Origin of the sequence: Polaribacter sp. Z022 (assembly GCF_023555495.1) — a bacterium.
GTDB lineage: Bacteria > Bacteroidota > Bacteroidia > Flavobacteriales > Flavobacteriaceae > Polaribacter.
In genome coordinates, this window is the sequence record NZ_JALCZO010000006.1 from 115,208 (window position 1) to 172,878 (window position 57,671).

At 29.0% G+C, this 57,671-nt stretch carries 42 protein-coding genes and 2 tRNA genes (2 of these 44 running past the window's edge); 29 read left to right on the top strand and 15 right to left on the bottom strand.

The window, feature by feature from the left end; genetic code table 11:
• A protein-coding gene (locus MPF13_RS13400) for an ABC transporter ATP-binding protein (protein WP_249983269.1) crosses the window boundary here: on the bottom strand, positions 1–519 show its 5' portion. Its footprint begins 411 nt before the window's first position; 519 of the gene's 930 nt are visible here — the first part of the coding sequence; its start codon is at positions 517–519; its stop codon lies beyond the left edge, outside the window.
• 177 nt (positions 520–696) lie between these two features.
• Between MPF13_RS13400 and MPF13_RS13405 the strand changes: the two genes are divergently transcribed.
• The 5 genes from MPF13_RS13405 to MPF13_RS13425 all read left to right on the top strand — a co-directional run bounded on the left by MPF13_RS13405 (position 697) and on the right by MPF13_RS13425 (position 7,267).
• A complete protein-coding gene (locus MPF13_RS13405) occupies positions 697–1,146 on the top strand; it encodes a MarR family winged helix-turn-helix transcriptional regulator (protein ID WP_249983270.1) in 450 nt (149 codons plus the stop codon).
• A gap of 22 nt (positions 1,147–1,168) precedes the next feature.
• Positions 1,169–3,574 (top strand): 3-hydroxyacyl-CoA dehydrogenase/enoyl-CoA hydratase family protein, encoded by a 2,406-nt coding sequence (locus MPF13_RS13410; RefSeq protein WP_249983271.1) that lies wholly within the window; start codon positions 1,169–1,171, stop codon positions 3,572–3,574.
• Positions 3,575–3,578: 4 nt separating this feature from the next.
• Positions 3,579–4,769, top strand: coding sequence for an acetyl-CoA C-acyltransferase (locus tag MPF13_RS13415; RefSeq protein ID WP_249983272.1), 1,191 nt, complete (start codon positions 3,579–3,581; stop codon positions 4,767–4,769).
• 25 nt (positions 4,770–4,794) lie between these two features.
• Positions 4,795–6,591, top strand: coding sequence for an acyl-CoA dehydrogenase FadE (locus tag MPF13_RS13420; RefSeq protein WP_249983273.1), 1,797 nt, complete (start codon positions 4,795–4,797; stop codon positions 6,589–6,591).
• 229 nt (positions 6,592–6,820) lie between these two features.
• Positions 6,821–7,267, top strand: coding sequence for a KTSC domain-containing protein (locus MPF13_RS13425; protein ID WP_249983274.1), 447 nt, complete (start codon positions 6,821–6,823; stop codon positions 7,265–7,267).
• A 69-nt stretch (positions 7,268–7,336) separates the two neighbouring features.
• Here the strand turns inward: MPF13_RS13425 and trxB are convergent, their stop codons facing one another.
• Together trxB and MPF13_RS13435 are read right to left on the bottom strand one after the other, a co-directional pair.
• Entirely contained in the window at positions 7,337–8,284 is a 948-nt protein-coding gene (gene trxB / locus MPF13_RS13430; protein WP_249983275.1) for a thioredoxin-disulfide reductase, read from the bottom strand.
• A gap of 135 nt (positions 8,285–8,419) precedes the next feature.
• Positions 8,420–9,505, bottom strand: a complete 1,086-nt coding sequence (locus tag MPF13_RS13435; protein WP_249983276.1) for a PQQ-dependent sugar dehydrogenase — start codon at positions 9,503–9,505, stop codon at positions 8,420–8,422.
• 83 nt (positions 9,506–9,588) lie between these two features.
• On the opposite strand from MPF13_RS13435, the gene MPF13_RS13440 reads away from it, so the two are divergent.
• The 21 genes from MPF13_RS13440 (at position 9,589) to MPF13_RS13540 (ending at position 36,308) form a co-directional block, all read left to right on the top strand.
• Positions 9,589–9,663: transfer RNA gene (locus MPF13_RS13440), tRNA-Pro, on the top strand.
• A 184-nt stretch (positions 9,664–9,847) separates the two neighbouring features.
• Positions 9,848–11,497, top strand: coding sequence for a SusR family glycan utilization regulator (gene susR / locus MPF13_RS13445; RefSeq protein ID WP_249983277.1), 1,650 nt, complete (start codon positions 9,848–9,850; stop codon positions 11,495–11,497).
• Between the two features lie 292 nt (positions 11,498–11,789).
• The gene (locus MPF13_RS13450; RefSeq protein WP_249983278.1) at positions 11,790–14,900 is read left to right on the top strand and encodes a SusC/RagA family TonB-linked outer membrane protein; all 3,111 of its coding nucleotides are present in this window, start codon (positions 11,790–11,792) and stop codon (positions 14,898–14,900) included.
• A 17-nt stretch (positions 14,901–14,917) separates the two neighbouring features.
• The gene (locus MPF13_RS13455) at positions 14,918–16,426 is read left to right on the top strand and encodes a RagB/SusD family nutrient uptake outer membrane protein (protein WP_249983279.1); all 1,509 of its coding nucleotides are present in this window, start codon (positions 14,918–14,920) and stop codon (positions 16,424–16,426) included.
• Between the two features lie 19 nt (positions 16,427–16,445).
• A complete protein-coding gene (locus MPF13_RS13460) occupies positions 16,446–17,321 on the top strand; it encodes a PKD domain-containing protein (RefSeq protein WP_249983280.1) in 876 nt (291 codons plus the stop codon).
• 100 nt (positions 17,322–17,421) lie between these two features.
• Complete coding sequence (locus MPF13_RS13465; protein ID WP_249983281.1) at positions 17,422–18,852, top strand: glycoside hydrolase family 30 protein; 1,431 nt, start codon at positions 17,422–17,424, stop codon at positions 18,850–18,852.
• A gap of 11 nt (positions 18,853–18,863) precedes the next feature.
• Positions 18,864–20,342, top strand: coding sequence for a glycoside hydrolase family 30 protein (locus MPF13_RS13470; protein WP_249983282.1), 1,479 nt, complete (start codon positions 18,864–18,866; stop codon positions 20,340–20,342).
• A 70-nt stretch (positions 20,343–20,412) separates the two neighbouring features.
• Positions 20,413–21,399 (top strand): T9SS type A sorting domain-containing protein, encoded by a 987-nt coding sequence (locus MPF13_RS13475; protein WP_249983283.1) that lies wholly within the window; start codon positions 20,413–20,415, stop codon positions 21,397–21,399.
• Positions 21,400–21,426: 27 nt separating this feature from the next.
• A complete protein-coding gene (bglX, locus tag MPF13_RS13480) occupies positions 21,427–23,718 on the top strand; it encodes a beta-glucosidase BglX (RefSeq protein WP_249983284.1) in 2,292 nt (763 codons plus the stop codon).
• A 34-nt stretch (positions 23,719–23,752) separates the two neighbouring features.
• Positions 23,753–24,823 carry a glycoside hydrolase family 16 protein gene (locus tag MPF13_RS13485; protein ID WP_249983285.1) on the top strand — a complete coding sequence of 357 codons (1,071 nt, stop codon included), beginning with the start codon at positions 23,753–23,755 and terminating at the stop codon, positions 24,821–24,823.
• Between the two features lie 31 nt (positions 24,824–24,854).
• Positions 24,855–26,231, top strand: coding sequence for a sugar porter family MFS transporter (locus tag MPF13_RS13490; protein ID WP_249983286.1), 1,377 nt, complete (start codon positions 24,855–24,857; stop codon positions 26,229–26,231).
• 302 nt (positions 26,232–26,533) lie between these two features.
• The gene (locus tag MPF13_RS13495; RefSeq protein ID WP_249983287.1) at positions 26,534–26,749 is read left to right on the top strand and encodes a hypothetical protein; all 216 of its coding nucleotides are present in this window, start codon (positions 26,534–26,536) and stop codon (positions 26,747–26,749) included.
• Between the two features lie 291 nt (positions 26,750–27,040).
• Positions 27,041–27,403, top strand: coding sequence for a nuclear transport factor 2 family protein (locus MPF13_RS13500; protein ID WP_249983288.1), 363 nt, complete (start codon positions 27,041–27,043; stop codon positions 27,401–27,403).
• Positions 27,404–27,520: 117 nt separating this feature from the next.
• Positions 27,521–27,594: transfer RNA gene (locus MPF13_RS13505), tRNA-Thr, on the top strand.
• Between the two features lie 176 nt (positions 27,595–27,770).
• A complete protein-coding gene (udk, locus tag MPF13_RS13510) occupies positions 27,771–28,376 on the top strand; it encodes a uridine kinase (RefSeq protein ID WP_249983289.1) in 606 nt (201 codons plus the stop codon).
• Between the two features lie 2 nt (positions 28,377–28,378).
• Positions 28,379–28,696, top strand: a complete 318-nt coding sequence (locus tag MPF13_RS13515) for an FtsB family cell division protein (protein ID WP_249983290.1) — start codon at positions 28,379–28,381, stop codon at positions 28,694–28,696.
• Positions 28,697–30,073 carry a methylmalonyl-CoA mutase subunit beta gene (locus MPF13_RS13520; RefSeq protein ID WP_249983291.1) on the top strand — a complete coding sequence of 459 codons (1,377 nt, stop codon included), beginning with the start codon at positions 28,697–28,699 and terminating at the stop codon, positions 30,071–30,073.
• Positions 30,066–30,398: a hypothetical protein gene (locus tag MPF13_RS13525; protein WP_249983292.1), complete on the top strand. Its 333-nt coding sequence runs from the start codon at positions 30,066–30,068 to the stop codon at positions 30,396–30,398. The genes MPF13_RS13520 and MPF13_RS13525 overlap by 8 nt, the downstream gene beginning before the upstream one ends.
• Positions 30,391–32,457, top strand: coding sequence for a methylmalonyl-CoA mutase (gene scpA / locus MPF13_RS13530; protein ID WP_249983293.1), 2,067 nt, complete (start codon positions 30,391–30,393; stop codon positions 32,455–32,457). Before MPF13_RS13525 ends, scpA begins: the two co-directional genes overlap by 8 nt.
• Positions 32,458–32,588: 131 nt before the next feature.
• Positions 32,589–35,732 (top strand): cytochrome c biogenesis protein CcsA, encoded by a 3,144-nt coding sequence (locus tag MPF13_RS13535; protein ID WP_249983294.1) that lies wholly within the window; start codon positions 32,589–32,591, stop codon positions 35,730–35,732.
• Positions 35,733–35,792: 60 nt separating this feature from the next.
• Positions 35,793–36,308: a DUF2892 domain-containing protein gene (locus MPF13_RS13540; protein WP_249983295.1), complete on the top strand. Its 516-nt coding sequence runs from the start codon at positions 35,793–35,795 to the stop codon at positions 36,306–36,308.
• Between the two features lie 274 nt (positions 36,309–36,582).
• On the opposite strand, the gene MPF13_RS13545 is transcribed toward MPF13_RS13540, so the two are convergent.
• The 7 genes from MPF13_RS13545 to porU form a co-directional block, all read right to left on the bottom strand.
• Complete coding sequence (locus tag MPF13_RS13545) at positions 36,583–38,061, bottom strand: muramidase family protein (RefSeq protein WP_249983296.1); 1,479 nt, start codon at positions 38,059–38,061, stop codon at positions 36,583–36,585.
• A gap of 137 nt (positions 38,062–38,198) precedes the next feature.
• On the bottom strand, positions 38,199–39,734 hold the full coding sequence (gene guaA, locus MPF13_RS13550) for a glutamine-hydrolyzing GMP synthase (RefSeq protein WP_249983297.1): 1,536 nt from the start codon (positions 39,732–39,734) through the stop codon (positions 38,199–38,201).
• A 100-nt stretch (positions 39,735–39,834) separates the two neighbouring features.
• Complete coding sequence (locus MPF13_RS13555) at positions 39,835–40,899, bottom strand: 3-oxoacyl-ACP synthase III family protein (protein WP_249983298.1); 1,065 nt, start codon at positions 40,897–40,899, stop codon at positions 39,835–39,837.
• 144 nt (positions 40,900–41,043) lie between these two features.
• Positions 41,044–41,424 (bottom strand): group III truncated hemoglobin, encoded by a 381-nt coding sequence (locus MPF13_RS13560; RefSeq protein WP_249983299.1) that lies wholly within the window; start codon positions 41,422–41,424, stop codon positions 41,044–41,046.
• 153 nt (positions 41,425–41,577) lie between these two features.
• A complete protein-coding gene (gene cdd, locus MPF13_RS13565) occupies positions 41,578–42,060 on the bottom strand; it encodes a cytidine deaminase (RefSeq protein ID WP_249983300.1) in 483 nt (160 codons plus the stop codon).
• Between the two features lie 79 nt (positions 42,061–42,139).
• Positions 42,140–43,267, bottom strand: coding sequence for a type IX secretion system outer membrane channel protein PorV (gene porV, locus MPF13_RS13570; protein WP_249983301.1), 1,128 nt, complete (start codon positions 43,265–43,267; stop codon positions 42,140–42,142).
• Between the two features lie 40 nt (positions 43,268–43,307).
• Positions 43,308–46,703, bottom strand: a complete 3,396-nt coding sequence (gene porU / locus MPF13_RS13575) for a type IX secretion system sortase PorU (protein ID WP_249983302.1) — start codon at positions 46,701–46,703, stop codon at positions 43,308–43,310.
• Positions 46,704–46,905: 202 nt separating this feature from the next.
• Here porU and gldJ point away from each other — a divergent pair, with 202 nt between their 5' ends.
• Both gldJ and MPF13_RS13585 read left to right on the top strand, forming a co-directional pair.
• Entirely contained in the window at positions 46,906–48,564 is a 1,659-nt protein-coding gene (gene gldJ, locus MPF13_RS13580; protein WP_249983303.1) for a gliding motility lipoprotein GldJ, read from the top strand.
• 71 nt (positions 48,565–48,635) lie between these two features.
• A complete protein-coding gene (locus tag MPF13_RS13585; RefSeq protein ID WP_249983304.1) occupies positions 48,636–49,892 on the top strand; it encodes a UDP-N-acetylmuramoyl-tripeptide--D-alanyl-D-alanine ligase in 1,257 nt (418 codons plus the stop codon).
• Here MPF13_RS13585 and MPF13_RS13590 read toward each other — a convergent pair.
• Positions 49,885–50,736 carry an N-acetylglucosamine kinase gene (locus MPF13_RS13590; protein ID WP_249983305.1) on the bottom strand — a complete coding sequence of 284 codons (852 nt, stop codon included), beginning with the start codon at positions 50,734–50,736 and terminating at the stop codon, positions 49,885–49,887. The two genes, MPF13_RS13585 and MPF13_RS13590, sit on opposite strands and share 8 nt — an antisense overlap.
• 159 nt (positions 50,737–50,895) lie before the next feature.
• On the opposite strand from MPF13_RS13590, the gene MPF13_RS13595 reads away from it, so the two are divergent.
• Positions 50,896–51,636: a tyrosine-protein phosphatase gene (locus MPF13_RS13595; RefSeq protein WP_249983306.1), complete on the top strand. Its 741-nt coding sequence runs from the start codon at positions 50,896–50,898 to the stop codon at positions 51,634–51,636.
• Between the two features lie 36 nt (positions 51,637–51,672).
• Here MPF13_RS13595 and MPF13_RS13600 read toward each other — a convergent pair whose 3' ends face one another.
• The 4 genes in view from MPF13_RS13600 to MPF13_RS13615 are tightly spaced (at most 40 nt apart) and all read right to left on the bottom strand, a layout consistent with a single transcriptional unit that may run on beyond the window.
• Complete coding sequence (locus MPF13_RS13600; RefSeq protein ID WP_249983307.1) at positions 51,673–54,075, bottom strand: GumC family protein; 2,403 nt, start codon at positions 54,073–54,075, stop codon at positions 51,673–51,675.
• Between the two features lie 3 nt (positions 54,076–54,078).
• Positions 54,079–54,849 (bottom strand): polysaccharide biosynthesis/export family protein, encoded by a 771-nt coding sequence (locus MPF13_RS13605; RefSeq protein WP_249983308.1) that lies wholly within the window; start codon positions 54,847–54,849, stop codon positions 54,079–54,081.
• 40 nt (positions 54,850–54,889) lie between these two features.
• Positions 54,890–56,788 (bottom strand): nucleoside-diphosphate sugar epimerase/dehydratase, encoded by a 1,899-nt coding sequence (locus MPF13_RS13610; protein ID WP_249983309.1) that lies wholly within the window; start codon positions 56,786–56,788, stop codon positions 54,890–54,892.
• A 24-nt stretch (positions 56,789–56,812) separates the two neighbouring features.
• Positions 56,813–57,671, bottom strand: the 3' portion of a protein-coding gene (locus tag MPF13_RS13615) for a DegT/DnrJ/EryC1/StrS family aminotransferase (protein ID WP_249983310.1). It continues 248 nt past the right edge of the window; only the last 859 of its 1,107 coding nucleotides appear in the window; the start codon falls outside the window, past its right edge — the gene reads right to left on this strand; it ends in the stop codon at positions 56,813–56,815.

Genomic DNA, 57,671 nt, shown 5'->3' on the forward strand with positions numbered 1-57,671 from the left:
TTTGGCTATTAATTGAGCATTAATTGGATCAAATCCAGAAAACGGCTCATCAAAAATTAACAATTTAGGATTGTGCATTACAGTAACAATAAATTGTACTTTTTGCGCCATTCCTTTAGAAAGTTCTTCTATTTTTTTATTCCACCATGCAGAAATATCAAATTTTTCGAACCAATATTTTAAACGCTTTTTTGCTTCGGCTTTACTCAATCCTTTTAATTGTGCTAAATAAAGCGCTTGCTCTCCAACTTTCATAGATTTATACAACCCTCTTTCTTCTGGCAAATAACCAATTTGTGCAGTATGATGAGGAGCCAAAGCTTCTCCATCTAAAATAATAGAGCCACTATCTGGCATTGTAATTTGGTTTATAATTCTTATTAACGATGTTTTTCCAGCTCCATTTGGTCCTAATAACCCAAATACACTTCCTTTAGGAATATGAAGAGAAACATCATTTAATGCAGTAAAATTTCCGTAATTTTTAACAACATTATTTACTTCTAGTAAATTATTCATAAATAATTAAACATTTAATTCTTGGTAGTCAATTAAGACAAACTTACATATTTTCTAAGTATTAGTATTTAAATTAGGTAAAACGTTACAACTAATTTTATGTTAAAATTACTATGCACGCATAACTTTTTAGTAATTTACTATGCGTGCATAATATATTTTTATATATTTGGCAAAATGGAAAAGCACAAATCTATAGATCACGAACTAAGAGCAACATGGCAAGCCGTTGCAAAAATGTATAATGAACAAGCTGTTCATCATAACAGCACAATGGCAACTGCATTTGTTCTTTTAAACATAGATAAGGTAAAAGGAACTCCTTCAACTGCTCTTGGCCCGTTAATGGGAATGGAACCTACAAGTCTTTCTAGAATATTGAAAACAATGGAAAAGAAAGGTGCTATTTGTAGAAAAAAAAACCCTGAAGATGGTAGAAGTGTAATTATAAGACTAACTGATTATGGTAAAGAAATGCGAAAAGTGTCTAGAGGCCATGTAATTCAGTTTAATGAAAAAGTAAGAGAACATATCACAGAAAAAGAACTAGAAGGTTTTTTTAAAGTTACCTCAACAATTAATAAACTTATTGCTGATAGAGATATTTATGGAAATATCGATAAATAGTAATAAAAAATAAATAAGACTAATGACTAGAAGAATTAAAAAAGTAGCAATAGTTGGCTCTGGAATTATGGGAAGCGGAATTGCATGTCATTTCGCAAATATTGGCGTTGAAGTTCTTTTATTGGACATTGTTCCAAGAGAATTAAACGACAAAGAAAAAGCTAAAGGATTTACGTTAGAAGACAAAGTTGTAAGAAATCGTTTAGTTAATGATGCATTAAATGCTTCCCTTAAATCCAAACCTTCTCCTATTTACAATCAAAAATTTGCAAACAGAATTACCACTGGTAATTTAGAAGATGATATTGCAAAAGTTGCAGATGTAGATTGGATTATGGAGGTTGTAGTTGAGAGACTAGACATTAAAAAAATAGTTTTCGAAAAATTAGAGAAATATAGGACTCCTGGTACTATTATATCTTCTAACACTTCTGGTATTCCTATTAAGTTTATGAATGAAGGCAGAAGTGAAGATTTTCAAAAACATTTTGCTGTAACACACTTTTTTAATCCACCAAGATATTTAAAACTTTTTGAAGTTGTTCCTGGACCAGATTGTAAACAAGAAGTAACAGACTTCTTAATGATGTATGGTGAAAAATTTTTAGGGAAAACATCAGTATTAGCAAAAGATACCCCAGCCTTTATAGGAAATAGAATTGGAATCTTCGGAATCCAATCTCTTTTTCATCAAGTAAAAGAATTAGGATTAACTGTAGAAGAAGTTGATAAGTTAACGGGTCCTGTAATTGGACGTCCAAAATCTGCTACATTTAGAACTGTTGATGTAGTTGGTTTAGATACTTTAGTTCATGTTGCTAACGGAATTTATGAAAACTGTCCAGATGATGAAGCTCATGATTTATTTAAACTTCCAAGTTTCATCAACACAATGATGGAAAACAAATGGTTAGGTAGCAAATCTAAACAAGGTTTTTATAAGAAAACAGTAAATGCAGAAGGCAAGAAAGAGATTTTAACGTTAGATTTAGATACGATGGAATATCGTTCTAAAAAACGCGCAAAATTTGCAACTTTAGAACTTACGAAAACGATTGATAAACCAATTGATAGATTCAAAGTTTTAGTTGGAGGAAAAGACAAAGCTGGTGAATTTTACAGAAAAAACTTTGCTGCAATGTTTGCTTATGTTCAAAATAGAATACCAGAAATTTCTGATGAATTGTACAAAATTGATGATGCAATGAAAGCTGGTTTTGGTTGGGAAAATGGACCTTTTGAAATTTGGGATGCAGTTGGCGTAGAAAAAGGTATAGAATTAATGAAAGCTGAGGGTAATGAACCTGCTACTTGGGTAACAGATATGTTAGCCTCTGGTTCAACATCATTCTACTCTATTAAAGAAGGAGCAACATATTTTTATGACATTCCTTCAAAATCTCAAACAAAAAAACCGGGTCAAGAATCATTTATCATTTTAGATAATATTAGAAAATCTAACCAAGTTTGGAAAAACTCTGGTGTAGTAATTGAAGATATTGGTGATGGTATTTTAAACCTAGAATTCCAATCTAAAATGAACACTATTGGAGGAGATGTTTTAGCAGGAATTAATAAAGGATTAGATTTAGCTGAAAAAGATTTCCAAGGATTTGTTGTTGGTAATCAGGCTGCTAATTTTTCTGTTGGAGCAAATATTGGTATGATTTTTATGATGGCTGTAGAGCAAGAATATGATGAATTAAATTATGCTATAAAATACTTCCAAGACACAATGATGCGTATGCGTTATTCATCTATTCCAACAATTTCTGCTCCTCATGGAATGGCTTTAGGTGGTGGATGTGAAATTTCTTTACATGCAGATAAAGTTGTTGCTGCTGCAGAAACGTATATGGGATTAGTTGAGTTTGGAGTTGGTGTAATTCCTGGTGGTGGTGGTTCTAAAGAAATGGCTTTAAGAGCTTCAGATTCTTTTAGTAAAGGAGATGTTGAGTTAAATATTTTGCAAGAAAACTTCTTAACTATTGGTATGGCAAAAGTATCAACTTCTGCTTATGAAGCTTTCGATTTAGGATTGATGCAAAAAGGTAAAGATGTTGTAGTTGTAAATAAAGACAGACAAATTGCAACTGCAAAAGCCCATGCAAAATTAATGGCCGAAAGTGGTTATACACAACCAGTAAAACGTAAAGATGTTAGAGTATTAGGTAAACAAGCCTTAGGAATGTTTTTAGTAGGAACAGATTCTATGGAACACTCTAAATACATATCAGAACACGATCAAAAAATAGCCAATAAATTAGCTTATGTAATGGCTGGAGGAGATTTATCTGAACCAACTTTGGTTACAGAACAGTATTTATTAGATATTGAAAGAGAAGCGTTTTTATCTCTATGTACAGAGCGTAAAACGTTAGAGAGAATTCAACACATGTTAAAAACTGGAAAACCTTTAAGAAACTAAAATTATGAAAACAGCATATATAGTAAAAGCATATAGAACTGCAGTTGCAAAAGCTCCTAAAGGTGTTTTTCGTTTTAAACGTGCAGACGAGTTGGGTGCAGAAACAATCCAACACATGATGAAAGAATTACCAAATTTAGACGTAAAACGTATAGATGATGTAATTGTTGGTAACGCAATGCCAGAAGGATCTCAAGGATTAAATATGGCACGTTTTATTTCTTTAATAGGATTAAATTCTGTAGATGTTCCAGGTGTTACAGTTAACAGATTTTGTTCTTCTGGATTAGAAACAATTGCAATGGCTGCAGCAAAAATTAGTTCTGGAATGGCAGATTGTATCATAGCAGGTGGATCAGAAAGTATGAGTTCAGTTCCTATGACAGGTTTTAAACCAGAATTAAATTACGATACCATTAAATCTGGTCATGCAGATTATTATTGGGGAATGGGAAATACTGCAGAAGCAGTTGCAAATCAATTTAAAGTGTCTAGAGAAGATCAAGATGAATTTGCTTTCAATTCTCATATGAAGGCTTTAAAAGCTCAAGCTGAAAATCGTTTTCAAGATCAAATTGTTCCTATTGAAGTTGAACAAACTTATTTAGATGAAAATGGTAAAAAAGCAACTAAAAAATATACAGTAACTAAAGATGAAGGACCTAGAAAAGGAACTTCTACTGCAATATTAAATAAACTAAGACCAGTATTTGCAGCTGGAGGAAGTGTAACTGCGGGTAATTCATCGCAAATGAGTGATGGTGCAGCTTTTGTTATGGTTATGAGTGAAGATATGGTAAAAGAATTAAATCTTGAACCAATTGCAAGAGTTGTAAACTATGCAGCAGCTGGTGTAGAACCAAGAATAATGGGAATTGGTCCTGTTGCTGCAATTCCTAAAGTTTTAAAACAAGCAGGTTTACAACAAAATGATATAGATCTAATAGAGTTAAACGAAGCTTTTGCTTCTCAATCTTTAGCAGTTATGCGTGAGTTAGATTTAAATCAAGATATAGTAAATGTAAATGGTGGAGCCATTGCATTAGGTCATCCTTTAGGTTGTACAGGAGCAAAACTATCTGTACAATTATTTGATGAAATGCGTAAACGCAATCTAAAAAATAAATACGGAATGGTAACAATGTGTGTAGGTACAGGACAAGGTGCTGCAGGTGTTTTCGAATTCTTAAGTTAATAACAAAATTAAAAAATCAAAAAAAATGGCAGATTTATTAAGAGGAGGTCAATTCCTTGTAAAAGAAACGAACTGTGAAGATGTATTTACTCCAGAAGATTTTTCTGAAGAACAACAGATGATGAAAGAAGCTGTGATGGAATTTAATGATAGAGAAATCATTCCTCATAAAGCTCGTTTTGAAGCTAAAGATTATGCACTTACAGAAGAAGTAATGCGTAAAGCTGGTGAATTAGGTTTTTTAGGTGTTGCTGTACCTGATGCTTATGCAGGTTTAGGAATGGGATTTGTTTCTACAGTTTTAACTTGCGATTATATTTCTTCTGGTACAGGATCTTTTAGTACTGCTTTTGGTGCTCATACAGGAATTGGTACAATGCCAATTACATTATATGGTACAGAAGAACAAAAACAAAAATATGTACCAAAATTAGCTACTGGTGAGTGGTTTGGCGCTTACTGTTTAACAGAACCAGGTGCTGGATCTGATGCTAACTCAGGAAAAACAACAGCTGTTTTATCTGAAGATGGAAAATCATATAAAATTAACGGACAAAAAATGTGGATTTCTAACGCAGGTTTTTGTCGATTAATGATTGTTTTTGCTCGAATAGAAAATGATAAAAACATTACTGGTTTTATCGTAGAATATGATGGAGAAAATCCAAATGGTATTACTTTAGGGGAAGAAGAACACAAATTAGGAATTAGAGCATCTTCTACAAGACAAGTGTTTTTTAATGACACTGTTGTTCCTGTAGAAAACATGTTAGCTGGACGTGGAGAAGGGTTTAAAATTGCAATGAACGCTTTAAATGTGGGACGTATTAAATTAGCTGCAGCTTGTTTAGATTCACAAAGAAGAATTGTTACTCATGCTGTAAATTACGCTAATGAACGTAAACAATTTAAAACTCCAATTGCAGACTTTGGTGCTATTAAAGTAAAATTAGCAGAAATGGCTACCAATACTTATGTTGGTGAATCTGCAACATATAGAGCTTCTAAAAATATTGAAGATAGAATTGCTTTAAGACAAGAAGCAGGAAACTCTCATCAAGAAGCAGAATTAAAAGGTGTAGAAGAATATGCTATAGAATGTTCTATTTTAAAAGTTGCTGTTTCTGAAGATGTGCAAAATTGTGCAGATGAAGGAATACAAATTTTTGGTGGAATGGGATTCTCTGAAGAAACTCCAATGGAATCTGCTTGGAGAGATGCAAGAATTGCTCGTATTTACGAAGGTACAAACGAAATTAACAGAATGCTTTCAGTAGGAATGTTAATTAAAAAAGCCATGAAAGGTCATGTTGACTTATTAGGACCTGCAACAGAAGTTGCTGAAAGTTTAATGGGTATTCCTTCTTTTGAAACTCCAGATTTTTCTGAATTATTTTCAGAAGAAAAAGTAATGATTGCTAAATTAAAAAAGACATTTTTAATGGTTGCTGGTGCTGCATTGCAAAAATACGGTCCAGAGATTGAAAAACATCAACAATTATTAATTGCTGCTTCAGATATTTTAATTGAAATATACATGGCAGAATCTGCAATTTTAAGAACTGAGAAAAATGCAAAACGTTTTGGTGAAGAATCTCAATCTGTTCAAATTGCAATGTCTAAATTATACTTATATCATGCAGTTGACATCATAGAAGAAAAAGGTAAAGAAAGTATTATTTCTTTTGCTGAAGGTGATGAACAACGTATGATGTTAATGGGCTTAAAACGTTTTACTAAATACACAAACTACCCAGATATTGTAGATTTACGTAACGAAATTGCAGAAAAAGTAAAAGCAGAAAATAAATACTGTTTCTAAAATACTCTTGATGTCAAATTGAGCTTGCTGAAGTATTGTTCTTCATCTTGCTCAACTGACTATCAAAAATAAATTTAATTTAAGACATATAGTTTTAAGTTATAGTTAGTTGTTTGTTTAAAACCATCATTATTATGATGGTTTTTTATTTGCTAAAACTTAATTTCTTTTTTATAGATAATCTATTTATTATCAATACTTTTGCACGCACTAAAAAAAACCACCATTAATGAAACGTATTAAAGAATATAAAAAACTTTTTGAAGTAGAAGGACCAATTGAATTAAAAGACCTTAAGAAAAAATATAGAGGTTTAGTAAAAGAGTGGCATCCAGATAAGTTTCAAGATCAAGAAGAAAAAGATTTAGCAGAAGAAAAAAGTACTCAAATAATTGACGGTTACCATTTTTTAGTAAGTATTGCTCCAGAAACCAAAGAAGCAAACTTAGAAGCTTATAAGAAAACTATTACTGAGTTTCAAGTTGCAGATTGGCATCATAAAAGCATGCTTTTAGAAGTTACTTTTACAGATGGAAACAAATATGAATATTTTGGAGTAAACAAAATACTTTTTGGAAAATTTATCAATGCAAAGTCAATGAACAACTTTGGAAAACGAAATATTTTTAATAAGTTTATTTATAGAAAATCTATGAAAGCTTCTGTTACTGTTTAAAAGCAGAACTCTAAATAAAAAAAGAGATTACTTACGTAATCTCTTTTTTTATTTAATTTTTAATGCCTTTTATTCTAAAGCTCCTAAATACCTTTCAGCATCTAAAGCAGCCATACAACCTGTTCCTGCTGCAGTTACTGCTTGTCTATATTCTTTATCTTGTATATCACCTGCAGCAAACACTCCTGGTAAATTAGTTTTAGTAGATTTTCCTTTTGTAATTAAATAACCTGTTTCATCCATATCTAAAACTCCTTTAAATAAGTCTGAATTTGGTTTATGTCCAATAGCAATAAATACTCCTGTTACAGAAATATCTGTAGTTTCTTTTGTTTGATTATTAATAGCTCTAACACCTTCAACAACATTATCTCCTATAACCTCGTCAATTTCAGTGTTATATAACACCTCTATATTTTCAGTTTTATTTACACGATGTTGCATTGCTTTAGAAGCCCTCATAAAATCTTTACGAACTAACATTGTAACTTTATTACAAATATTAGCCAAATAAGTTGCTTCTTCAGCAGCAGTATCTCCAGCTCCTACAACCACAACATCTTGCCCTTTATAGAAAAAACCATCACAAGTTGCACATGCAGATACACCTCCACCAATTAATCGTTGTTCGCTTTCTAAACCTAAATATTTTGCAGTTGCTCCAGTAGAAATAATTACTGTTTCTGCTTCTATCTCTTTAGATTCATCTACAATAATTTTATGAACTCCCCCAACTTCTTCACTTAAATCAACTTTTGTTACCAAACCAAAACGTACTTCTGTACCAAAACGTTCTGCTTGCTTTTTTAAGTCTTCCATCATTGCTGTTCCATCTGTTCCTTCTGCATAACCTGGAAAATTATCAACTTCTGTTGTTGTTGTTAATTGACCTCCCATTTGCATACCTGTATACATAACTGGTTTCATATCTGCTCTTGCTGCATAAATTGCTGCTGTATAGCCTGCAGGACCTGAACCAATAATTAAGCATTTAATTTTTTCTATTGTATCTGACATTTTTTTATCTCTAAAGTTGTTAAAGCAAAAATATTATTTTTTACTTCTTAAAAATACGATTGTTTATAAGTTTTAATAATGAAAAAATAGAGATACAAAATTGAAAAACTGAAAGGTATTTATTAATTGAGTTATTTATTTCTTAGGAAGTAGTTTTACGATACCTAAATGCTCTACTCCAACATAAATAAAACCGTCTAAACCTTGCTCTACAGAACGAACTCTTCCAATATTTTTAAGTAATTTAACTTCTTTAAAAACTTTATTTCCTTTTAAAATACACCTACTTAAATATTGAAATTTTAAAGAACCTACTAAAAGATTTCCTTTCCATTTTCCGTATTTATCACTATTGATAAATGCCATTCCACTAGGAGCTATTGATGGTGTCCAATAATGAATTGGATTTTCCATACCAGGAATTGATGTTTTATCTGTAAATTTTGTTCCACTATAGTTAACACCAAAACTTGCTTTTGGCCAACCATAATTTTTGCCTTTTTTAATAATGTTTATCTCATCTCCACCTTTTGGACCATGCTCATGAGACCAAATTTCATTTGTAAAAGGGTTAATTTCCATTCCCTGTGGGTTTCTATGCCCATAACTATAAATTGCTTTTTTTGCATTCTTAGATTTTACAAAAGGATTATCTTTTGGTATGGAACCATCGTCATTCAACCTATAGATTTTACCTCCATCTTTAGTAATATCTTGAGGGTTTTCATCTCTATTACCTCTATCACCTACACTAAAATATACATGGTTTTCAGTATCAAAAGCAATTCTAGAACCAAAATGATAACTTTTTGATGTATTAGGGATTGCTTTGTATAAAACTTCTTGATTAATTAATTGAGATCCCTTTAAACGAGCTCTCATTAAAGTAGTGTTTCCTCCTCTACCTTTTCCTTTTGATGAAGAATAAGTCATATAAATCCATCCATTTTTCTTATAATTTGGATGCAATTCAATATCTAAAAACCCACCTTGACCTCTTAAATATATTTCTGGTACTTCAGAAATTTCTATTTTTTTCCCATTTTTAAAGTGTATTAATTTTCCTTCTTTCTCAGTAATTAAAATTGAATTATCAGGTAAAAAAGTAAAACCCCAAGGATTATTAAGATTTGGTACAATTAATTCGTATTCACTTTTTTGAGAAAATGCAGAAAAAGACATTAAAACAACTAGAAATATTGAAGGAAAATAGTGTTTCATTTTTAAAATAATTTAATTAAAAAAACTAATACAATATATAAATATTATTCTATATTTGCAGTCCTAAAATTGATGACTAATTTCGGGGTGTAGCGTAGCCCGGTCATCGCGCCTCGTTTGGGACGAGGAGGTCGCAGGTTCGAATCCTGCCACCCCGACTAAATAAAAAAACCTTGTAAATTTAAAATTTACAAGGTTTTGTCTTTTTTAGACATTCTTTAACGTTGAATTTTTAATAAGAACTTAAAAATGAAATAATTTATTTTACAAAATTTTAAAAATTATAAATTCTATTTAGTTATTCATAAAATTTTATTTAGTTTTAAAAAATAAATAATAATGATGTCAAAAATACTTCTAACATTTCTACTTATTTTTATTATTTCTCCTTTAAGTTCTCAGAATAATCTTGATGATTTAATTTTACAACTTGAAGAAGAGATGTCTAAAAAAACAGCTTATCAAGAAGCTAAAGAACTACGCATAAAAAGTTTAAAAAGCCTTTTATCTGAGAAAGTTATATCTCCTGAAAACAAATATTTTATCACTAATAAACTTATAGCTGAATATGAATATTTTAGTTTTAACTCTTCACTATTTTATATTGAAGAGAATTTAGCTTTGGCAAAAAAAATTGGTAATGATTTTTTTATTAAAGAATCTACTTTAAGACTCGCTAAACTTTTAGCTACTTCTGGTAGATATGACGAATCTATAAATTTATTAGAAGAAATAAATTCATCAAATTTATCTAAAGAATTGCTTAATGAGTATTTTAATATTTTTAAAAGATGTTACTCTGAACTAAGAACAATTTCAAGAGTAAAAAATATTACTGAAAAGTATAACAAACTCTATTTAACTTACAAAGATTCTCTTAACATTCAAATAGCTAATCTTAATAAAAACTCAAAATTATATTTATCAACTAGTGAACAAAATTTTAGAGATGAAGGCAATACAATTGAAGCTTTAAAAGTAAACGCTAAAAGATTATCATTAGCTAAAATGGGTACTAGAGAATATGCTTTAGTAACTTTTAATAGATCTTACATGAGTGCTGAAGTTGATGGAAATAATTTAAATCAAAAGAAATTTCTAATTTTATCAGCTATTTCTGATATACAAGCATCTATAAAAGATAATGCTTCTTTGGCAAATTTAGCTGTAATCTTTTTTGGAGAAGGTAATGTAGATAGAGCTCATAAGTATATTAATTTTTCTTTTGAAGATGCAAAATTCTACAATTCAAAATTAAGGTTTTTAGACATATCTAATGTTTTACCAGTTATCTCAAAATCTTATGAGACAAAAAACCGTAAGCAAACTAACAAACTTAAAAAACAATTAATTTTTATTAGTTTATTATCACTAATATTAATGGTTGCTATATTTTTTATCATTAAACAAAATAAAAAAATTAACCAAGGGAAAGAATACTTAAAAACTGCCAATCTAAAGTTAAAAGATTTAAATGAAAAATTGAGTTTTACAAATAATGATTTAAAGCGATTGTATGAAGAACTTTCATCTGTAGATGCAATTAAAGAACAATATATAGGTACGTTCTTAAACTTGTATTCTGAATATATAGATAAACTAGATGTATACAGAAAAACCGTTAGCAAGTATATAATTACAAATAAAACAAAAGATCTACTTGAACTTAGTAAATCTAAAAAAATAATTGAAAGTGAATTAAAGATATTCTATGAAAATTTTGACAAATCATTTTTACATATCTATCCAAACTTTATTGAAAATTTTAATGACCTTTTAAAAGAAGAAGAAAGAATTTTAGTAAAAGACGATGATTCTTTAACAGTAGAACTAAGAATTTTTGCTTTAATTAGGTTAGGAATTTCAAACAGTTCGAAAATTTCTAAAATTTTAAGGTACTCTGTAAATACAATATATAACTATAGAGTTAAAGTTAGAAACATCGCTATTAATAGGGATGAGTTCGAAGAAATGGTTAAAAAAATTAAGTAGTTAATTCTTCTTTTTCACATAATTATATGTTATAAATTAACCTAAACATAACTTATATTAACTTTTTAACCTACCTAAACATTACAAATACACTACTTTTTTAAATAAACAAAAAACACACAAACAACTAATAATGTGACTTTTACAACATTATAAATAATTCAAAATCTACTTTAAAGATACTTTCTATTGTACTATAGACAGCTCTTCGTTTAATTTGTCAAATAATTCAAAAAATCATTTAGAAATTATCTAAATATAAATTTGAAAAAAAACTAAATTAAACTTAAACATGAGAAAAGATTATTTAAACCTTAAACTATTTTTTATTTTATCTCTTATTACAACTTGGGTATCATTAGCACAAGAAATTACTATAAGAGGTAATGTTTTAGACGAAACAGGTGGACCTGTTCCTGGTGTTAATATCATTATAAAAAACACCACTAAAGGAACATCTACAGATTTTGATGGAAAATTTACAATTACAGCTAATAAAGGAGATATTTTATCTTTTAGCTATCTTGGTTATGCTTCTCAAAACGTATTAGTAGGTACAGAAACCAAATTAACAGTAACTTTAGTACCAGACAATCAATTAGATGAAATAGTAGTTGTTGGGTATGGTACACAGAAAAAAAGTGTAATTACTGGTGCAATCTCTGGTGTAAAACAAAGTGACCTTGAAGACTTACCAATAACAAGAGTTGAACAAACTTTACAAGGTAGAATCTCTGGTATTACAATTGCAGCAAATTCAGGACAACCAGGATCTTCATCTACAGTAAGAGTAAGAGGTATTACTACATTAGGTAACAATGAACCTCTTTGGGTTGTTGATGGAATTGTAGTTGATTCTGGAGGAATTGGTTTTTTAAATCAATCTGATATTGCTTCTGTAGAAGTATTAAAAGATGCTGCTTCTCAAGCAATTTATGGTGCTAGATCTGCTGCTGGTGTAATTTTAATTACCACTAAAAAAGGGAAATCTGGTAAAATTAGCGTAAATTATAATGGTTACACTGGTATTTCTTCAGCTGCTAGAAAATTAGACCTTTTAAACGCTAGCGAATATGCTACATTATTAAATGAAAAATCTGTAGCAGGTGGTGGTAACATTCTATTTTCTAATCCTCAATCTTTAGGAGAAGGTACAGATTGGCAATCTGCTATTTTTAATAATAGCGCCAAAAGAATTAGCCATGAAATTAGCTTTAATGGAGGTAATGATATCTCAAAGTTTTTTGTTTCATTTGGTTATCTTGATCAAGAAGGTATAGTAATGAGTGATATATCTAATTACACTAGAAAAAATATTCGTTTAAATTCTACCCATAAAATTTCTGAAAAATTAACTTTTGGACAATCATTAGGTTATTCAAATGAAAAAAATGTTGGTATTGGTAACACAAATAGTGAATTTGGAGGACCTTTATCATCTGCTATTAATTTAGACCCTATTACACCTTTAGTAGAAACAGACCCTATATTTGCAAATCAAGCCCCATATACAAATAATGGAATTTGGAAAGATGCAAATGGAAATCCTTATGGAGTTTCAACGTTAGTTGCACAAGAAATGTCTAACCCTTTAGCTTATCAACAAACTCTTCTTGGTAATTATGGTTGGTCAGATAATATTGTTGGAAATGCTTATCTAGAATTTGAACCTATTGAAGGTTTAAAAGTTAAAAGTTCTGTTGGTACTAAATTAGCTTACTGGGGTTATGACAGTTACACACCAGTTTCTTATTTAAATGCAGCATCAATTACACCACAAAACAACATTTCTAGAGGTAGAAATAAAGGATTTGGTTGGAATTTAGAAAATACTATTTCTTATTCTAAAGAAATTAAAAATCATAATTTTAATGTATTATTAGGTCAAGGTGTTTATGTAGATAATATTACTACTGGAGAAAATGTTACTTATTTTGGTATTCCTGTAGACAACTATAAAGATGCCTCATTTAATTTTAGTGTTCCTACAGACCAAATAACTGCTTCTGCATTTACAGGAAATGAGCATAGAGTTACTTCATTATTCTCTAGATTAACGTATGATTTTGATGAAAAATATTTATTTACTGCCATTATAAGAAGAGATGGTTCTTCTAGATTTGGTTCTAATAATAAATACGGATTTTTCCCTTCATTTTCTGCTGGTTGGGTGCCATCAAAAGAAAGTTTTTGGGTAGATAATGATATTGTAACTCAACTTAAGTTTAGAGGTGGTTTTGGTATTACCGGTAATGATAATATTGGAGATTTTCAATATTTATCTACAATTGGTGGTGGAAGAAATTACACAATTGGAACTTCTGGATCTGTAACAATAGGTAACAGTCCAAATGCACCTTCTAACCCAGATTTAAAATGGGAAGAAACAAGTCAATTAAACATTGGGTTTGACGCAAGATTATTTGACAACATCTCTGTTGCTTTTGATTGGTACAAAAAAGAAACCACTGGTATCTTACAAAGTGTTGCAATACCTGGTTATGTTGGTGCTATTGGAAGTCCTACAGGAAATGTTGCAGATATGGAAAACAAAGGAATTGATTTAGAAATTGGATATAACAAAAAAATAAATGACTTTAATTTTTCTATAAATGGTAATGTATCTTATTTAGAAAATGAAGTTACTTTTTTAGGAAATGGTGTAGACTTTTTATCTGGTGGAGCATCTATCCAATCTAGTACTTACCCAATTACAAGAACTCAAGTTGGTCAAACTGTTAATTCTTTCTATGGATTTAAAACTAATGGAATATTCCAAAACCAAACAGAGATAGATAATTATGTTAATTCTGCAGGAACTATAATTCAACCAAATGCACAACCTGGTGATTTTAAATGGGTAGACTTAAATGATGATGGTACTATAGATTCTGATGACAGAGATTTTCTTGGAAGTTCAATTCCTAAATTTACCTATGGTTTTACATTTAATGCAGATTACAAGAATTTTGACCTTTTAATATTTGGTCAAGGAGCTGCAGGTAATAAGATTTTTCAAGGATTAAGAAGGTTAGATGTAGTTAATGCAAACTATCAAACATCTGCTCTAGGAAGATGGGTTGGTGAAGGTACATCAAACACTTTTCCAAGATTAACTACAAATGATAGTAACAACAACTTTTCTAATCCTTCAGATTTTTACTTAGAAGATGGAGATTATTTCAGAATAAAAACACTTCAAGTTGGTTATACACTTCCTAATAACGTATTACAAAAATACGGTGTCAGTAAATTAAGAATTTATTTAACTGCCGAAAATTTATTCACTTTCACAAAATATAGTGGATATGACCCAGAAATTGGTGGTGGTATTTTTGGAATTGATCGTGGATATTATCCTCAAGCAAAAACAAATCAAATAGGTATTAATTTACAATTTTAACTAAAAAACTTATAAAGATGAAATTAAAAAATATAAAGAATATAAATATTGGACTTCTTGTATTTATCTTCATGATATCTTGTAGTAAAGAATATTTAGAGGTAGATCCTAAAGGAACTGCTCTAGAAGAAAACTATTACACAAATGAAGCAGAAGCATATTCTGCACTAGTTTCTGTTTACGATGTAATTGGTAAACAATCTAGAGGTTTTGAAAATATGATTGCAATGTTAAACTCAGGTTCAGATGATCATTACACAGGTGGTGGTAGCTCTTCAGATGGATCTCAATTACAAGCTTTTTCTAATTATACTATTAGTGAATCTAACATAGGTACTAGCTATTGGAATGATTTTTATCAAGGTATTTTTAGAGCAAACATCTTATTAACAAAATTACCAGACATTGATATGTCTACAACATCTAAAGCTAGATTTGAAGCAGAAGCTAAAGCATTAAGAGCTATTTATTATTTTGAATTAGTACGTTTATTTAAAAATATTCCTCTTATAACTGCTCCTTTAGCAACATCAGAAATTTATAATATAGAACAAGCAGATCCTAATGATGTTTACGCACAAATAGAAACAGATTTATTAGATGCAATACCAAACATACCAATTTCTCTAGATATTGCTAATGAAGGTGGTAGATTAACTAAAGGGGCTGCAAAAGCAATTTTAGGTAAAGTATATTTATACCAAGGTAAAAACTCTGAAGCAGCTACTCAGTTTTCAGAAATTAATGGAACTCCAGGATCTACAAGTTCTTATGGATATAAATTGTTAGATAATTATTCTGATTTATGGGTAATTAGTAACAAATACCATAGTGAATCAATTTTAGAAATTGCACATACAGATCAAAGTAATGCAGACTGGTGGTTCTGGGGAGGAAGTGCAGATGAAGGAAACAGCTTAAATGTTATGGTTGGCCCTAGAGGTTATATAAGAAACAATAATTCTGCACCAGATTATGCTGCAGGTTGGGGTTTTAATATTATTACTCAAGATTTACATGATGCTTTATTAGGAGACCCAAGGTTTGATGATACAATCGAAGACCTACAAGCTCTAAAAGATGCTGGTGATGTTTCTTTTGATGAAAGTTACCAACACACTGGTTACTATCTTAAAAAGTTTATGCCATTAACATCTGATGTTTCTAATGGTGGAGGTGCAAGTGTACTAAACTACAAGCAACACACGTACATGATTCGTTTAGCAGATACATATTTAATGGAAGCAGAAGCATTAGGTGGTACTGGTGCACGTGCACAAGCATTATTAGATGCTGTAAGAGCTAGAGTTGGTTTAGCTTCTATACCTGTTTCTTTAGATGCAATTTTAAATGAAAGAAGATTAGAATTAGCAGGTGAAGGACACAGATGGTATGATTTAGTAAGAACTGGTAAAGCTGCTACAGCATTAGCTAGTAAAGGATTTGTTGCAGGAAAAAATGAAATTCTTCCAATTCCTTTAGCTGAATTAGAAAACACTTTACTTGTTCAAAACCCAAATTATTAATCTTTTAAATTAAATTATTATGAACTTACATATAAAATTAAAATATATTATTAAGTATCTACCTTTAGTTTTAATAGGTTTGGTTTTTACATCTTGTCAACCAGATGAATTAGGTGAAGGTAATGGATTAATTGCAGACAACTTAGATGCAGATTTTACCATAAATGAAGTTTCTGACGCTAACAACACCTACTCTTTAAATGCCAATAATAGTTACATTTCATCTAGCTGGGACTTAGGAAAAGGTGCCGGATTTATATCTGGTGGTGATGCAGAAGAAGTATTTTTTCCTGATGCAGGAACTTATACAGTTCAACACAAAGTAACAGGAATTGGAGGTGCTTCTGCAGTTTCTTCACAAACCATTAATGTAGCTACTTCAGATCCTATTGCAGGAAACATTGTTAAAGGAGGAAAATTTGAAAATGCTAACGATCATAACGAATGGACAATTTTAAATATTAGTGCTTCTGGTGCAAATTGGACTTTTAATGATGGTAGCGCTACAATAGTTGCTGGTGGTTGGAACCAACAAGCTATTTACCAACCAATTGAAGTTATCGCTAATAAAAAATACACAATCGACATGGTAGTTTCTGGTGATGGAAATAATGAAACTTGGTTTGAAGTTTTTGCAAGTACTACTGCTCCTACTCAAGGAAATGATTATACAAGCAATGTTGTTATGGGATTAAACACTTGGGGTGGCTGTGGTACAGGATCTTTTAACGGAATACTTTCTTCTGTTGGATGTGTAGACAACTCTTACTCAAACTCAAGAAGTAATGAAGTTACTTTTGATACTTCAGGAACAATATATTTAGTAATAAAATGTGGTGGAAACCAAACTTCTGGAATTACCATTTCTAATGTTGAAATGCGAGGAAGTAACTAGTAAAAACTTAAGTGATTTTTTAATTATTTTGAATTGAGGTTATTTAGCCCATATTCTACTAGGATGTGGGCTTTATGAGTTATACACCAAAAAAATAAAAATGAAATATTTAACAACTCTATTTTTATCATTACTTATATCAAGTTGTTCTAAAAACACTACTATTGATAATGCAAATCAAAACACTAAAGAAGAAAACATTTCTTACAGTAATGTCGATCTTTATTTAACAAATGCTGACAAATCTCAATTGTTTCAATTTCATGAAAACAGTATCCCTAATTACGTATCAAATATTAATTCTTCTATAAATGTAGATCCAGATGTTACATATCAAGAAATTGATGGGTTTGGATTTTCATTAACAGGTGGTAGCGCTTTACACCTTAACAATATGTCATCTACTGAAAGATCAAAAATATTAAAAGATATTTTTAGTTTAGATGGTATTGGAGTAAGTTATTTAAGAATAAGTATTGGAGCTTCAGATTTAGATGCTGAAGTATTTTCTTACAATGATTTGCAACCTGGGCAAACAGATGTTAACCTAACTCAATTTTCTATAAATAAAGATAAAGAAAACTTAATTCCTGTCTTAAAAGAAATATTAGCTATAAATCCTGAAATTAAAATAATGGGATCTCCATGGTCTGCTCCTATTTGGATGAAAGATAACAACAATTCTATTGGAGGAAGTTTAAAACCAGAATACTATGAAACTTATGCAAATTACTTTGTTAAATATATAAAAGCCTATCAATTAGAAGGTATTTCTATTGATGCAATTACAATACAAAATGAACCTCTACATGATGGTAACAACCCAAGTATGTATATGGAGGCTAAAGATCAGGCAGAATTTACAAAAAAACATTTAGGTCCAAATTTTGAAGCTAATGGTATTAAAACTAAAATTATAGTTTGGGATCATAATGCAGATAGACCTTCTTACCCAATAAGCATCTTTAATGATTCTGAAGCAAATAAATATATTGATGGATCTGCTTTTCATCTTTATAATGGAGATATAAATAACCTTAGTAGTGTTCACAATACATTCCCTGACAAGAATTTATATTTTACAGAACAATGGGTTGGTGCTAATAGTAATTTTAAAGATAATTTAATTTGGCATACTCGAGAGTTAATTGTTGGTGCTACCAGAAACTGGTGTAAAACAGTTTTAGAATGGAATTTAGCTTCAAACTCTAAATTAGAACCTCACACTCCTGGAGGATGTACAGAATGTCTTGGTGCCTTAACTATAAATGGTAATGAAGTAATAAAAAATGACGCTTATTATATTATTGCACATGCTTCAAAACTAGTAAGACCAGGTTCTGTAAGAATTAAATCTAACTATATAAATGATTTACCTAATGTAGCTTTCAAAACTCCTAATAATGAAATTGTAGTAATCGTTGCTAACAACACATCAGTAGATAAATCTTTTAATATAAAAACATTAGACCAACCTATTACCACATCTCTTAAAGCTGGTGCAGTAGGTACTTATGTTTGGAAATTATAAAATATATAAAAATGATAAAAAAAAGTATTACAATAATTACCCTTTTACTATTAATAACTTCATGTAATAATACTAAAAAGAATAATACAGAGGTTGTAAATAAGAATCAAAAAACAACAAAATCTTTTGCAAACAAAAAAGTAGCAATTTATACTACTGCTAAAGATACAGAGCTAAGGTTATCGCTTACAGATGAAATTGTTTTTACAAAGTCTAACCAACCAAAAGAAACAGAAGTTTCTGTTTTTGTAAATCCAGAAAAAAGTTTTCAAGAATTTTTAGGTATTGGAGGTGCTATAACAGACGCTTCTTCAGAAGTGTTTTCAAAATTAAGTAAAGACAAACAAGATGAATTCTTAAAAGCTTATTATTCTGAAGAGGGTATTAACTACAACATTATTAGAACGAGTATTCATAGTAGCGATTTTGGTTTAGGGAGTCATACTTACATAGAGGAAGGAGATGTAGATTTAAAAACATTTTCTATAGAAAAAGACAAGCAAAAACGTATTCCTTTAATTAAAAAAGCACAAGCATTAATCAAAGAAGATTTGGTGTTTTATGCAAGTCCATGGAGCCCTCCTGCATTTATGAAAAGCAACAATCATATGTTACAAGGTGGTAAATTATTACCAAAATATTACCAAGCTTGGGCAAATTACTTTGTAAAATTTATAAAAGCTTATGAAGAAGAAGGCATTCCTGTTTGGGGTGTAACCATACAAAATGAACCAATGGCGGTTCAACGTTGGGAATCTTGTATTTATACAGCAGAAGAAGAACGTGATTTTTTAAAAAACAATTTAGGTCCAACTTTTGAAAAAAATGGATTTGCTGATAAAAACATTGTAGTTTGGGATCATAACAGAGATTTAATATCACACAGAGCAAATACTATTTTTGAGGATAAAGAAGCTATGAAATATGCTTGGGGAATTGGATTTCACTGGTATGAAACTTGGACAGGTGGTGATCCTAAATATGATAATTTAAAGAATATTAAAGAATCTTTTCCAACAAAAAACTTATTATTTACAGAAGGCTGTCAAGAAAAATTTGACGCTAACGAATATCAAAGATGGTCTAATGCAGAACGCTATGGAAACTCTATGATTAATGATTTTAATAGTGGTACTGTTGGTTGGACAGATTGGAATATTTTATTAAATGAAAACGGAGGTCCAAACCATGTTCAAAACTTTTGTTTTGCTCCAATTCATGCAAATACCCAAACAAATGAATTGATATATACACCATCTTATTACTACATAGGTCATTTTTCAAAATTCATAGAAAAAGGAGCTGTAAGAATAAGCACAACTACAAGTAGAAGTACTATAGAAAGTACATCTTTTAAAAACACAGATGGTTCTATGGTAACAGTATTAATGAATAAAACAAATGAAAAAATAAAGTGTAATATTTTGGTAAATGAAAGTTCAATTACTTTAAAAATCTTACCTCATTCAATGCAAACTTTAGTTTACTAATTATTGTATTTAAAACGAAGCTTATAACCCCTAAATTATCTAATCATTATTAATTTAAACCAATTTTATTATGAAAAACAAAATACTTTTTAACATAGTTTGCTTTTTAATGCTTGTTTCTTTTCAAGTAAATTCACAAGTAAATGTAAAAATTCAAGTAGATATGTCATCAGAAGTCGTTAGCTCTGATGGTATTCATATTGCAGGTTCTTTAAATGGGTGGTCTCCAGATAGCACTATGCTTACTCAAGAAGGAACTTCAAATATCTATTCAGTTGTTATTGCTTTAAACCCTGGATGGTATGAATATAAATTTTTAAATGGAAAAACTTGGGGAACAGAAGAATCTCCAGACAGTCCATGTGCTCTTTGGGACAACAATAGATTATTATATATAAATGATTCTGGAGTTGACGTAAATTTAGTAGCAGTTCCTTTTAACGGTTGTAATGCAGATGGTACAGGATTTTCTTTAACTTATAATGTTGATATGGCTTCTGAAACAGTAAGCGATAATGGTGTTCATTTAGCTGGTTCTATTACAGGTTGGCAACCAAACAAATTTCAATTAACGGATGTATCTGGTACTATTTATAGCAGAACATTAAGATTACCTACCCCAGCAGATTATGCTTTAAATCTTCAATATAAATACCTTAATGGTAATGCTTGGGGAACTGATGAAACACCTGGACCAGAAGCAAGTTGTAGTGCAGTAACAGGAACAGATAGAGTCCTTACAGTATCTACATCTGGAGAACAATTATTCGATGTTTTTAACGGTTGTACTTATACCTTAAGTTTAAACGACAATCCATTTAATGAAATAAACGTTATCTATAATAAATCTACAAATCAAATAGTTATTTCACAAAATAACAATGCATCAAATTTAAATGTCAAAATATTTGACATAACTGGTAAATTAATTAGAAAAAAGGATATAAATAAAGACGTTACATCTTCTCAAATTGATGTAAATGGATTACGCGGATTGTTTTTTATTCAAATCAAAAGCAATAATTCACAATCTGTTAAAAAAGTAATAATTTATTAAAATCAAATATTATCAGATTATTAGGTGATGAAAAAAATAATAAAAATACATTTATATATATTAATACTTGTTTGCTTAAGTTGTCAAACAGAAACAAAAAAAGATACTAATAATTCTACTAACCAAAAATCTTTTAAAACTGAAATAGACTCTATTATTAATCTAATGACTTTAGAAGAGAAAGTTGGTCAGATGAACCAATATACTGGTTTTTGGGATGCAACTGGACCTACTCCTGAATCAGGAAATCAAGCTGTAAAGTATGAACACTTAAAAAAAGGATTAGTTGGTTCAATGCTTAATGTAAGAGGAGCAAAACAGGTAAAAGCCCTACAAAAAATAGCTGTAGAAGAAACTAGATTAGGAATTCCATTAATTTTTGGTTTTGATGTTATTCATGGTTTCAAAACAATTAGCCCTATTCCTTTAGCAGAATCTGCTAGTTGGGACTTAGAAGCTATAAAAAAATCTGCTCAAAACGCCGCAGAAGAATCTGCTGCTTCTGGTATAAATTGGACTTTTGCACCTATGGTAGACATATCTAGAGATGCACGTTGGGGAAGAGTTATGGAAGGTGCAGGTGAAGATCCTTATTTAGGTTCTAAAATTGCAATTGCAAGAGTTAGAGGTTTTCAAGGTGATGATTTATCTTCTCCAAAAACAATTGCAGCTTGTGCTAAACATTTTGCTGCTTATGGTTTTCCAAATGCAGGACGTGAATATAATACCGCAGATATTGGTACTTCTACCTTATACAATTTAGTTTTCCCTCCATTTAAAGCAGCTACTGACGCAGATGTAAAAACATTTATGAATGCTTTTAATTTGTTAAATGATATTCCTGCTACTGGTAACGTATTTTTACAAAGAGAAGTGTTAAAAGGAGAATGGAATTTTAACGGTTTTATGGTTTCAGATTGGGGGTCTATTGGAGAAATGATACCTCATGGTTATGCAAAAAACAATAAACATGCTGCAGAATTAGCCATAAAAGCAGGATCAGATATGGATATGGAATCTAATGCTTATGTAACAGAATTGGCTAATCTTGTTAAAGAAGGTACAGTAAAAGAAAGTCTTGTAGATGATGCTGTAAGAAGAATTTTAAGAGTTAAATTTGAACTTGGTCTTTTTGATGATCCTTACAAATATTGTAATGAAGAAACAGAAAAAAATGTTATTGGTAAAAAGGTATTTCATGAAGATGCTTTAGATATTGCTAAAAAATCTATAGTACTTCTTAAAAACAAAAACAATCTTTTACCTTTAAAAAAGCAAGGACAAAAAATTGCAGTTATAGGTGCTTTAGCTAATGATAAAACCAGTCCATTAGGCAATTGGGTTTTAGCAGGAGAAAACGGTTCTGCTGTATCTGTTTTAGAAGGATTAAAACAATACAAAGGCAATTTAATAACCTATGCAGAAGGAGCAAAAGTAGCCTTACCAAATTCAAAACTTCATTTTACACAAGAACTAGACATTAACAAAACAGATAAATCTGGTTTTTCAGCAGCAATAAAATTAGCAAGAAGGTCAGATGTTGTAGTTATGGTTTTAGGAGAACATGGCTTGCAAAGTGGTGAAGCAAGAAGTAGAACAAATATTGATTTACCAGGTGTTCAACAGGAACTATTAGAAGAAGTATTTAAAGTAAATAAAAACATTGTACTTGTTTTAACCAATGGAAGACCTTTAGCTATTACTTGGGCTGCAGAAAACTTACCTGCCATAGTTGAAACATGGCAATTAGGTACACAAAATGGTAATGCAATAGCTCAAGTTTTGTATGGTGATTACAATCCTAGTGGAAAATTACCTATGACATTTCCAAGAAGTGTTGGTCAAGTTCCTATTTTTTATAATTATAAAAATACAGGTAGACCAAATATAAAAGTAAGAAAAGAAGTATTTAAATCACGTTATATAGATGAAGAAAATACGCCTTTATACCCATTTGGTCATGGTTTAAGTTATACTACTTTTTCTTATAAAAATTTAAATATAAACAAAGCACCTGAAAAAGAAATTAATGTTACTGTAGATGTAACAAATACCGGAAAAGTAAAGGGTAAAGAAGTAGTACAACTTTATATTCAAGATAAAGTTGCTTCAGTTGCTAGACCAGTTAAAGAATTAAAAGGCTTTGAAATGATAGAACTAGCTCCTAAAGAAACCAAAACAATTGAATTTACACTTACTGAAAAAGAACTCGGGTTTTATACAAACAAAGGAGCGTTTATAGTAGAGCCTGGAGAATTTAATGTTTATGTTGGAGGTAGCTCAGACACTAAACTTTCAAGTAAATTTAATCTAGACTAATTAATTTAAATATTATCCAAAATAATTAAAAACAATGAAAAATTTAATCTTTACATTAATAACTTTCTTGACATTATCTCTACATTCTTGTAGTAGCGAGAACCAAGTTGAAGAAGCAGTTCTTCCAACAAACTTATCAATATCAGCAGCTAAAGTTGGTGCTGATGGTAATAATCCTAATGGAGATGGAAGTGGTGTAGTTAATTTCACTATTTCAGCTACAAACGCAACTTCTTACAAAGTTTTAATAAACAATGAAACTTTAGAACTTTCTCAAAACACTTTTAGTTACACTTTTACACAAGGAGGTACTAATGATTATGATATTCTAGTAGCTGCCTATAATTCTGCTGGAAATATTAGTGTAAATTATTCTTTAACTGTGTATGTAAAAACCGAATTAAAGTTAATTTGGCAAGATGAGTTTGATGCAAATGGAGCCCCAAATTCATCTAAATGGGGTTACAATACAGGAACTGGTAATAATGGTTGGGGAAATAATGAATCTCAATATTATACAGATAGGTTAGATAATGCTATAGTAGAAAATGGTGTATTAAAAATTATGGCAAAAAAAGAGAATTATCAAGGTTCAGAGTATACTTCTGCAAGACTTCTAACTGCTGGTAAATTTGAATTTACATATGGTAGAGTTGATGTACGTGCAAAATTACCTGCTGGTGGTGGTGTATGGCCTGCTATTTGGATGCTAGGAGCAAATTTTGGTTCTGTTGGTTGGCCTGCTTGTGGTGAAATTGATATCATGGAGTATGTTGGTAATAATCCAGGAAATATATCTAGTGCTTTACACACGACATCTAGTTCTGGAAACACTGTTAATCATAAAGTTACATCTATCACTAATGAAACTACAGAATTTCATATTTACTCTGCTATTTGGACTGAAAATAGTATTACATTTTTATTAGATGATGTTGAATATTACACTTATAACCCATCAGTTAAAAATGATGCAACATGGCCTTTTTACAATAATCAATTTTTAATATTAAATATTGCTATGGGGGGTAATTTAGGAGGAACAATTGATCCTAATTTTAGCACATCAACCATGGAAATAGATTATGTAAGAGTTTATCAATAAATCCTTAATAGTAAATAATTAAAATAAAAAAATGAAAAAAGGTACTTATTTACTGCTAATTGCAGCTGTTTCAGCCTTAGGAGGATTACTCTTTGGCTATGATACTGGTGTTATAAATGGAGCTCAATTTTATTTAACTGAACATTTTAACTTAAGTGATGCTTTAAAAGGATGGGTTGTAGGAAGTGCTCTTTTAGGTTGTTTTGTAGGTGCTATTGTTGCTGGTCCTTTAAGCATTAAAATAGGCAGAAAATGGTCTTTAATTATTTCTGCTATCTTCTTTTCACTATCAGCATATGGTTCAGGATTACCAGAAATATTTCCACAATCAGTTAGTATGTTGGTGTTTTTTAGAATCTTAGGTGGCTTAGGTATTGGAATTGCATCCATGAATGCACCAATGTACATTGCAGAAATTGCGCCTTCAAATATTAGAGGACGTATGGTTACTTATTATCAATTAGCAATAGTTATTGGCTTTTTTGTAGTATTTCTAGTCACTTATTTTATTGGAAATAATTTAACAGTAACTGAGAATATTGAATTTGGTTGGAGACGTATGTTTTGGTCAGAATTAATACCAAGTATTTTATTTTTGGGGCTTCTGTTTGTTGTTCCTAAAAGCCCAAGATGGTTGGCACTAAAAGGAAAAGACAATGAAGCTTTATCCGTTTTAAAAAAAATAAATGGTAATAAAATTGCATCTAAAGAAATCATTCTTATTAAAGATTCAATAAACAAAAATAATGATGGAACTAAGGTTAACTATTTTTCTAAAGCTGTTTTAATTATCATAATAATAGGAACTGTGCTTTCAATGCTACAACAATTTACAGGAATAAATGCAGTGCTATATTATGGTGCAGATATCTTTGAAAAATCACTTGGTTTTGGAAAAGAAGATGTGCTAGCTCAACAGATACTATTGGCTTTTGTAAATTTGGTATTCACATTTATAGCTATGTTTACTGTAGATAAATTTGGTAGAAAACCTTTGCTTTTCATAGGTTCTGTTGGGATGATAATTGGATTCTTACTTTTAGGTATTACACTGCAACAACAAAATGTTGGAATGTTATCATTAATAGGCGTACTAATATTTATCGCTTCTTTTGCTTTGTCTATGGGACCTGTAGTATGGGTTTTATTATCAGAAATGTTTCCAAATAAAATAAGAAGTGTAGCTATGTCTGTTGCAGTTGCAGCACAATGGGCTGCCAATTATATTGTATCACAATCTTTTCCTGTTGTTATGGGAAGTGAAACTAATAATAATGCACCTTGGAATGGCTCTTTGCCTTACTTTATATTTATAGTTTTCATTTTAGTTATCGTAATTATAACTTATAAATTTATTCCTGAAACTAAAGGTAAGTCACTTGAAGAGATAGAAGGGTATTGGAAATAAATTCACTATTTTATGTATTGTAAATTGTAAAACTTAAAGTGCTATCAATTTTATAAGTACCATAAATGAGTTATCATTCTGCCACTTGAACTAAAACAAAAAACCTTGATATATATTATCAAGGTTTTTTTATTTATTTTTAAAAAATTTATGATAATTTAAGAATTACATATTATTACTCAAAAAAACCATAAATAAAATAATATCTTAACATTTACATAATAAATTAAGATTTTTCTTGCTTTTCTAACTTTTATAATTATATTCGAAAAATTAAAGATTATAAAACAGAGCAACGTAGAATGGATTTATTAGAAAGAGCTGTAGAATTTGAAAATAGAAAATTCTCATTTAAAACTACTAGCGATAGAATTTTAGCTTCTAGAGAGGTTAAAGCCTTAATTTTAGAGCTAAATGAAGTATACAAATTAGAAAAAGATTCTGAAATTATGGATCAAATGAAGCGTTTAACAGCTGTTAAGCAAAAAATTGAAAAACGCTTAAAGGGAAGACCTTAAAAGAATAAAAAACACTGAAGAAAGTAAAAGTCATAATAATAAATTATTATTTCTTTTACTTTCTTAATTTATCTTAGTCCCACTCGTTACGATTTAGATTTTCAACTAAATCAACCTTTAGCTTTTAAATAAGTTATCTTCAATTATTCTTCTTTTAATATTTGTTTTGCTGGTTATTTGTTATGCTGGTTTGAGTAAAATATTTTTTGCTTTAAAACGATATACCTACATCTATACAAATAACTTCTGTTTTAAATTATTTTTTATAATACTAACCAACAAAAAGACAATATGAACACACTAGAAGTAGCTAAAAAATGGCAAGAAATGTGCCAACAAGGTAAAAATATTGAATGCATAGAAGAACTTTATGCTGATAATATTACAAGTAAAGAAATGCCTGGGGTACCTTATGGAGAAGTTATTTCTGGCAAAAAAGAAGTTTTAGAAAAAAGCAAACAATGGTTGGATGATGTAATTGAATTTCATAGTGGAGAAATTTCTGATCCAGTTGTAGCTGGGAATCATTTTACTAGTAAAATGTCTTTTGACGTTACATTTAAAAGTAGAGGAAGGCAACAAATGGAAGAAGTTTGCGTTTTTGAAGTAAAAGATGGTAAAATTACGAATGAACAATTCTTTTATACCATGTAATAAATTATTTATTCTTGATAAAAAGCTTCAATTAATTTGGAGCTTTTTTTGTAAAAAAATAGAAAATATTTTGGTAAATATTAATAATTGTTTTTTATTTGCGCTCTCAAAATAAAAGCCGATGTAGCTCAGCTGGCTAGAGCAGCTGATTTGTAATCAGCAGGTCGTGGGTTCGAGTCCCTCCATTGGCTCTATTAGAATAAAAGTCTCAATTTTTTTGAGACTTTTTTTTATTCAATTTTTTAAATTAAATAATTTAATCTCTAAATAATATTTTTATTTTCAGTTATATTATTAATTAAAAAAACTTTAAGAAATTATAAAATCTTTATTATTTTAGTCAAATAATTACCCTAAACACAATTATATGCTTGTTATTGGAATTGCAGGAGGTACAGGAAGTGGAAAAACAACTGTTGTAAATAAGATTATAAAACATTTACCAACAGATGAAGTTTGTGTTATTTCTCAAGACTCTTATTATAATGCTACTAAAAATCTTTCTTATGAAGAAAGAACCAAAATTAATTTTGATCATCCAAGAGCAATTGATTTTGATTTAATAGTTAAACATATTAAAGAATTAAAATCAGGAAAAACAATTGAACAACCTATATATTCTTTTGTTACACATAATAGAACTTCTGATACTCTTGTAACTCATCCAAGAAAGGTTGTAATTGTAGAAGGAATTTTAATTTTTAATAATTCTGAACTAAGAGATTTATTTGATATCAAAATATTTGTTCACGCAGATACTGACGAAAGATTAATTAGAAGAGTTAGAAGAGATATTTCTGAAAGAGGTAGAGATATTGATGAGGTCTTAAATCGTTATCAAGACACATTAAAACCAATGCATAGACAGTTTATAGAGCCTACTAAAAATTTTGCTGATATTATTATACCTAATGATAGACACAATACAGTAGCAATAGATATTGTAAGAACAGTAATTAACGAACGTTTGTAAACATGACTCTTAAAGAGATAAGAAAGAACATTTTTGTAAAAGTTATAACAAATATTTTTGTTTTAATTTTAATTCCATTTTTAATTTGGATGTTTTTTTTTGATGAAAACTCTTATATAGTTCATAATAAATTTGATAAAGAAATTAATGACTTAGAGAGTACAATATCTTTTTACAAAAAAAAAATAGCTGAAGATAAGGCTACTATAAAAAAACTAGAAGATTCTCTTCAATTAGAACGATTTGCTAGAGAAAAGTATTTAATGAAAAAAGAAAATGAAGATATTTATTTAATTGAATTTGATACAATAAAAAAATAAATGGAAACATCACTATTTGATGAATTTGAAAAGACTTCAATTGCTGCTTGGAAAAATAAAATTCAAGTAGACTTAAAAGGTGCAGATTATAATGACACTCTTCTTTGGAAATCTAAAGAAAACATTATAGTTAAACCTTTCTATAGTCATGAAGATAGAGTGAATCTTAATACTGATGCTCCTAAAAAAGGGTTTAACATCTGTCAAACAATATTTGTTGATGATGTAACAATTGCTAATTCATTAGCTTTAGATGCTTTAAAAAGAGGTGCTAATTCAATTCAATTTAAAGCAAATACTAAATTTGATTATCAAAAATTACTTCAAAATTTAAACCTAAAATCAGTAAAACTATACTTTGAAATCTCATTTTTAGATGAAGATTTTATCATAGAAATCTCAAACTATATAAATTCTGAAAACACATTTTTTCAAATAGATATTATTGGAAATTTAGCTGAAACTGGAAACTGGTATTACAATTTAAATGAAGACTTCAATCGTATAGAAAAAATTAAAAAACACGCCAAAAATTGTATTTCTGTATCTTTAGGTTTATATGAAAACTGTGGAGCAACAATTACCCAACAATTGGCCTACACATTAGCTCATGCTAATGAATACTTACAAAAATTTGGAAGTGAAATTGCAAATAAAATACATTTCTGCTTTTCTGTTGGAAGTAATTATTTTTTTGAAATTGCAAAGTTAAGAGCATTTCGTATATTATGGTCAGCAGTATTAAAAGAGTATGATGTACATAATTTAAAAGCTCATATTTTTACAAAACCTAGTTCTAGAAATAAAACTTTATACGATTATAATGTTAATTTATTAAGAACAACCTCTGAATGTATGAGTGCTATTTTAGGTGGTTCTGATTCAATCGCTAATTTGTCTTATGACTCAATTTACCATAAATCTAATGAGTTTGGTGAAAGAATTTCTAGAAATCAATTATTAGTTTTACAACAAGAGAGTAATTTTAAAGAAGCTCAAAATTTTGCAGATGGTTCTTATTACATAGAATCAATTACAAATCAATTAGCAGAAAATGCATTAACTTTATTTAAACAAATTGAACAAAGTGGTGGTTTTTTAAAACAATTAAAAAACGGTGTAATTCAGAAAAAAATTAAAGAAAGTGCTAAAAAAGAGGAAAATGATTTTCTTGAAAAAGAACTAATTTTACTTGGAACTAACTTTCAGCAAAACAAAAAGGATTTAATGCTTCAAAATTTAGAGCTTTATCCGTTTGTAAAACAAAGAAACATAAAAACACTAATTTCCCCATTAACCAGAAACCGAATTTCAGAACCTCTAGAAAAGAAGCGTCTAGAAGATGAAAAAGGTAACACCCTTACAGAAAATGGATAAAAACAAAGAAATTCTTAACAAACAAAAAAGACAAAATGAAATAAAAAAAGAAATTAAGGAAATCAAAAAAAAACTTCCTTCTTTTTTAATAGGATTCATTTTTTTCACAGTAGTTAGCCTTTATTTTTTAGAAGAAAAATTTTATCTTTTTTTTGGAAATAGTGTTGATTTTGTAAGAGCAATTGTTATTCTTTTAGGTGTTTTTTCTTTAGGTTTTGTTTTAAAAAGTTATCTTAAGATTAAGAAAAAAGAAAAAGAATCAAAAGCAATTGGTTCTCAATTATATAAACTTCAAAAATTAGAAGTAGATCAAAAAAATGAGTAGAAAAGACCTTCAACATATCAAATTAGAAAAGAGTAAAAATCTAAACAACTCTCCTTTATTTAATCATGAAGGATTTGTTGCAGGAATTGCTCCAAATTTAAGGGGGCCTTATTCTACAATGTATGTTAGAAGACCTTGGACCATTAGACAGTATGCAGGTTTTTCTACAGCAGAAGAAAGTAATGCTTTTTATAGAAGAAATTTAGAAGCGGGTCAAAAAGGACTTTCAGTTGCATTTGATTTGGCAACTCATAGAGGTTATGATTCTGATCATGAACGAGTTCAAGGTGATGTTGGAAAAGCAGGAGTTGCAATAGATTCTGTAGAAGACATGAAGGTATTATTTGACCAAATTCCTTTAGATAAAATGTCTGTTTCTATGACAATGAATGGAGCAGTTTTACCCATTTTAGCTTTTTATATTGTTGCTGCAGAAGAACAGGGAGTTTCTTTAAATAAACTTTCTGGAACCATACAAAATGATATTCTTAAAGAATTTATGGTTAGAAACACGTACATCTATCCTCCTTCTCCATCTATGAAAATTATTGCTGATATTTTTAAATATACCAGTAAAAATATGCCTAAATTTAATTCTATTTCTATTTCAGGATATCATATGCAAGAAGCTGGAGCTACTGCAGAAATTGAATTAGCATACACTCTTGCAGATGGATTAGAATACATAAGAAAAGGAATTGAAGCAGGAATGGACATTGATGCATTTGCTCCAAGACTTTCTTTCTTTTGGGCAATTGGTATGGATCATTTTACAGAAATTGCAAAAATGCGAGCAGGTAGAATGCTGTGGGCCAAAATTGTAAAACAATTTAATCCTAAAAACCCTAAATCTTTAGCCCTTAGAACTCACTGTCAAACCAGTGGTTGGTCTTTAACAGAACAAGATCCATTTAATAATGTAGCAAGAACAACAATTGAAGCCATGGCTGCTGCTTTTGGTGGAACTCAAAGTCTTCATACAAATGCTTTAGATGAAGCCATTGCTTTGCCTACTGATTTTTCAGCAAGAATTGCTAGAAATACTCAAATATATTTACAACAAGAAACTCATATAACAAAAACTGTTGATCCTTGGGCAGGAAGTTATCATGTTGAAAAACTAACAGAAGATATTGCCAATAAAGCTTGGGAATTGATTCAAGAAGTTGAAGATTTAGGAGGAATGACTAAAGCTATTGAAAAAGGCATTCCAAAAATGCGAATAGAGGAAGCTGCTGCAAAAAAACAAGCAAAAATTGATAGTGGACAAGATGTAATTGTTGGTGTAAACAAATATCAATTAAAAGAAGAAGATCCTTTACATATTTTAGAAGTTGATAATGAAGCTGTTCGTAATTCTCAAATTGAAAGACTAAATCAAATAAAAGAAAGTAGAAATAATACTGAAGTCAAAAAATCTTTAATAGCTTTAACTGAAGCTGCAAAGTCTGGAAATGAAAATTTATTAGACTTGGCTGTTAAAGCAGCAAAAAACAGAGCTACTTTAGGTGAAATATCTGATGCTTTAGAAACTATTTTTGGAAGACATAAAGCAGTTCATAAAACCATTTCTGGCGTGTATAGTAAAGAAATTAAAAACGACAAACTTTTTAAGAAAGCTACAGATTTAGCAGATAAATTTGCTGAATTAGAAGGTAGACGTCCTAGAATAATGATTGCTAAATTAGGACAAGATGGACATGACAGAGGTGCAAAAGTTGTTGCCACAGGTTATGCAGATTTAGGATTTGATGTAGATATTGGTCCCTTATTTCAAACACCACAAGAAGCTACTAAACAAGCAGTAGAAAATGATGTGCACATATTAGGTATTTCTTCTTTAGCTGCTGGACATAAAACCCTAGTACCTCAAGTAATTACTGCTTTAAAAGAATATGGTAGAGATGACATTATGGTAATTGTTGGAGGAGTTATACCTGCTCAAGATTATCAATTTTTATTTGATGCTGGTGCTGTAGGTGTATTTGGTCCAGGAACTAAAATTTCTCAAGCTGCAATTGATATGTTATCTATTTTAATTGATAGTGTTGTAGATTAATTTAGTTTTTAAAAATTAAAACCTTTTTATCTTTTTTTAACAAACCTTAACAGTAAAAAAGAACATACTAGAATAGGTATTATTTCTTTTATCCGTAAATTTGCGTGACTAAAAAAAACTACCAAACTAGAATGAAAAAAATTCTTAACATACTCTACTCTACTCGTTTAATGGCAATTTTATTTATTCTCTTTGCTACAGCAATGGGTATTGCCACATTTATAGAAAATGATTTTGGTACACAAACCTCTAAAGCCTTGGTTTATAACACTTGGTGGTTTGAGTTAATCATGTTGTTTTTTGTGATTAATTTCTTTGGAAACATTTTTAGATACAGATTATACAAAAAAGAAAAATGGGCTGTGTTATTATTTCATTTATCATTTTTGTTTATTTTAATAGGTGCTGGAGTAACTCGTTACATAGGTTATGAAGGTATTATGTTAATTAAAGAAGGAGAAACTACTAATAAGTTTTTATCTGAAACAACTTATTTAAATGCCATTGTTGACAATGGGAAACTGCAAAAACCAGAAATTAACAGACCTCTTATACTTTCTGCATGGGGTAAAAATTCTTGGTCTTTTTCTGACTCTTTTAATTCTGAAGGAAAAAAACAGGATTTTAGTTTTAAGCTAGTTGATTATATTCCATGGGCTGAAAAGAAATTGGTTGAAGATGAAAATGGTGTAGAACACTTATTTTTTGTTGAATCTTCAGAAGGTACAAGACATGAACATTGGCTTAAAAAAGGAACTATACAAAATATTCACGGAGTTTTAGTTGGCTTTGAAGCTACTGAAAACAATGCTTCCATCAACTTTAAAAAAGAAGATGGCAATTTAAAAATAACTTCTAAAGACAATGGAGATTGGTTTAGAATGGCAGATCAAAAAAGAGGAAAAATTACTAAAGATTCTACACAAAACTTCCAATACTTAACATTACATAACATTTCTGGTTTGCAATTTGTAATTCCTAGACCTGCAGAAAAAGGAATTATGAAAACAGTTAGCGGTCCTAAAAACGATAAAAAATTAGATGTCTTAATTGTTGATGTAACAAGTAATAACGAAACTAAAAGAATAGAATTAACAGGAGGAAAATTTAATTCTCAAGGTTCTAAAGAAGTTTCTGTTGGTGGGTTAAATTTTAGAATGTTATATGGTTCTAAAATATTAGAAACACCATTTTCTGTTAAACTAAATGACTTTCAATTAGAAAAATATCCAGGTTCAGAAAGTGCTGCTTCTTATGCAAGTGAAGTAACAGTTGTTGATACTGATAAGACTTTTGATTATAGAATTTTTATGAATCATATTTTGGACCATAAAGGATATAAGTTTTTTCAATCTAGTTACGATTTATCTGGACCTGTAGAAGAAACTCACCTTTCTGTAAATCATGATTTCTTAGGTACTTTTATTACTTATTTTGGGTATTCTCTTTTATACTTTGGATTAATTTGTATTCTATTTGCTAAAAATACTCGCTTTGATGATTTAAAAAATAGACTTAAGAAAATTAGAAAAAAGAAAATGTCTTTAACAGTTATTGCTGCTTTATTATTTTCTAGCATTAGTTTTTCTCAACATGACACTCATCAACCAAATAGAATTAGCAAACAACAAATAGATTCTATTTTAAAAGCAAATTTAGTTGACATTGATCATGCAGAAAGTTTTAACAAATTAGTAATACAAGATGCTGGTGGACGTATGAAACCTGCACATACTTTTGCTTCTGAATTGGTTAGAAAAGTAAGTAAAACAGAAACTTTTAATGGCATGCAAGCTAGTCAAGTTTTACTTTCTATTATTGAAAACCCAAGACTTTGGTTTGAAGTGCCTGTTATTTATTTAGAAGAAGGAAACACTAAAATTAGAGAAACTTTAAACCTTCCTATTGATGCAGAATACGCTCGTTTATCAGATTTTATAACTCCAAGAGGGGCTTATAAAATTAAAGAACAAGTTGCTGAAGCGCAAAAGAAAAATGTAAAAAATAAGTTTGAAAAAGACTTGATAAAAATTGATAGACGTGTAGGTTTATTATACAGTGCAATTGGAGGTGGTATTTTACGTATTTACCCTATTCCTAATGACGAAAACAACACTTGGGTTTCTCAACCAGAAACCGCTAATGCAGGTTTTAAAGCTACAGATTCTGTTTTTGTTCGTCAATCTTTACCTGTTTACATCCAACTTTTACAAGATGCAAAAAAGACAAAAGACTACTCTAAAGCTGATCAAATTTTAGACGGATTAAAAAAGTTTCAAAAGAAGTTTGGATCTGAAGTACATCCTTCAGAAAATAAAATAGAATTAGAGATTACCTATAATAAAATGCAACCTTTTCAAAGACTTGCTAAACTCTATGGATTTGTTAGTTTGTTTTTAATCATTTTTGTTTTTGTACAAATTTTCAATTCAAAAAAATGGGTAAACACTGTAGTAAAGGTTTTAATAGGCTTAGTTGTAACTTTGTTTATTCTTCATACTTTAGGATTAATTTCTAGATGGTATATTAGTGGTAATGCTCCTTGGAGTAATGCTTACGAATCTATAATTTATGTTGCCTGGGCAACCATGTTATTTGGGTTATTCTTTGGTAGGAAATCTGCTTTAACAATTACAGCCACTACTTTTTTAACTGCTATTATTTTAGCTTTTGCACATCAAAACTGGTTAGATCCAGAAATTGCAAACTTACAACCTGTTTTAAATTCTTGGTGGTTATTAGTGCATGTTTCTATTATTGTTGCTAGTTATGGACCTTTTTCTTTAGGAATGATTTTAGGAATCTTTGCTTTAGTTTTAATGGCCTTTACTAATGAAAAGAACAAAAAGAAAATGGACTTAAACATAAAAGAAATTACCATAATTAATGAGATGGCAATTACTGTTGGTTTAGTAATGCTTACTATTGGTAACTTTCTTGGAGGTATGTGGGCTAATGAAAGTTGGGGACGTTATTGGGGTTGGGACCCTAAAGAAACTTGGGCTTTAATTTCTATTATGATTTATGCTTTTGTATTGCATATGAGATTAATACCTGGTTTAAGAGGAAGGTTGTCTTTTAACTTTGCTGCTGCTTTTGCTTATTTATCTATTATGATGACTTACTTTGGTGTAAATTTCTATTTATCTGGCTTGCATTCTTATGCAAGTGGAGATCAAGCTGTAACACCAAAAGAGGCTTACATCTATATTGGAGCACTAGTTTTACTTACAGTAATAGCTTCATTTAAATACAAGAAATACTTTAAAAAGTAACGATTTAATTTAGCAAGAAAATGTATTTTTGCTTTTGATTAAAAAAAATAAAAAAACAATATGTTTCATAAAAATATAAAATTAATTATAGCAGGTTTACTTACTGTTTGGGCTGTTTATCAATTTACTCAAGTAAATATAATGAACGGAATTTCTATCTTACTTTTAGCTGGAATTTTTGTGTTGTTGTACTTTAAGAATGAATTTATTTTAATGGCTTTTTTACAATTGCGTAAACAAAACTTTGAAGGAACTAAAAAATGGTTAGGATACATTAAAAATCCTGAGGCTGCATTAATTACTAAACAACAAGGTTATTACAATTATTTGCATGGAATTATTTTAAGTCAGACTAACATTACTCAAGCTGAAAAATTTTTACGTAAAGCTGTAAAATTAGGTTTAGCAATGGATCATGATTTAGCAATGGCAAAATTACAATTAGCAGGAATTGCAATGACTAAAAGACGTAAACGTGAAGCTACTAACTTAATGGCTGAAGCTAAAAAATTAGATAAACACGGAATGTTAAAAGAACAAATGCAAATGATGAAACAACAAATGAAAAAGATTTAATTCTTTGTTGATTACTGATATAAAAAAATCCGCTTTAAAGCGGATTTTTTAGTTTTATAAATTTATCTAAAAAATTATTCTAATTCTTTAAGCTTGCAAACTAGTTTAGCCCTGATAGAAATGACATCCTTTTTATGCTATATTAGGTTCTGTATTACTTACAAGGAAAAACTACCTTTTCTAAATATAAACAGATGTTAAAACAAATTCAGCATAAAAAGATATAATGGATAGCAGGAAATAGCTTCTAAAAAAAAGCTAATTCCTACTACTATTATTTTAATCTGGTTAAGCTTAGATCTTGATTGTATTTTACAATAAATAACCCTTTGTTTTCTGAAGTTCCAAAAAGTTTATTATTATAATCAAATTTGCTTTCTATTCTATAAGAAGCGCCTTCTTTAAAAGTATATTTTAAATCTTTACCAGATGCTAATCGAATTAAAATATCGTAAGTAATATCAAAACCTTTTGTTGCGTAATAAGAAGGCAAAGCATTATTTTTTCTAAAATATTGCTTATTAAATAATTCTGTTGACGCAGAAGATTCATCTACATATTCATCACTTACGTACGTTAAATTAACTTTTGCTAATTTTAAATTGGCAATTTTATTAAATGCACGTCCTTTATTATAAGTAAATACAGTAACATTTGTAGAATCAGGCAAGCTTATTAAGCTGTTAATAGCATCAGCAACTAAAACATCATCATTAGATGTTAAAACAACCCAGTTATTTTCATTAGGTTTTAAAATTTCTAAAAAACGATCTTTTGCAATATAACCATCTTTAGGTTTTAAAACATTTACTACATTTATAGAATCATGAGATTCTAAAGATGCTTTCATAACATTATTAGAAATATTAGAAGTTGTTTTACCATCTCCTACTAAAATTAAATTCCCCTCTGTATAACTTTCTTTTATAAAAGTTGTAAGTTCTTCTCTAAAAACACTTTTCTCTGGAGAAGTTTTTATTAGTTTAGATGAAGAAAATTTAGATTGTTTTTTTGAATAATGTGGAAATACTACAGGAGTATTAACGCTACTTGCAATTACTTCTGCTTCTTCAGAATAAAGAGGGCCAATAATTACGTCATTATCATTTAAATTATTTTCTTCTAAAATATTTTTAATTTTAGTTCCTTTCTTTTCTGTATCAAAAACATTTAAATCTATTAGAATACCTTGTTTTCTTAAAGAATCAATTGCTATTTCTGTTCCTAAATAAAAATCAGTTACAATATTAGCTAGCCTACTGTTTATAAAAAGGTCTTTAGATTTTATTGTATCATTTTCATTGGTTTTAAAAGGAAGTAATAAAGCAACTTTTAAAGAGACCTCTGCATCAATTACATCTTCATAAATATGTACTTCAGTTTTCTCCTCTCCTTCTTCAATCTCTTTAATCTTAATAATTTGACCAACTTTTAAACCTTCAGAAAGTTCTGGGTTTAAAACAATCATTTCTTCTTGAGTAACATTATAAAAACGAGTAAGACTGTAAAAAGTATCGCCTTTTTTAACTTCGTAAACAACGAAATTCTTTTTTAATTCCTCTAAAATAGATTCTTTATCAGTAGTAACTTCATCAACTATTGTTGGGTCTATCTTTTTAGTTTCATCTATTACTACATCATCTTTTTTAGTGTTATTAGTAGCAATCTTTTTATTTGGAATTACAATTATAGTATTAGCTTCTGGTTTTCTACCAACATCAGGATTTAAGCGAAGTAAATCTTTGGTTTTCATATCCAAACTTTTGGCTATGATTTTCATAGTTTCACCTTGTTTAACCTTATAATTAACATACTTTTTTTGCTGACCGCAAGAAACAGTAAATGTTAAAATACATAGAAAAACAAAAAACTTTACATGTTTCATATATTTTATTCCCATTCTATAGTTGCAGGAGGTTTAGAACTGATATCATAAACAACTCTATTTACACCTTTTACTTGATTTATAATTTTATTAGATGTTTTTTGCAAAAATTCATAAGGTAAATTTACCCAATCTGCAGTCATTCCATCTGTACTTTCTACAGCTCTTAAAGCTACTACTTTTTCATAAGTTCTTTCATCACCCATAACTCCAACAGAATTTACTGGTAATAACATAGCACCTGCTTGCCAAACACTATCATACAAACCGTCTTCTTTTAACCCATTGATAAAAACAGCATCTACTTCTTGTAAAATTCTTACTTTTTCTGCTGTAATATCTCCTAAGATACGAATTCCTAATCCTGGACCTGGAAAAGGATGACGTCCTAACAATTCTGGATCAATCCCCATAGAAGCACCAACTCTTCTTACTTCATCTTTAAAGATCATTTTTAATGGTTCAACAATTTTTAATTTCATAAAATCTGGCAATCCACCAACATTATGATGACTTTTAATTGTTGCAGAAGGACCTCCATTAACAGATACAGACTCAATTACATCAGGATAAATAGTTCCTTGAGCCAACCAAGTTACATCTTTAATTTTATGCGCTTCATCATCAAAAACTTCAATAAAAGCATTACCAATAGCTTTTCTTTTCTTCTCTGGGTCTGTTACACCTTTTAATGCTTCTAAAAAACGTGCAGAAGCATCTACTCCTTTAACGTTTAATCCCATTCCTTCGTATCTTTTTAATACAATTTCGAACTCATTTTTACGTAAAAGTCCGTTATTTACAAAAATACAGTAAAGATTGTCTCCAATAGCTTTGTTTAATAATACAGCTGCTACAGAAGAATCTACTCCTCCAGAAAGTCCTAAAACAACTTTATCGTTACCAACTTTTTCTCTAATATCTGCTACAGTGTTTTCTACAAAACATTGTGGAGTCCAAGTTTGCTCTACTCCTGCTATTTTAACTAAAAAGTTTTCTAATAATTGTTTACCGTCTTTAGAGTGATAAACTTCTGGGTGAAATTGAATTGCATATGTAGTTTCTCCTTCAATTTTATAAGCAGCATTTTCTACATCTTTTGTACTTGCCAATAATTGCCCATTGGTTGGTAATTCTTTAATAGTATCTGAATGACTCATCCAAACCTGACTACCTTCTGAAATTCCATCAAAAAAAGATTCATCACTTTTTATAAATGATAAATTAGCTCTTCCATATTCTCTTGTGTTAGAGGGTGCTACTTTACCTCCAGAAAAATGAGCTAAATATTGAGCTCCATAACAAACCGCTAAAACTGGTTTCTTACCTCTAATTTCTGATAAATCAGGATGTAAAACATTTTCTCCTCTAACCGAATTTGGGCTACCAGATAAGATTACCGCTTTAAATTCTGATTGGTTTTTAGGTGGATGATTAAATGGATGAATTTCACAGTAAATGTTTAATTCTCTTACTCTTCTCGCAATTAATTGTGTGTATTGCGATCCGAAATCTAAAATAAGTACGTTGTGTTGTTGCATGCGCAAAAATACTATTTCAGATTAAATTTTAATACTGAAATTTGTTTTTTTTAGCACTAATTAGAATTCGTGTGTATTTCTAAAGAATTAGATTTAGAAATTAGTACTTATAAACAATAGCATTTAGGTTCATTCCTGCACCAACAGAAGCAAAAATTACTACATCTCCTTTATTAATTTCATGGTTTTCAATTTCTCCTTTTTTAACCAAATCTAATAAGGTAGGTACTGTAGCAACAGAACTGTTTCCTAATTTGTGTATACTCATTGGCATAATATCTTTAGGAACTTTCTTTTTATACAATCTAAAAAAACGTTTTATAATTTGTTCGTCCATTTTTTCATTTGCTTGATGGATAAAAACCTTTTTTACATCATCTATAGAAACTCCACTTTTATCTAATGCTATTTTCATAGCTTTAGGTACATTTATAAGCGCAAACTCATAAATTTTTCTTCCTAACATTTTAATATAGCGTATATCTTTATCTGCTTGTTTATTAAAAGATTCTCCGTAAAAAAGATAATATGCTTCTTCTTTAGCAAAAGTTTGAGTTGCATGACTTAAAATACCTGAATCGTTTTCTTCTGTTGCTTCTACAATACAAGCTCCTGCACCATCACTAAAAATCATAGAATCTCTATCAAATTTATCTACAACCCTAGATAAAGTTTCTGCACCAATTACTAAACATTTTTTTGCAATACCAGCTTTAATAAATGCTTGGGCTTGTATAACGCCTTCTACCCAACCTGGACAACCAAAAAGAATATCATATGCTACACAATTAGGGTTTTCAATACCCAATTTATATTTTACTCTTGTTGCTAAACTTGGTAAAATATCACTTTGTATTGCTCCTTGTTTTACATCGCCAAAATTGTGAGCTAAAATTATATAATCTAACTCTTCTGCATTTACATTTGCGTCTTCTATTGCTTTTTTACTAGCTAAATAAGCTAAATCTGAAGTGTTTAGTTCTGGTTTTGCATAACGCCTTTCTTCAATACCTGTAATTGCCTTGAATTTTTCTATAATTTCATCATTCTTTGCATTAAAAGAAGAACCATCTTCATTTAAAAAATCTTCTTTTAAAAACTCTTTGTTTTCTTTTTTTACTGAAGGAATAAAGGCTCCTGTACCAGTTATTTTTGATGAAATCATAATTGAGAATAAGTATTATTTTATTGAAAAAATACAAGCACTAATTTACGATTTCTTGCAATTAATAATTTTATTTTAGCTAAAATAAAATGATATTCAAAACGATAATTTTTGAGAAATATCTATTAAATAAAAAAGTTTAAATTAATTATAGACACCTAGTTTTACCTCCATAACAGTAGCAATAGACCTTGCTCTATTTTTCATGTTGTGAGAAATTTCTCCAGAAAAATTGGCATCGATTGTTTGAAACAAATACGATACCCAAATATCAAAATGCTCTTTTTTAAAGGTTACAAAAACATTCTTATCAACATGTTTTTTCATTACATTATTTTCATAAGTATGTGTATCAAATAATATATCATTCCAAAAATCTGAAATAATATTTAGATGTTCTTCTAAGTGATTTTGAGCAACAATATCTTCGAAAAAAGGTATCATTTTTTGATCTGCTAATAATTTATCATAAAACTTAGTTATTATAAATTTGATATCTTTTCTTGATGAAATATCTGGTGTCATATTTTGAATTTAATATTCTGAAAGATTATAAAATAATTGCCAATAATGTTTAAAGTTGCTATATGCGTTAGGGATTGAAACGGCATCCTTTTTGTTTTTTTTTTAAACAAAAAGATATAGTGTAAAGCCCGTTAAAACGCCCAAATAAAATATCTACAAATAAGAACTATCAAAAGAAAATGGAAGCAAAGAAAGTAATGATTCTGTTTTAACAACCTCTCCTTCTTCTCCCATAAAAATTAATGGAAATGATTCTTTTTGATTGATTTCATACTCAGATAAAGTTTGTCTACAAGCTCCACAAGGACCTACAGGTTTATCAACTTTAGAAATTGAAGAACTTGCTGATATAGCCAATTTTTTTATTTTCATGTTTGGATATGTAGAAGCTGCTTTCCAAATAGCAACTCTTTCTGCACACATACCAGATGGATATGCTGCACTTTCTTGGTTGTTTCCTAAAATAACTTCTCCATTATCTAATAATAAAGCTGCACCAACATTAAATTTAGAATAAGGAGCATATGCTTTTTCTCTTGCTTCAATTGCTTTATTCATAAGCATATTGTCTTCTTCTAAAAGTTCTGAAATATCTTTATAAATAATTGCTGAAGTTGAAATTTCAATTTTTCTCATAAAAATCTGTTCGTCAAAAAAAGCAGCCTTTATTGACTGCTTTTAAATGTTGTATAAACTTACTAAAAATAATTGACTTTTAATAATCGTCAAACACTTCTCCTAAATCAAATGATAAAGAAAAACGTAGTGAATTTTCTAAAGGATTATTTACATCTGAAGAGTTTACTAAATATGATAAATCAATATTCATTGCATTGGTTTTAAAACCACCTCCTAAAGTAAAATATTGTCTATTACCTTTGTCTGCACTTTCATGAAAATATCCTGCTCTTAATGCAAAAGCTTGATTGTATAAGTACTCTGCACCAAATGCGTATGTAAATTCTTTTAACTCTTCACTAAATCCTCCTGGAGCATCTCCAAAAGAGCTAAAGATTCCTTCTACCCAACCTTTATCTACCTCAGAACCATCTAATTGTGGAGTTGGCACTAAAAGTTTTGTAAACTCTACGTTAGTAGAAATTGTATTGTAATCATCTAAAATAAAATCGAAACCACCTCCTAATTTTAAATTAGTTGGTATAAAATCTTCATCACCAGGAGTGTAAGAAACTTTTGGTCCTATGTTAGAAATATTAAATCCTATTCTGTAACGTCCGTTAAAATTACCATAGTTTTCTTCAAAAGATTGGTAATATCCAGAAACATCTACAGCAAAAGAATTTATTGGTTGTAAAGAGTTTCCAGCTGTACCATTAAATGCAAGGTTAGATCTAATATATTTTAAAGATACACCTCCAGAAAAAGTTTCGCTTAATTTTAATGCATAAGAACCTGTTACTACAAATTCGTTAGGGTTAATAGTACCATTTGGGTTACCACTACTATCTGTTAAATCTATTTGACCTAAAGAAAAATATTTAAAATCTGCACCCCAAGCAGCATTATCACTAAACCTATTTATATAAGAACCACTTCCTATAAAAATGTCATCGGTTAAATTACGTAACCAAGGAGAATATGTTATACCTGTTTTAACTTGTCTATTACTAAATGCTATTTTTGCTGGATTGTGAAAAAGAGAAAATGCATCTGCAGTTGTTGCAACTCCCATATCTCCCATTCCTCCTGCTCTAGCATCTGGAACAATTAATAAAAAAGGTGTAGCAGTTGTTATTCCTCCTGTAACTTCTGTATTTGTTTGTGCAGAAATTTTTACACTTACAAAAGCACATAGTAAAAAGTAGATTCCTAATTTTTTCATTTGATATTATTCTGATTTTTGTTTGACAAATATCTAAATTTTATTGAAGTATAACTAATTTTTCATACTTCTCTGAAACTAGATTACTTGTAGTTGATTTTACTTTTAATTTATATATGTAGACTCCTTTTCCTATTTTATTACCAAAATCGTCTAAACCATTCCAAGTTATATTTCTTGATAAATTACCAGTGGTTAGAACATTTTGATTTATTGTTTTTACCAATTTACCTGAAACAGTAAAAATTTGAACTTGAACTTCTAGGTTTTCATTAGGTTTATTATGATTAAACCAAAACTCTGTGTAATTTACAAAAGGGTTTGGATAATTTAAAACATTTTCTAAATTTAAAATAGCATCACTTACAACCACGAAATTTAACGTACTCTCTGATGAATTATTGTATGTATCCCAAGCTTTTATTTTTAAAGTATGTGGACCAACATCTAAATCTCTTAATTTATAAATTACTTTTCCGTTAGTAAAATCGTTTAATTCTGTTTGATAAAAATCGTTTAAAATGATAGGATTTGTAGTGTCTCCGTCTAAAATAGCAACAATATCATGATCTACTGCAGTTATAGAAGTATTTATACCACTTAAATCTGATAATGAAACAATTAAATTTGGAGAAGCATTTGTGTTTCCTCCATCAATAAAAGATTCATCATTCATAAAAAGTTGAATTTCTGGACCAACAGTATCATCTGGTGCGTTTTTATCTATACCACCAACTACAACATCAAAATTATAGCCAGCTTTGTCTGTTTCTCCATTTTCTGCATAAAAACTTAATTTACCTTTTCCGTAAGCAATTTTTATATCTTTTGGTACAACAAAATCGAATTTAAAATTACCATTTTCTACTGTAGATTTTCCTCTAAATAATTTACTGTCTTGTGTATCAAAAATCATTTTAATACCAAAACCATCATTATCTAAAGTGGTTTTATTTATTGGTTTGTCAAAAACAGTTGTAGAAAGAGAGCCATTAAAATTGTTTAAAACAACATTTGCATTATCTACAACTACTCCCTCAAAACTAACCTTAGATAAAGCTTTTAAAGTATCTATTGGTTGCGAAATATCTTTGCCATTCATTTTTGTTATTCTAACATTTGGTTGTGGCACTGCCAATTTCATTGCAGGATCTCCAAAAGAATAAATAAAAAATTTCTGAGTGTTTGTAAAGCTATTTTTTGTTTTCATTAATGATTCTGATATTGTTAAATCTTCATCATTAAATTCTAATAAAACTCTTATTAATTGTTGATTAAAACGTTGTCCTACAGAAATAAATACTTCTCTTGTTGTAGTAATCATACTTGCAGAACCACCTGTAGTATTCCATAAAGTTAACTCTCCTGCAGTAATTCTACTTGGATTATCGAATCTGGAAAAATCGCAAGTAACAGTTATTAAAAGTGGTAACGTATTTGGGTTATTAAAACTTTGTATTTGAGGTTTTTCTAATATTTTTTCAGAAGCAAAACCATCTTCTCCTCCATGTCCAAAATAATCAAAAACTAACGTTCCTTTTTCTATAGCATTTGTAATTGCTGTTTTAACTTCTGGATAACGTTCTCCTCCAGACGAATTTTCTTGCACATAAGAATCTACATATATCTTATTTACATTAAAAATTGGTTTGTTTAATTTTATTTCATCAGCAATAGCTTCTACACCTTCTTGAATAACTTCTTCTCCTGTAGCATCTATATCATCTGCCAACAGTGTTATTGTGTTTCGCCAATCTCCAATTGCGTTTTTATTATAATAATTTAATATTTTATCTACTACACCTTTTGCTTGACTTAGGGTAGAAACTGGAATTCTACTTGAAGCAACATCTAATGTATGACTTGTAGACATTGTTCCTTCGTTATTCTCTAACATTACAAAATAGTCGTCTGTAACATAAGATGATGCTAAATTAAAACTACTTTCTGCTAATTTTACAGGAACTATATTGTTATTACCAGTAACTCTATCTTTATAATCATAAGAAGAATCACCGAAAAAACAAACATATTTTAGTTTCTTATCTACTGTAGTATTTGTGTTATATATATGTTTTAAAAAATCTCTAATACCAGTAATGTCTTTAGCTCCAGAAGAAAACTCATTGTAAATTTCATCTAAAATTACAACCTTAGTTGTTAGGTTAGAATTTGCTTGATGATAATCTGCCATCCTTTGAGCTTCAGAGGATAATTCTGCATTTGTAATTACAATATAATTAATGTCTTTTAAAGCATGCAAATCTTGGTTTATAACTTTTGCGTTTTGAATTGATTTAGGTGTGTAATAATCAGAACTATTTAAAACTACATACTCTTTTAAAGAACCTGCATTGTCTTTAAATATAAAGTTACTGCCAGTATCTTCATTTATAATGTTTTGAGGTTCTATATAATTAGAAACATCCCAAACTTGAAAAATATTTGAATTATTTTGAATTTGATATTCTACAATTCCTGAAGAATTTGCTTGTGCAAAACTTCTAAAAGCAAATTGATTTCCATTTGCAGTAAGTTCTTTTTCGCCAATTATTTCTATAAAATCTAAATAAGCATTTGCTGATGGATTTCCTCCATTGTTATATGTTATAGAAACATCTATAGAATTTGATGAATTTTGAATACTAGCAAATCTTTCTGATGCATATGCTTTTGTTAAAGAACCTGGATTTACAGAAAAGAAATTTAAACTATAAAGGTCTTGACCATTCACTTTAACATCCATATTAGAAGAAGTAACAGATGTAGATACAGCTCTAGTTCTTACCCCTATAGCATTATTAGAAATTGCATTAGAAAAAGGAATTTTAAAACTTTGCGTATTTTCTATATTAAAATCATCATTAAAAAACCATTGTGTACCAACTGCAAATAAGCTTAACTCATCTTTTTCATAAAAAGTATAATCATTATATGTAGAAATTTGAGTGGTTGCATTTGTTGTAATTGGAGATTTTTGGTTTATCCTTTTTCCGTTAACATTAGAAACTGTTATAAAATAATAAGCTTCATCAGAAAAAATATTTTGTCTATGATTTGCAGTATTATTTACAGGATCTACAACCCAATCATGAGGTCCTTTGGCATAAAATAGAATAAAATCAGAATTATCAAAAGAACCATCTTGTTCTCCTTCAATATAAATTGCATTTTCTTGTAAATCATCATATCTAAAATCAGAATTTAGTTCTGGTAACATGTTTCCTCCATTACCATAAATATGAATCTTTTGAGGGTTTAAGCCGTTTGTAGAAATACCAATTTCTTCTAATAAACTTTTATTAATTTTAAAAACACCAGTTGTATCAACTGAAAACTTATACCAATCTCCATTAGACAATACAGAGCTACTTACTTGAGCAGCTAAAAACTGAACAACAAACAGACAAAAAAAGAATAAAAAAGGTTTTCTCATAATAGTATTCAAATAACGCAAATTATTTATAGATATTTTAGTTCTTAGAAAGATAAATTATACTAAATTTAAAAAGCAATCGTTTTAAAGTTTGTGAGAAGAAAAATGAAGCGTTAAAATTGCTAAATTACTTGTTTGAAAGTATTATTATTGTAAATTGCATCGCTATAAATAAAAACCCTAAATAATTTTCAATTAGGAAATGAAAAATATATTTAAAATATCATTTGTTGTTTTATCAATATTGGCTTTATCTAGCTGTAGTAGAACAACTTCTGGAAAATCAAAATTAACAGGATTAGATTTTAACAACCCTAAAAGCGGAGGATATACTCGAGGTAACGCAACTGCAGGACAAGAAATACCTTTAGGTATGGTTGCAATTGAAGGTGGATCTTTTACAATGGGACAGGTTCAGGATGATGTAATGTTTGATTGGAACACTACTCCTAAAAAAATGCACATTCGTTCTTTCTTTATGGATGAAACAGAGGTAACTAACTCTGAATATTTTTTATATGTACAATATATTAAAGATGTTTTTCCTCCATCAGAAGAAAAATATAAACATATCTATAACTCTGTTTTACCAGATACTTTAGTTTGGAGAAAAAGTTTAGGTAATACAGATATTTTATCTGAAAACTATTTAAGACATCCTGCTTATGGAGATTATCCTGTAGTTGGTGTTAGTTGGTTACAAGCTAGTCAATACTGTAAATGGCGTACAGATGCTGTAAATCTTAAAAAATTAATTGATAAAGGTTATATTAAAAATATTTTTGAAAATGACTCTATTAGAAATTTCTTTGATACAGAAGTTTTCTTAGCAGATTCTGACAAACTTTTTGACAATGATACTACTGTTTATCAAAGAGGAATTAGAACTAGAGGTTCTGTAAGAGGAGACAAAGGAAGAAATATTACTAGAGCAGATGGTATTTTAAGTCAACGTTTTAGACTACCAACTGAAGCTGAATGGGAATTTGCTGCAAAAGCAAATATTGAAAATAGAGAATTTAACAATGTAAGAGGTAGAAAAAAATACGCTTGGAATGGTAAATATTCTAGAGAAACAGAAAAAAGATTTAGAGGAGACCAATTAGCAAACTTTAAACAAGGTAAAGGAGAATATAGTGGTTTATCTGGTTGGAGTTCTGATGGTTCTGACATTCCTATTAGAGTAAAATCTTATCCACCAAATGGATTTGGTTTATATGACATGTCTGGTAATGTTGCTGAATGGGTTGCAGATGTTTATAGACCAATTATAGATAACGAAGCTAATGACTTTAATTACTATAGAGGTAATATTTTTACTAGAAAAATGATTGGTAAAGATGGTAAAGTTGTTATTGCAGGAGTAACTGAGGGAGCAAATGTAGAATATGACACATTACCAAATGGAAAAATAGTACCTAAACAATTACCTGGTAGTATTAAATATATACCAATTACAAAAGATGACGTTACTCTTAGAAGAAACTTTACAGTTTCTGACAACACTAATATTGGTGATGGAGATTTAAATTCTTCTAGATTCTATGAAGATGATGAAGATCAATTTAACTCTAGACCAAGTATGTACAATTCTCCTCGAAGACCAACTAGAGTTACAGATCCTGTAACAGGAAAAGAAGTTTTAGTTAATGACGCTAAAAAAAGAACAACACTTATTAGTAATAATACTAGAGTTTACAAAGGTGGAGCATGGTCTGATAGAGAATATTGGTTAGATCCTGCACAAAGAAGATACTTGCCAGAATATATGGCAACAAATTATATTGGTTTTAGATGTGTTACAGATAAATTAGGACCAATGACTTACAAGAAAAGAAAAGTAAGAAACCCTTCAAGGTAAGTAAAATTTATTATCAAAAAAATATCACCTCACTGAATGAAAAACAGTGAGGTTTTTTTTATTTTTAAAACATGAATATTAAAGACATATACAAAATATACTCTAAAAACTATCTAGTAGATACTGACACAAGAAAAATTAGAAAAAACACATTATTTTTTGCATTAAAAGGAGATAACTTTAATGGAAATAAATTTGCTGATAAAGCACTAGAATTAGGAGCAAAGTATGCTATTGTAGATGAGAAAGAGTACCATTTAAATGATAAGACTATTTTAGTTGATAATGTTTTAGAAACTCTTCAAAAACTTGCTAATTATCACAGGAATGAATTAAAAACAACCATTATAGGTTTAACTGGTAGTAATGGAAAAACTACAACAAAAGAATTGATAAATGCTGTTTTATCAAAAAAACACAACATTACAGCAACCATAGGTAATTTAAACAATCATATAGGTGTTCCTCTAACTTTACTTTCTATGACCCCAAAAACTGAAATTGGAATTGTGGAAATGGGAGCAAACCATCAAAAAGAAATTGAATTTTTATGTTCTATTTGTGAACCTAACTTTGGTTACATCACTAATTTTGGTAAAGCGCACTTAGAAGGTTTTGGCGGCATTGAAGGAGTTATAAAAGGAAAAAGTGAATTATATACTTATTTAGAAAAGAACAATAATATTGTTTTTATAAATCCTGATGATAAGATTCAAGTTGAAAAATCAGAAAATATTAAAACAATACCTTTTAACAGTTCTTTAAAATTTATTAGTTCAAACCCATTTGTTAAACTCTCTTTTAATTCAGTTACTATAGAGAGTAATCTCATAGGAAAATACAACTATTCTAATATTGCTATTGCCTGTACTATTGGAGATTATTTTAAAGTTTCAACCGAAGAAATAAAAGAGGCCTTACAAAATTATGTTCCTGATAATAATAGATCTCAAATCATTAAAAAAGAAACAAACAATATTATTTTAGATGCTTATAATGCTAACCCTTCTAGTATGAAAGCTGCTTTAGAAAATTTTGAAACTATTGCTGATAAAAATAAAACTGTAATTTTAGGAGACATGTTTGAGTTAGGAAAAACTAGTTTAAAAGAACATCAAGAAATTATAGATTTTACAGAAAAACTGAAGTTTTCGAATTTGTTCTTTGTTGGCGAAAATTTTTATCAAACAACTTCTAACACAAAACTGTATAAAACATTTGAGGATCTCTTGTATCACTTAAAAAACAATCCTCTTAAACATCAATCAATTCTGATTAAAGGTTCAAGAGGAATGCGTTTAGAAAGACTTTTAGATATAATTAATTAATATTATTCTTATGGTATTCTAACAAATTATCAATTGGTCTTTGTATTACATCAGTAATTTCTAAATTATTCTTTTTAGCAATTTTCTCTAAAATATCTCTAAAATAATGAGCAATAGAACCTATAAAATATATTGGTGTTTCAGTTGTTTTATTATAAGGTAAAATTCTATATTTAAAGAATTCTTGAAAACCTTTTTTAATAATTCGTTTAATATATTTTTCTTCTTTAAATTCAAACATAAACTTTGCAAAAGAGGCTAAATACATATTTGGATTTGGTTCTCGATATAAATTTTTCTTTATATAATCTGCATCCAAATCAAACTCTTCATTAAACTTTTTGGCAATTTTTTTAGGCATTTTATTATAGTAGTAATCAATAATTAACTTTTTTCCAAAATAATTACCACTAGCTTCATCCATTAAAATATACCCCAAAGAAGATACTAACATTTCCATTTTTTCACCATCATAATAACAACTATTAGAGCCTGTACCTAAAATACATACTAATGCAGGATCATTACCTGTTGCAGCATAAACTGCGGCTAACATATCTTCAGAAATAAAAACTTTTGCATTTACAAAAATTGATTCTAAAATTGTTTTTAATATTTGAATTGGTTTTGGTGTACCACATCCAGCTCCGTAAAAATGAATTTCTTCTACATCTTCTTTTATATTAATAAGTTGAAACATATTAATAATTCTATTTTCCAATTCTTCTTCAGGAACAATAGCAGGGTTTAACCCTAAAGTTCTTACTCTAAATGCTTCTTCTTTATTTTTATCTATAGCAATCCAATCTGCTTTTGTAGAACCTCCATCTGCAATTAAAATCATAATATTTATATTTTATACTCAAATATATTACAAGTAAAATTCATATACAATAGCATGTAAATCTTCAATCGTTTTCGTAGTAAATTATTTTTTTTGTAACATAAAAGAACTGCAAATAAGTAACCTAATTTATTGTAAATTTGTAGTAAATATTAAATTATGATCTTTTTTAAGAAAAAAGAAATTTTACTTAAAGACTTCTTTCCTGAAGGGTTTATTGATATACATTCTCATTTATTACCTGGTATCGATGATGGTGCCAAAGATTTAGAAAACTCAATACAATTGATCTCTAAAATGTCATCTTATGGTATAAAAAACTTTATAACTACACCTCATGTTTTAGGTGACGTCTACCCTAATTCTTCTACTCTAATTAAAAATAAGTTAGAAGAACTTAGAACTGAATTAAAAAAGAGATGCATAAACGACATTTATATAAATGCAGCTGCAGAATATATGATGGATGAACAATTTTCTAAACTTTTAGAAAAAAATGATATTCTTACTCTTAAGGATAATTATATACTTGTAGAGATGTCATATTTTAGTGCTCCTATGAATTTATATGATATAATTTTTGAAATTCAATTAAAGGGGTACAAACCTATTTTAGCACACCCTGAACGTTACAAGTTTTATCATAATGATTTCCAACAATATTACAAACTTAAAAAAGCTGGATGCTTGTTTCAATTAAATTTATTGTCATTAACTGAACAATATGGAAAAGGAGTTCAAAAAATTACTGATAAACTTTTAAAAGAAGGTTTATATGATTTTGTAGGAACTGACACACATCATACTAATCACTTAGAGCTCCTAAAAAAAATTGGAAATAAAAAGACTTTTGAAAAAATTAATGAATTACTAAAATCTAATAGTAATACATTTAAATAAAAAAAGAGCCTTATAGGCTCTTTTTTTATTTAAATGTTATTTAGAAAATATTTTCTTATACCAAGGCTTTTTTTCTTCTTCAACATATCCATATCCGTATCCATATCCATATCCATATCCATATCCATATCCTCTATTAAGATCAGTATCATTCAAAACAATTGCCATATTAGGCAATTTTTTTTCTGAATATAAATTTTGCACAACAGCCAACATTCTTTTATCTAAATAGTTTGCTCTAGAAACATACATAAACATATCTGCATATTTAGAAACTAAAAGTGTATCTGTTACTAAATTTACAGGAGCAGTATCAACAATAATATAATCATACTCCTTTTTTACTATTTCAAATAATTCTTTAACTTTATTTGTTAATAATAATTCTGCAGGATTTGGAGGTATAACTCCTGAAGAAATTATATCTAGATTTGGAATTTCAGGTATAGAAAACTTTAATTCATCTAAAGATAATTTATCATTAGTTATATAGTTTGTAATCCCCTTTCTTTCTGGTATTCCTAAATATTCTGTAACTTTTGGAGCTCTTAAATCCATTCCCAATAGCAAGACTTTTTTATCTGACAATGATAAAGTAGCAGCTAGGTTTATAGAAATAAAAGACTTACCCTCTCCACTAGTTGTTGATGTAATAAAAATAGATTTACCCAATTTATCGTTAGAAGAATTAGGCATCATAAAATCTAAATTTGTTCTTAATAATCTAAATGCTTCAGCAGTACTAGATCTTGCATCAGAACCAATTACAATTTTTTCTTTTGTTTCTGAATGAGGAACATCTCCTAAAAAAGGAACATCTGTTAACTCTTCAATATCTTTTCTTGAATGAATTTTAGTATCTAAAATATTTTTAAGATAGATAAAAACAAATGGAATTATCAAACCAATTATTAAAGCAGCTAAATAAATTATTTTCTTTTTAGGTGAAACAGGTATATCTGAACTATAAGCTACATCAATAATTTTGGCATTAGGAACAGTTACAGCTAAAGAAATTGCTGTTTCTTCTTTTTTCTTTAATAAGTAAGAATACAATCCTGAAATAATCTCTTGCTGACGAGCAATGTCAATATACCCTCTTTCTAACAATGGAATAGCTGAAACTTTATAATTAATCTTATGAAATTCCTTCTCTAATTGACTATATTGGGTCTTAAGAGAGGCTATTAAATTTGAAATACTATTTTTTAAATTTAACTTTAAAGAATTGATTTCTTTTTGGTATTGTTTAATTTGTGGGTTTTTTATACCAGCATTTACACTCAACCTATTTTTATAAACTACTAATTCATTATACGCTTTTATTGCTTCAGAAATTGAGACTTCGGAAAAACCAAGATTTTGTGGTAAAGTTTCATCTTTATTTGATTGTTTGTTAATATTTTTAAGTACTGCTTTTGCAATATCTAATTCTGTTCTAATATTAACTAATTTTTCATTATTTAAAGAAGCTGTCTTAAGAGCCAATTCTCCTTCACTTGATAACCCTGTTATTTTATTATCTGTTTTAAACTTCTTAACTTCATCTTGAATAGAGTTTAGATCTTTACCAATAACAGATAACCTCTCATCAATAAAATCTTTTGTTTTTTGAGAAACAATATTTTTATCCTTTATTGCATCTAAGTTATATTGTTTTACCAATTCATTTAAAAAAAACTCTGCTTTATTCTTTGAAGGACTTCTTAAAGATAAATTTAAAACACTAGAGTTATTGCTAACGGAATTAACATTAAGTATTAATTTATAATTATCAATTACTTTAGTTCTATTTAATATGTTAACATAAATGTCATTTTGTTCTTTAAAATTAAAATTTTCTGTTTTCTTAACTTTGAAATCACCAAATTCTGAATTGATTATTTCATCAAAATCATGAGCAGAAATAAAATTATCATTACTATCTTTCAGTTCAAATTTAGCTGAAGACAAAACTCTAACAGTAAGCGATGTATCAACTTTTGAGTTTAATATGTTTTGTTTCTGAGAAAGGAATATTATTTGAATAGGATTGTTTTCACCAAAAATCTCAGTTTTTTTTATTCTACCCTGACTATAATATGAAGACATCAAATTTAAGGTATCTACAACATTACCAATAATTTTTCGTGATTTTAATATCACAATTTCATTATCAGTATTATTCGCAGAACCTCCTCCAACAATCCCCATATCTTTAAAGGCCTCTAGTTCTTTTGATATACCAGATTTTTGATTATCCTTTATTAGAATTGTAGTAGAAGAACTATACAGGGGTGTGCTATATCTTAAATATAAAAAAGCCAAAATAGTAGAAATTAAAACGCCTAAAACAAACCATTTCCAATGAAAAAGATATTTTTCTAGTTCTTCTTTAATATTTATAGTACCCAATTCTTCATTATGGTTTAATGACATATTTTCTTTTTTTAATTGCATTATTTACCTAGTTAAAATAGAAACTATGGTAATAATTAACCCTGTAACTGAAATAAATAAACTTGTATTTGTATTAGACGAAGCAGATTGAATTCTTGCCTTGTTGTGCTCTACATATACAACATCATTTTGTTGGAGGTAGAACACCGGGGAATTCAAAGTTTTGTTAGAGAGTAAATTTATTTTATACTTAACTTTTTTATTATTTTCTTCTCTAATAACTGTTACATTGTCTCTTCGCCCAGAGATATTTAAATCTCCAGCTAAACCTATTGCATCTAAAATACTTACTCTTTCATTAGGAATTGTAAAAGTTCCTGGCTTTTTAACATCTCCATAAACAGTAATTTTAAAATTAGCTATTCTTATGTTAATATTTGGATTAGCAACATAATCTGGAGATAATTTTTTTTTAAGGAGTTCGAGAGCAGCTTCTCTTGTTAATCCACCTAGCTTCAATTCTCCTAAAACCGGAAAATCAATATTACCCTTACTATCTATCAAATAAGCTTGTTGCTGTGGTGTCCCTACCACAGTATTAGTAGTTGTGGCGTAAGTTACTGCTGGCAAGTTAAAGGGTCTAGTTGCTTCTATATCATCAGATGATATCGTTATTTGCAATAAATCATCTGGTTTAAAAATTGTTTCAAATTTATTACTTACCTTGTTTTGATCTATTTCATCAAATTGAAAATAAGTAATATCTTTACTTGAAACGCAAGAAGATAGCACAATTACTAATAAAAAAAGAAAGCTTTGAACTCGAAATCTCATAATATGTTTTTTTTTTTTGCAAAAGTATTATAAAAATTCACTAAACACTAACTTTATCTAATTTTTCAAATTCAGAATTATTTGAAACGTATTCAGGAACTAATTCCTTCATCGATTTAACCAAATCTTTATTGTTTAACTTATTAAAATTTCTTGATAAATCATCAATTTTAATTTTAACAATAGAATCATCTAAATCTTGGGTCTTAGCTATCATAATTTTATTATGATATGTTTTAGTTGTATTTTCTCCATCCGCTAACAACTCTTCATATAATTTCTCCCCAGGTCTTAAACCTGTAATTTTAATATCAATATCATCTGGGTACTTTAAACCTGACAAATGAATCATTCGCTTAGCAATTTCAAATATTTTTACTGATTTTCCCATATCGAATATATATATCTCACCACCTTTGCCCATTGTCCCTGCTTCTAAAACTAAACTACAGGCTTCAGGAATTGTCATAAAATACCTAGTAATTTTCTCATGAGTAACAGTTAAAGGCCCTCCATTTTCAATTTGTCTCTTGAATAAAGGAATTACAGACCCATTAGAACCTAAAACATTACCAAATCTAGTTGTCGTAAATTTTGTATTTGTAGATTTTTTACTTACACAAGAAATATAAAGTTCTGCAATTCTTTTTGATGCCCCCATAACATTTGTGGGGTTTACTGCTTTATCTGTAGAAACCATCACAAATCTTTCTATTTCGTTTTCAATTGATAAATCTGCTAAATTTTTAGTTCCTAAAACATTTACTCTAATCGCTTCATAAGGAGATTTTTCCATTAAAGGCACATGTTTATATGCTGCAGCATGAAATACTCTTTGGGGTTTGTATTTTTTAAAAATTCTTTCAGTTTTAAATCGATCCCTGACATCTGAAACAATAGCAACAAAATTCGTAATCCCCTTTTGAATCAATTCTTGTTGTAAATCGTATAATGGAGACTCAGCTTGATCTATTAAAACTATTAACTTACAATTATATAGACTTAACTGTCTAGAAATTTCACTCCCAATTGATCCAGCTGCACCAGAAACTAAAACAACCTTATTATTAACTTCTCTTTGAACAATTGGATTATCAATTATAATAGGGGCTCTATCTAATAGGTCTTCAATTTTAATTTGCCTAATTTGATTTGCATTTAAGTCCCCATCTATCCATTTAGATAATGGAGGTACAATTTTTACATCAACATTTAATTCTATAAATTTATCAGTAATCGCTAATAATCTATTTGGTTTAATATTCTGAATAGAAATAATAACTTCATCTATTGAGTGTTTTTCTATAAATTTTTTTGTTATCGATTCTGCACCAAATATTTTGACTCTGTCTATTTTTTTTCCAATTTTATTTTTATTGTCATCTATAAAACCAACTATATCATAATTGTTTTTTTTATCCCTATTTAATGCACTAAATGCTATTATACCTGAATCTCCTGCTCCATAAATTAACACATTATTTATTGAGTCTAACTCTGTAGATAAAACCTCAAAAAAAGCTTTAAATATAAATCTACTTAAAATTAATACTAAAGTAGATACTAAATAATGTATTACAATTATTGATTTTGGTATATAAAAAGTATCTATAAATTTAAAAAACAAATTAAATGTTACAGCTAATGAAATTAGACCTCCAACCAATGTACTAGCTATAAACACATTAAAAGCATCTCTTACTCCTGTATGACGAATTATACCTTTGTATGAGCCTACAATTAAAAAACTAATTAAAGCAAAAAATACCACATAAGGTATCTGTTTAATTAAATTCGTAAAATTAAAATTAAAACTTACGTTAAAACGAATAAAATAAGCTAGAAAAAAAGAGATTACAACTAAAAATAAATCTATAAATAGAACTAACCATTTAGAAGCGTATTTATTTAAAGTTTTTAGAAAAAAATTTCTTATCATTATTTAAAAATATAACATTGCAATTTACAATAATTTATGAATTGATGAAGTAATTATTTTTAAAACATCATTTTTTAAATTAGAACCTGATGGTAAACATAAACCAAAATTAAAAAGATTTTCGGAAATGTCATTACCATAATATGGAGTTCCTTTAAATACTGGTTGCAGATGCATAGGTTTCCACAAAGATCGAGTTTCAATGTTATTATTTTCTAAACATAACATTATTTTCTCTTTTTTTTCCTTAGCACTTTTACCTATTATTTTAATACAACTTAACCAATGATTGGATGAGTAATCATTAGATTTTTCTGTTAAAACATTAATATCATTATATTTTTTAAAAAAATGATTGTAATAGTTATTTATTGCTCTTCTTCTTTTTTTATTTTCATTCAACAATAACATTTGCTCTAAACCAATTATAGCTGCCACAGTATTCATTCTATAATTATACCCTAATTCTTTATGTTCATAATGAAGAGCTTTTTCTTTAGATTGAGAAGCATAAAAAATAGCTTTATTTTTTTCTTTTTCGGTATTGCATATTAATGCTCCTCCACCTAGAGTAGAAATAATTTTATTATTATTAAAAGAAATTATTCCGAAATCACCAAAGGTTCCACATTTCTTTCCTTTGTATTCAGACCCTAAAGCTTCTGCTGCGTCTTCTATTAACGTTATCTTATACTTTTTGGAAATCTTTACAATTTGATCCATTTGTGCTGGCATACCATATAGATGTACTACTATTATAGCTTTTGGTTTTTTTCCTTTTAATATTCTATCTTTTATAGCTTCTTCTAAGTGAATAGGACACATATTCCATGTTTCTTTTTCACTATCAATAAAAATGGGTGTGGCATTTTGGTAAATAACA

Coding starts and splice junctions, on each gene's coding strand:
- MPF13_RS13560 (WP_249983299.1), bottom strand. CDS start 41,424: ATGACACCAGATATTTCATCAAGAAAAGATATCAAATTTATAATAACT.
- MPF13_RS13465 (WP_249983281.1), top strand. CDS start 17,422: ATGAAATATTTAACAACTCTATTTTTATCATTACTTATATCAAGTTGT.
- porU (WP_249983302.1), bottom strand. CDS start 46,703: ATGAGAAAACCTTTTTTATTCTTTTTTTGTCTGTTTGTTGTTCAGTTT.
- MPF13_RS13595 (WP_249983306.1), top strand. CDS start 50,896: ATGATCTTTTTTAAGAAAAAAGAAATTTTACTTAAAGACTTCTTTCCT.
- MPF13_RS13470 (WP_249983282.1), top strand. CDS start 18,864: ATGATAAAAAAAAGTATTACAATAATTACCCTTTTACTATTAATAACT.
- MPF13_RS13525 (WP_249983292.1), top strand. CDS start 30,066: ATGGATAAAAACAAAGAAATTCTTAACAAACAAAAAAGACAAAATGAA.
- MPF13_RS13490 (WP_249983286.1), top strand. CDS start 24,855: ATGAAAAAAGGTACTTATTTACTGCTAATTGCAGCTGTTTCAGCCTTA.
- MPF13_RS13410 (WP_249983271.1), top strand. CDS start 1,169: ATGACTAGAAGAATTAAAAAAGTAGCAATAGTTGGCTCTGGAATTATG.
- gldJ (WP_249983303.1), top strand. CDS start 46,906: ATGAAAAATATATTTAAAATATCATTTGTTGTTTTATCAATATTGGCT.
- MPF13_RS13500 (WP_249983288.1), top strand. CDS start 27,041: ATGAACACACTAGAAGTAGCTAAAAAATGGCAAGAAATGTGCCAACAA.
- MPF13_RS13435 (WP_249983276.1), bottom strand. CDS start 9,505: ATGAAACACTATTTTCCTTCAATATTTCTAGTTGTTTTAATGTCTTTT.
- trxB (WP_249983275.1), bottom strand. CDS start 8,284: ATGTCAGATACAATAGAAAAAATTAAATGCTTAATTATTGGTTCAGGT.
- MPF13_RS13555 (WP_249983298.1), bottom strand. CDS start 40,899: ATGATTTCATCAAAAATAACTGGTACAGGAGCCTTTATTCCTTCAGTA.
- MPF13_RS13460 (WP_249983280.1), top strand. CDS start 16,446: ATGAACTTACATATAAAATTAAAATATATTATTAAGTATCTACCTTTA.
- MPF13_RS13540 (WP_249983295.1), top strand. CDS start 35,793: ATGTTTCATAAAAATATAAAATTAATTATAGCAGGTTTACTTACTGTT.
- MPF13_RS13515 (WP_249983290.1), top strand. CDS start 28,379: ATGACTCTTAAAGAGATAAGAAAGAACATTTTTGTAAAAGTTATAACA.
- MPF13_RS13405 (WP_249983270.1), top strand. CDS start 697: ATGGAAAAGCACAAATCTATAGATCACGAACTAAGAGCAACATGGCAA.
- MPF13_RS13605 (WP_249983308.1), bottom strand. CDS start 54,849: ATGAGATTTCGAGTTCAAAGCTTTCTTTTTTTATTAGTAATTGTGCTA.
- bglX (WP_249983284.1), top strand. CDS start 21,427: ATGAAAAAAATAATAAAAATACATTTATATATATTAATACTTGTTTGC.
- MPF13_RS13425 (WP_249983274.1), top strand. CDS start 6,821: ATGAAACGTATTAAAGAATATAAAAAACTTTTTGAAGTAGAAGGACCA.
- porV (WP_249983301.1), bottom strand. CDS start 43,267: ATGAAAAAATTAGGAATCTACTTTTTACTATGTGCTTTTGTAAGTGTA.
- scpA (WP_249983293.1), top strand. CDS start 30,391: ATGAGTAGAAAAGACCTTCAACATATCAAATTAGAAAAGAGTAAAAAT.
- MPF13_RS13600 (WP_249983307.1), bottom strand. CDS start 54,075: ATGCAATTAAAAAAAGAAAATATGTCATTAAACCATAATGAAGAATTG.
- MPF13_RS13520 (WP_249983291.1), top strand. CDS start 28,697: ATGGAAACATCACTATTTGATGAATTTGAAAAGACTTCAATTGCTGCT.
- MPF13_RS13415 (WP_249983272.1), top strand. CDS start 3,579: ATGAAAACAGCATATATAGTAAAAGCATATAGAACTGCAGTTGCAAAA.
- MPF13_RS13545 (WP_249983296.1), bottom strand. CDS start 38,061: ATGAAAACCAAAGATTTACTTCGCTTAAATCCTGATGTTGGTAGAAAA.
- MPF13_RS13585 (WP_249983304.1), top strand. CDS start 48,636: ATGAATATTAAAGACATATACAAAATATACTCTAAAAACTATCTAGTA.
- MPF13_RS13610 (WP_249983309.1), bottom strand. CDS start 56,788: ATGATAAGAAATTTTTTTCTAAAAACTTTAAATAAATACGCTTCTAAA.
- udk (WP_249983289.1), top strand. CDS start 27,771: ATGCTTGTTATTGGAATTGCAGGAGGTACAGGAAGTGGAAAAACAACT.
- MPF13_RS13420 (WP_249983273.1), top strand. CDS start 4,795: ATGGCAGATTTATTAAGAGGAGGTCAATTCCTTGTAAAAGAAACGAAC.
- cdd (WP_249983300.1), bottom strand. CDS start 42,060: ATGAGAAAAATTGAAATTTCAACTTCAGCAATTATTTATAAAGATATT.
- guaA (WP_249983297.1), bottom strand. CDS start 39,734: ATGCAACAACACAACGTACTTATTTTAGATTTCGGATCGCAATACACA.
- susR (WP_249983277.1), top strand. CDS start 9,848: ATGTCAAAAATACTTCTAACATTTCTACTTATTTTTATTATTTCTCCT.
- MPF13_RS13475 (WP_249983283.1), top strand. CDS start 20,413: ATGAAAAACAAAATACTTTTTAACATAGTTTGCTTTTTAATGCTTGTT.
- MPF13_RS13450 (WP_249983278.1), top strand. CDS start 11,790: ATGAGAAAAGATTATTTAAACCTTAAACTATTTTTTATTTTATCTCTT.
- MPF13_RS13455 (WP_249983279.1), top strand. CDS start 14,918: ATGAAATTAAAAAATATAAAGAATATAAATATTGGACTTCTTGTATTT.
- MPF13_RS13590 (WP_249983305.1), bottom strand. CDS start 50,736: ATGATTTTAATTGCAGATGGAGGTTCTACAAAAGCAGATTGGATTGCT.
- MPF13_RS13495 (WP_249983287.1), top strand. CDS start 26,534: ATGGATTTATTAGAAAGAGCTGTAGAATTTGAAAATAGAAAATTCTCA.
- MPF13_RS13535 (WP_249983294.1), top strand. CDS start 32,589: ATGAAAAAAATTCTTAACATACTCTACTCTACTCGTTTAATGGCAATT.
- MPF13_RS13485 (WP_249983285.1), top strand. CDS start 23,753: ATGAAAAATTTAATCTTTACATTAATAACTTTCTTGACATTATCTCTA.